Source organism: Enterobacter cloacae complex sp. 277I4, assembly GCF_050031465.1.
Taxonomy (GTDB): Bacteria; Pseudomonadota; Gammaproteobacteria; order Enterobacterales; family Enterobacteriaceae; genus Enterobacter; species Enterobacter cloacae.
This window is the reverse complement of record NZ_JBLGWC010000001.1, coordinates 2285823-2339907: the sequence shown is the minus strand read 5'-3', so window position 1 is coordinate 2339907 and position 54085 is coordinate 2285823. Positions and strand designations below refer to the sequence as shown.

Below are 54085 nucleotides of genomic sequence, written 5' to 3'. Positions count from 1 at the left end.
TACCAGACCCTCAACCTCAGTGAAATACTTCTCAGGTATTGAGCGTATCAGGCCAACGTTCTCTGCAATGGTCGCCTGAAGCGCGTTATTCATCGGCGCCGTCATTTTGAACTCAACCGTGAAACCTGCCGTTTCAAGCGCGTTATGGAGAGATACATCGGTATTCTTCAACGCATCACCGGCAAACCTTTCAGCCAACTTCTGAGATACGTTGTCGAAAGCCTTTGCCCATCGCTTGGCGAGCTTCTTCATGGCATCACGCATAAACACGGCAGGAGATGCGTCCATTGCCACCGCTGCACCGCTCGCTTTGTAGTTAGCAGTCAGCCAGTACACAACGGACTTCTGCATCTCTCTGATGTGGTTGTCTAGCTGTCTGCGATACCACGCCTCAACACCGGCATTAGGATGAATTGCTCTCAGCGTTTGCTGCGTCGATTTCTTCTTCCCGCTGGCCATCGTCTTCGTAGTCGTCTTCGATTTCGATGTCATCGCTTAGGTCCAGTGAGTGGTATGGGCTGTCAGGGTCATTTGCGATCTTCTGTCGAATCTCGTTACCCGTCAGAGCACCTGTTGCTACGTTTACCGCGTCAGTGTCAGCATCCATCTTGCGAATCTCTGCCTTCTCTTTCTCGGTCATCTCGTAGAGAGGCTCAAACTCGAAGTAGATATCCGGGTCGATGTCGCCAAACTCTGAAAGCTGGATGATGTCCAGAACGCGCTTCAGGTTGTCTTTGAAGATTGATTGCTGCAGGGCGTGAATGTAGTCGTAGAAGACTCGAATCTCGCCATCTGATGATGCGTTAAGGCCAGCTGGTGAAATGCCTAGCAGCTTGACCAGTGGAATGCTGGACACCGCTGCCATTTGCTCCTGTGCCTGCGCCTGCAATGCATCAAGACCACCAAGAGGTGCGCTGATAAACTCAGCCTTTTCTTCCTGGCTTGGCGTGTTATCTACTGCGAAAGCGCCGCGATTATCCCGACACTGGTTGAACATCTGAAGGCGATTGATAAGCGACTCTGCTCCACCGCCTTGTAACACTGTCCCCATATTGGTAGAGAGCACAGGAATGGTGAACGAATGAATCAAGTCGCTAACACTGTCTCGCGTTCTCAGCCAGTTATTGACGTATGGCTCGGCAATCTGCGTCAGACTCAGCCCACGGAAGTTATACGCTGCTTTAAGCAGGTCAGGCACCTCTCGTGATACAAAGTCCAGCATACGGCTGGCATTGACCGTTTTAGCCATCACAAACCATTCTGTCGGTTTGTAGAAGTCAGGGCTCATCGGATTGTCTGTGTTGTAGACACCGGGGTATGTCCAGACTGGCTCGATAACGGTAAACCCCTTGAGACTGCCTTTCTTAATCTTCTTGTCAGACAGGAACAGCTTTGAGCCCAACTCTACCGGGTCAGTCCATGCAGACACGCCTCTAGCAGACTGCACATCGATATAAATCTGCCCGCCGCCAAAGTAGCCGTCATGCTCTGCCGCTTCGCGGAATCGGTCTTTAACCTTGAACTTTTCCATTGCAGCGTAGAGTTGCTTAACGCGCTCTGCTTTATCGTCATCACCGACAGTCTTGAGCTTGATCCACTTACGGGTCATCTCTTCGGCGATGGTTCCGACCATCTTGCGATACTCTGGCTTTTGAGCGAGCGTGGCCAGATATGGGTAACCCGGGAAGCTGTCAGGATAGCCATAGGTGTACCCCATATAAGCCTCGTTCAGAGAGGCGTATGGCGTTGAGTCCATCGCCAGTATGCCTTTCTCTATGCTCTCAGGGATAACGCCTTTTGGTGGCTTGTACTGCTCAATCTCGCGAGGTGGTTTAGCCTGAATCTCTGCCACTGCCTCAGCTCTGATTTTCATCTCAGGCTTTTGTTCTTTCACCGGCTCAGGCGCGGCGACTTGTTTCTTTTTAAACGGCCACACTTAAATTCTCCTGAGTTGGCTCGGGTCGATAACCATTGGCTGGCGACCAGAAATAAGATTGTCGTCAATGGCGTCCATCCAGGTATCAAGGATGTCGTCATTGTCGTGACTGTCGTCAGCAGAGAACGCGGCGCATTCAGTCATTGCGGTGATAACCCATGAGGTAGTACCAGCTACTGTTCCGTCTTCGTAGTAAACATGCGGCCTGATAGCTCCGTGCTCATCATGAGTGGCAGGAACATAAACCTTGCCAGTTTTAATCTGAGGAATGACGTTAAGGCAGCGAACCAGTTTGTTCTGGCCTGCACCGCGAGGTATCTCTTTAACCGGAATACTGTTGCGCTTCTTGAGGGTGGTTATCAGACCTTGACCCGCCTGCTTCTCTTCGATAGCCATGTGACGCATTGGCATGATTCGTAGAGAGCCCTGCATGCGCCATTTCTCCCAGACCTCTTCTGCTTTCTTCAGGAGGTCTTCTGGGTCCCAGCGACCTCGTACCACATCGATGATGTAGAGATTTCCATCAACACCCATACCAACAAGCGTGAAGACCGTGTAGTCGAGCCAGTCCTCAACCTTGCCGCTGTTGGTATCGACGTATACGGCTCGATGAGTGAGCTTAGGTAGCGTGGTGTAGGTCTGGAACCAGTCGGTATCGATGATGCCGCCAGTAAGCGCCATTGGGTTCTGCTGGTACTGAGAGAGGAACGTGTAACGGTCTTTCTCCCAGAGCTGCAGGAGGTCGTTCACGTCTTCCATCTGCGGCCAGTATGACCAGTATCGGGTACCGGATACTTCCACATAGTCGGTATCCTTCACCGTCTCCCAGCACAGAGAGCGCCACGGTTCTGCTAGAGACTGGATGTACTTCTCTTCAATCAGGGCAGGGATAGCTACGTGGTGGAACTTAACACCCATCCCGCCTGACAACATGAAGCCTGTTGCGTCGTCAGTGTGAAGACGCTGCTGAATGCTCACAAACGGCGTTGGATGCTCTTTTGACTTATCGCCACGACGAGAGCGAATGGTGTTTACCAGAAGCGTGTTGGCGCTGTTCCTGCGCGATTCACTGAGCATGTCGACAGGCTTGTTGTAGTCATCCAGCATAACCATGCCGGAGAACTCTGTACCGAAGTAACCACCACGACCACCGGTGATTTGACCGTTGCTTGAACGAGAAACCGTCTGCCCTATTGAGCGACCTCGTTCGTCTTTTATCTCCCACTCTTCTGCCTGGTTGACACCGAATGAGCAAGGCCATAACTCCTGATACTCTTTGCTGGCGATAATATCCCTGGTGCGTCGTGAGTTGCGCTTAACCAGAGTGTCAGCAAACGAGATGTTCAGGTTGCGGAAGCGCTTGAGTTTGCCTTCCTGCACCAGTGCGTTGACGTAGGCCGGAAAGTGAATGGAGAAGAACTCTGTTTTTGTCCCGCCAGGAGGAATGTTGATAATCAGGTTTCGCGGCTCTAATCGACCTGCTATCAGGTCATCAATCTTTGATGCCATTAACCGGTGATGCCAGTTAACCAGAAGGCGATCGCCCTGAATCAGCTCAAACCACAGGCGAGTGAAGTTGAGAAACGATTTGGTGGACTTTGAACGAAGGACTACGCGCTCAGGGAATGACAAATCATCCCATTCGATAATTTCGTTCATAGGCTTAATCCAGTCCGGTTAGCTTCCCCTCTAGCGCTTGCTGCGCTGCGGCATAATCCGATGGCGAGTAGTTGACGACTTGCATTGTTCCCGTCTGCTCAGTCTTAATGTTTTCTTTAAATGCCTGAACGTCTACGTGCTTGCCGAGCAACTCAAGATTCTTCACCTTGTCAGGCCATTTTATTTTTTGGATGGTTGTCTCGAATGACTCATCATCTTCAGAGCCCCCTTTCCCAGCCATCCGCAGACGGTTGATATCCATGCCACTTAATGATGTGCGCCAAACTTTAGGCCATGCAGAGATGGGAAGCATATTACCTTCATCATCCAGAATATCCGCCGCATCCATTTGGTCTATCTCAACCAAGCGGCGCAACACATATGATGCGTCTACGCCTACTTGCTCATTGCGCTCTGCCTTAAGCTCAGCAATGCGGTCTAAAATGTCATCATTTGCCATCATCCTCGCGCCTTGATTGCGGGATGACTTCTCGCTGTATCCCGCCCTAATGGCCGCCTGCGTGGCGTTGAGGTCTTTTATGAACTCACGGGCAAACAGCTCTTGTTTGTCGGTGAGCTTTGCCATGTTATTTCTCTGTTTTGAACTTGAATCCCCGTAGAGCAATGAAGCAGGACAGGGATTTGAAGTGTTTCTCTTTAACGATGCGTGCATAGACAAATGCCTTAAGCACGAACAGTAATGGGCTTACCCACCATCGTTTTTGTGCAACCACCTTCATGGTGATCATCACATCAGGCCAGCAGTGCGTGCTTTAGCCAGCAGAGCGTTAAAGTCAGCCAGCAGGCCAGCAACATCAGTTGCGGTTGAATCAGCCTGTGCAGCCATCTTCTTAACCCCGCCGATTGCTGAGGTTGTAGCTGCCGGGATGGTTACCGAGTCAGTTGGGGTGGAAACTTCGATTGGATAGCCACCAGTTGAGATAGCGCGTTTAGTCATTTTGGAATTTCCTGCTAGATGTTTGGATATCTCACTGGGAATTCTCGACACCAGTGACGCTTCAAATCTACATAAAACTCTGTCAATGGCGCTTTACCGTCACCATTTGCAGAATTTTATATATCCTCAATTCTTCTACCACTACTTGAGAAGGCAGCTATGAACGCCACAGACATCCCGCAATGCTGTGACGCGGTATCATCTTTTTCGAATAACCTGCACGCTTTTGCAGAAGGAGGGACTGCAGTCATGGCTAATGCAGGTAAGCAGCGAAGATGTAGCGCTATGGTGGGTTACTTCAGGCACTGGGTGTTGATGTATTCCTGGAGCCCAAGAATCATTTTGTTGCTGGTTTCGATTCGTTCTCTGAGACTCCAATAATCCCGTCGAGCGGCTCCAGTAAGTTCGGGCTCGGCAAGAGCATCCATGCCGGAGGCGGTGGCGGCTTGATGCACTCCAGGGCAGGTTGCGGCGATGCGCAGCCGTTTAACGCCAGAATCGACATCCCGACGCAAATCGTTAATGGTCTTTTTAGCATCGGACAATTCCTTCGTGTATTTGGCATCCAGTGCAGCGACATCACGCTGGCGGGTCTGCATGTCTTTGATGGTCGCGTTCGCCAGGATGAGCTTCTCAGTGGCTTTATCGCGCTGGTCTTTGTAGGTGATGGCGTTATCGCGGTAGTGATTCACGAAGAAAGCCAGTACGCCGATTAACGCCACCACCATCAGCTGCAACCAGTAACGTTTGACCAGCGCGCCAATCATGACAGGAACAGAGCCCGCTCTGCCTCCCGACGACGGGTCAGCCCATTCAGGACCTTGCCGCCAGCTTTATTCCAGCGCAGGAACTCATCGGCTGCACCAGCGTAATCACCAGCGTTGAGTTTTCGCAGAAGGGTCGATGTCGACAGTGACCGGGCACCGAGGTTATACGTGAACGACACCAGGGCGTCGAATTGCCCCTGAGTCAGGCCGACTTTAACCAGGCGGGAAACGTCGCTTTCGTAGCTGACCAGTCCTGTCTTCAGCAGACGCTCTGCCGTTTCCTGATTAATCGTCATCCCGGCGCGGATTGGTTTCCCGTCGACAGGCTGAGTCCAGCCATAGCCGATCGTCCAGACGCCAACGCTGTCCTGGTACGCGGTAAGCTTGCAGCCTTCGAACTCTTTGAGCAGGGCAATTCCTTTATCACTGGTTTGCATTCTTCATCCCCGTCAGACGTTCCCAGAAATAGGTCAGAGCCACGGAGCCCATCGCCCCGCTAATGCCTGACGTAACCAGAATCATGTAAAGGCTCAGCCCACTTTCTACGCTGATCAGGCCACCAATAAGACCGGTAAAGCCGGACACTGCAATTTGTGCCAGCGCGTTGATCCAGCTCCAGGTGGCTTTGTTCTGCTTAACGTCAATAAGGTATCGGACCAGGCCGCCCCAGCATGACAGAGCAAGGACAATCAGCCATGACACTCCGGCAATGCTTTCTTTATCTTGCATACGTTTAGCCATATCACCTCCGAAAGAACGGGGTGCTGTTTGTGTAGAGTGGAAGGATGCCAGGAAACAACGACCGGACATCGCAAATAAAAAAGCCAGCGACAGGCTGGCAATATGGGGGTAAGGCAATGTCGGCTCGTTGGCCGAAGGGTCCAAGGCATTGGGTTCTGGTGCCGGGCAAAGGAATCGAACCTCTGACGCGCAGCTTATTTCCAGGTTTCGCCATTTAAGGCTGAAAGCACTGTTTGATGTGTTACACCAAACATTCTCCCTAACCCTCTGGCTCCATAAACCTTATGTCGAGGAATATAGTTTTCCCTCATGAACTGAACGGCATCCATTGTTAGCTTACTCATACCATTCAGCTCACCAGCTACTAAGTAGCTAAGGTCAAATTTAGTTTTCTGAATGTGGCATGCAGAACATAGTAGCTGGCACTTTTCAACCTCAGCATAAAACACCGAATCTGAGTGATAGTGCATCTCGCTTACATTTACTGATTTGGTGGAAGGGTCTACGTGGTCAAACTGAAGCGAATCTTTGGATCCGCAACTCGCACAACGACCACCCAACTTTTCCATGGCCTTAGCAAGCCTACCCCTTCGATCAAGATAGTAATCTTTGCTCGGCATTAATCACCTCTGCCACTGAACTAGACCGGCGAATATGGTTTGAAATCACTTACTGATGCTGGCTGTCCATTCACGCCAGCGAGCGTCTCTAATCTCTTGACTCATCCTCTGATCTTCAAAGCGATCAGACAGTTTTATTGAGTCTGGAAGCAAAGCCCAGGCAACATAAAATTCGTGAGGCTCGAACTCGCCGCCTGCAAATTGATATGCGCCTACATGGTAGACCTCGCCATCCTCTTCCAGCGCCACCACATGGGCAATATGCCAGCCATCGCATGGGTTGAGCAGAATCACCCACTCACCATCCAGATCCTTTGTCAGTTTTTCACTGGCAGGGCGAAAGACCAATTGCTCTGTGATTTTCTCGGACATGCTGGCTCCAGAAACGACAAAACCCCGCATGGTGGCGAGGTTTTTATGTTCAGTCGACAATCAAAGCTATGGCGACGATATCAGATTTACATGAAATATATGCGTTTCAATCCAGTTTTGCAAGACTTGAGTCTAAATTTGTCGCCTTTTGTTGTGAACGTGATCGCGTAACCTGCAACAAAGCACCACTGTCCAGTCGCAGGAAGATGCGGCGCATCTCCACCCAGCGGTCCGTAAACGTCTCTGACCAGTTCTTTGGTGTTACGCCAACCAGCGACGCCAGCGCCTGATATTCGTACGTCTCACGCCCTGCCAGCTCCGCTTTAACGTCCTGCGCCGCCAGCCAGATAAGCTTCTTCAGGCGCTCCATTGTTTTGCCGGCTACTTTCTTAGCGCCGAGCTGATCCCGGAATTCTGCCCACGCCCACTGGGTTATAGCCACCTGGTACTCGAAGCGGATATTCTCGCTGTAGTTCCAAAGCAGCCATGCTTTCTGGTGATCTTCCAGAGATAGCACGGCGCGGCGCCAGGATGCTGTCACGAACTCAACCGGCCCCACCAGTGCGATGGATGATCCCTTTGCGCGGGACTGGCTGCCGCTCATCGCCGGGCCGTCCGGGTTAACTTTACGGCCGGTGACCGGGTCGGTGATTTTCTTCCGGCCCCGGCTGCGCACCGTCGCGGTAAATTGCGCGTTCTCGGCGAAAGCTACCAGTTGCCCTTTCGTGGCTCCGCTCAGATCTGCGGTCGCCACAATGAGCTGCTGACGTACGTATTCCAGTTGCTGACTGTTCATGCGGCTTCCTTATGTGGCTGGTTGGTTTTGGTCTGGCTGTGCTTTGCTACTGGTGGCATGCTGGCGCGCTTAACGCTTTCCGCCTGGTACCGCAGGAAGTCGGCGTGACTCATGTTGCCTCCTGTCGGCGGGCCCGGCGTTTTTCCAGCGCGCGGGCTTTACGGGTGAAGATGGATTTGATGCGCTGCAGGTAAGGGATGTCGAACCGGCGGACTGAGTTATCGTTGTTTATCGCCTCAACTTTTTCGGCACCGATGCGCTCGATAAGGCCCTGTTCAAATGCCTTTTGCGCGCCGTCGCGATCCCGGTTGCAATAGACACACTGGGCTGCGGTATTGTGAAGGTTGAAAGCGAGGTGCGCCGCTGCGCCGCGGGTGCGGTAGTGGCCGCAGTCCATGGTTCCGCCAAACTTCTGCTCCGGCAGCCTGCCGCAGCTGATGCACGGCTTACCAGCATCCCTCAGACGGACGTACCGATTGAAAGCAGCCTGCGCTTCAGCTCTCCACTGCGGTTTCGTTTTTAGCGCCACCTTTCTCGCTTTCAGATCCCGGCGATCCGCCCGCTCTTTCTCTTTGCGCTCCTTGATGCGCTTGGCCGCGGCTTTCACCTTCTCCTTTTCACGTTCTTCCATCGCGAGGATTGCGCCGTGCTCAGGACAGCACCAGCGGATCCGGATGTCATGGAATTTCGGCACGAAGTATTCACCGCATACTTTGCACTTACGGCGGGATGGTTTACGCATGATTCCTCCGTGCCGCGAGACGCAGCCATTTCTGATCCACCAGGCGGGCGGTATAGCCTTTCAGTGTCGGGATGTCGGACGGCTTAATCGCGGGCTTACGCTGACGGCGAGTCGGAACGCGGAAGATTTCGTTTGTGATGACGCGGGAAAGTGGGCTACTCATTGCGCTCACCCTCAAATCGCCAGTTATACCCTTTATGGTAAGATGAGTGACCTGCGCAGCACCTGCTAATGCAGCCACTGTCGAACCCATCACGAACCGCATCCATAGCGGCAGCGTAGCGAACCTCTTTTCCTGTAACACGGCATGTGGCAATTACCGCTTTACTTGCGTTGTGATCCTCACCGAACCTACCGAGCTGATTTGGGATAACACCAAGATCGCTATAGGCATGGCGAAGATTGTTTGACGGAGTTGTCCATTCAAGGTTTTCAGCGCGGTTATCTTTTTTGTTGCCGTTTTTATGGTTAACAACTAATCCGTCGTCGTAACCGTCGCAAAATGCAATGGCGACAAGCCTGTGAGCTGCATACTTTTTGCCGCGAATCTTTATCTGAAGGTAACCAGTGGTATGCACGTCAAACGGCTTCAAGTCCTTACCTTCTAAAACCTTCTTGTAGCCACTCATCACGCTAACGGTGCGCGTTAAGGATCGGAATCGACCATAATTACTGACTTCATAATCGCTTGATATAGAAGTTTTTTTCCAAATCTCTTCTTCAAACATGGTCGTGTCCTTTTGAGTGATATTCGGAGTTGGCCGGGATCCGCAATTTGATACCGCGTTCAGCACACCAGACTTCAATACGGCGCAGGTAGAAGGTCATTTCTTCGGTGTCGAGTAGCTTGGTGGACTTCACCATCTTGGTTTCACCAAGAACGGTTACAGGCTTGGCGGGACAGAACATATCCTTCAGGAACTCGTGAAGGTCTTCTTCGGTTAACTTGCTTTCGGAGTAGTGGTTGACGGCAGATGCAACGTCGCTATTCCACATCCAGAGAAGAGAATTTTGGGAGAGGCTGCGCTTGTCTTTCCAGGGCTTGATGATGAGGCGATAGCAGTCGCCAGATTCCAGCATTGGCTGTATCTGCTGCCCGATGGCGGAAAAGTTGGATTTGTGCAGACGGATGCCGTCTTTGTTCATGCTCATACGGCCTCCTTAACGGAAACCGCAGAATGCAGAAAATCGCAGGTGCATTTCTGCATCTGTGACAAGGTGAGGAGTTTCAATATCGTGGTTGCATTTAAGTCCCCTTAAATGCGCAGAAGTCACCGGAGTTGTTCAGGCTCCGATGACTTAATTATGGATGGATGATTATTGGAAATCAAACGTTGCTTGACGTTTAGTTATGCGTCGAATGGGTTAGGCATTATGTGATACCACTGTTGGCGAGAAACGTGACAGGCGACGCCGATAGGGTGCTTGCCATTGCAGATAAAACACCGCATCTCGCGCAAAAGCACCGAGGAAGGTAGCGATCGTCTTCGGATGATCGTCCTCGCTCAATGCATCACGGAACGCGACCGCAACAACCTTCCCGCCGAAAGCCTCCATGTGTGCATGCACTGGCGGCTCCTTGCCGTCTTCAAACTCAATGACGAAAGTTAACTTACCCATTACGCCTCCTGCTGCGGCGCTGGCGGCAGCGGCATCCAGTGCGTGACATGCTCTACTAACAGATTATCGCAATAGAAATTCCAGTACCTGTCATACGCACCAGACCAAACTTCTCCATACTCATTGAATGCCAGGATGGCCTTAAACTGCTCCGGCATCAGCTCACTGCAAGCCACCCAACCATCCGGAATCACCGGAGAGTTGCCCAACTTGTAAGCCGTCGTTACAGGTTCGGCACCATGAAGCATGGCGTTGATAGCCTCAACTTGAGGCATCTCCATCATGCGATGATCGCTCGTTACTATGAATGGCTCAAGGCGCTTAAGCATGGCGGAGCGGCAGGCGTTCCAGATATCCCACGCGAAGTCTTTCATCTCTATCTGCGCGAGAGGATGGGTGGACGATGACCAAGATCTCCCTGAAATCGCTGTATCCAGATGTCAAAGCCACCGGCGCTGGCGGGGTGAAAGCGGCGTTACTTCTCGCAGCGGGTCAGCATAAGCATTGCCACTATCGAAGCTGACGTGGTTTTTAGCGCCGCCTCCTGACAGTAGCCACGCCACAGGCTCCACTTCGAGCGATGCCAGCGCGATACGCGCATTATTAATCAGGAGGCTATCAGCAGGAGATAAAACAACATGAGCGTTACCCTCCGCATCAATTTCAGAATTCGTAATTTTTCTGAACAGCTTTGCCAGTTCTTTGGTAATAGTGCTCATGGGCGAATCTCCGTCCTGCCACCAAGTAAGCGGATTGCCACTCGTTCCCGGAAGGTAAGCGGTCGATGGTGTCCGCGGGCATTAACAATTTCAGGCTTTCCATTAGGCGGATAATTGACCCTGACCGATTGACCATCTAGCGCGTGAGAAGCCTCGAGTAGTGCTGACTTTAAGTGCGCAGGGCACTCTTTCTGCACCCGCTCGCCGTCTGAAATGACACCTGCAATCCCCTGAAGCATGCTGGCTAAATTGCTGAGATAATTTTTCACATTCACTCTCCTTTACCGGTGCCATAGGCAGATAAGCACTCTTCAAATCCAGCCTGATTATCCGTTTGACCTAAACTGAAGCCATGCTGAAGACCATGACGAAATGCGCTATCTTGCAATTTATCTGCGCTATCGAGCTTCGCTTCCAGTTCAGCGATTCGCTTCTCTGCGGTTTCCAACACATCCAGCAGCGCCAGCACGGTGGCGGGGTTGGCTGCGGCGATAAATGCAGCATCACGCGCTTCGTTTTCACTGAATACCATGGCTATTTGCTCATGGTTCACGCCGTCAGTGGAGTAAATCTCATCGTCGAACTCAACAGCCCACCGGCCTTTCGTCGCCTTCTCCGCCGCTTCACGCAGAGCCTGGTAATTAATCTCGCTCACTGGTTGCCTCCTTTGCGAAGCTGGGCGGCGATATCTTCGAGAACGCCATCAGAGAATGAGCGGTCAAAATCGCCTTCCGGCGCATTAGCCATAAACTCAGTAGAGTAAGAATCATCCTGGCAATATCCGCGGCGTTCTTTGCAGTATCATCAATAAAACCAGCTTCCCAGGCAGCCAGCATTCTGTTCGCCACAAAGTAAGCTCCCTCGCGGTGCTCCAGCTTTCACTTCAGCCAGGAAAGCGTCGGTGGCCGGGGTGTTGATTTCTGGCTTGGCATATACCGGCCAGCAATCAGTACCGTCGGAATTCTTGTGGCCAGCATCATCGTGGACATGAGACAGACTCACCGCACGGGAGAGGGTCTTCCCATGTTGGCGGGATAGTGTGCCAGGATAGATAGGCTTGAGGCTTGTCAAACGCAGCCTTCAGCCCCGCATTCTCCGCAGCCAGCGCCGCGCATCTGGCTTTAAGCTCTGATAATCGGTCACTGCATTCCGCCAGCACCACATCAACATCGGTATCAAGCGGAGGAACATGCATGCTGGCGCGGCCTTTGGTGAAGTCTTCAAGTGCCTTTTCGATTCGTTCTTTCAGTGCTGGCTGTGTATTATTTTTCATGCTCTCACCCCGTATACGCTTAAAATTCTTCTCATCGCCGCGCTGTTGCGGCACTCCCTGGCAGATCACGTTCGTGTCCGTCCGCTGAATTAACTTCGACTTGCCATGCTTCATGCCTGGTATCGTGTCCGGCGAAGCGAATTCCGTAGCTGGTAAGGCTGTAAAGGCGCTGGCCGTATTTTCCTTCGCAGCTGATCAGCCGATCGGCCAACAGCGTGCTAATCGTCCCGGATATCTTTTGGCGTCCATGCCGATAAGCTCGGCCAGCTTGACGCTGTTCAGGCCTGGGTTATTGCGCAGGGCGGCCAGCACCTGCTCACGGATTGTTATGGTCATTGCCTACCCTCCGGATCCCATATTCACGAACGATTGCGAGCGAGATTACGGCTATTTCCCAACTCGATTTGTAAAGTGCTTTTCGCTTTTCATCGGTATCAACGCGCTCTATCCAGGCTGCATCGCCTTTCGAATATTCGTTGATAACGACATAGTCATCGCTGCATGCTTTCACGCTGCCCCCTTGGAACGGTAAGAATCCCAGGTGAATGACAGCGTGCACCCGCCGCCATCGCTCATGCGGTCAATAACGCGCTCACTTACGAATGCTGCCAGTTCTTCTTTGGTCTGGTTGCTGATCAGGATGGTCGGCTTCATCCGCTCATATCGGGTGTTGATGATTTCGAACATGATCAACTTCTCGGCGTCGCTTCCGAACTGCACGCCGACCTCGTCCATAATCAGCAGATCAGGTTTCGTGAAGTAACGGATCACCTCATCCTCAGTGCGGCTTGAACCTTTCGACCAGGTTGACTTGTACTCACGGGCAATTTTCAGCGCCGTGGTAAACACTGCAGAACTCTGGTGTTCTGTGATCGCATGCCGTGCGATAGCCAGTGCCAGGTGATTCTTTCCGGTACCTGGTTTGCCGCACATCACAAGACCGCCACCCTTCTGCAAACGCTCTGGCCAACGGCTTGCATATGCCTGGCACACCTTAAGTGCGCGTTTTGCGTCGTCGTTCACTGGCTCATAGTTCTGCAGCGTGCAGTTTCGAAGCGCGCCGGGATGTTCAGTCCGTCCAGCAGGCGCTCGATGTTTCTTTTGCGGGCTGCTTTGTTGATGCTAATTCTTTCCGCCTGCAAGCGGCCTAACTCCTCTTTGAGGCATTCAGGGCAGCAGCTTGGGCGCGGGGGAATTTTCACGACAGAGTTTAAGAAATGCCTGGTCCTGCATTCAAAGGGGCCATGCGTTTCGCAGTTCTCGGTGCTGATAGTTAGCTCGATATCTTCATGCTGAACTGGCGGCTGGCTCAGCTCAGCAATGCGTTTCTCAAGTTGATTGATTTTTTCATCCAGCGTCATGATTAGTCCCTCGCCCATGCAGGAATTTCAGTCTGGCCATAGTCCTTGCCAGCGAAGTTCTCAGATACGCGTGACGGAGTACGGAAAGGCTGCTTGGCTCCCTTAGGCTCAAACAATCCCTGCCAGCCGTTCGCAATGCTCTGGTTGATGATTTCTTCAGGCTGATATCCGCTGCACTTGCAACGCTCGAGCAGGTTGATGGCCTGGGTAACCGTCTGCTGAGACTTGATCGGTTTCTTCAGGTCGCGACGATAATCGACCCATGACTTCCAGACTGAAACTGACAGCCATTCAGGAGCTTAACGCCAGCCGGATCGAACGAAGCCGGCTTGGGGGATTTAGGGGGTTTATTAATATTGTCTTTATTGTCTTTTGTATGTTTGTCTTTTGTGTTTACCTGATTTGGGTAAGTGTCGTTACCTGATTCGGGTAAACATTTATTACCTGATCTGGGTAAATTTACCTCTTTCAGGTAAACTTTATTTTCGTTACCTGATTTGGGTAATTTCACCCATTCGCTGACCGCTTTGTTAATCCCCACAGTTCGCCCGATTTGGGTAAATACCCCACGCTTAACTAACGCACTTTTAGCCGCAGAGCATTTGTGTGGGAGGATGCCGGTCAGGGCAGATAACTGATCATTGCTTACCCAGTCCGCCTTTTTGTTGAAACCGTATGTTTTGCGCATTACTGCCATGAAGACCAGCAGCTGATGCTGAGACAATCCAGCCAGCATGACAGCCTCCAGAAGTTCATTGGCGATGCGCGTATAGCCATCATCAAGATCTGCCACGCGCGGCTCCTTAGGTGCCACGTCAGGCACAGGGAAATTGATTACTTCGGCAGTGTTTGCCATAATTGCTCCTGTGAATTGATCCAGTTAATTCCACCTGAAAGCCGTTGGTGTTACAGCACCTCGGCTTTCGCCCTTTCTGCGTTCATGCTTCAAAATCTCCCTTCACTCCATCCCGGTTAGAAATCAGGATGGCCAGCAGCAGCGACATGTTCGGTACCAGGTTTCCCGCCACCGGCTGACTGTGGATTTGTTGATGCCAGCTACTTCGGCTATCCGGGCGGTACCCAGATCTGCGATTTGACGCTGCACCCAACTCTCAATTCGTCGTGCCTCCGCTTTGTTGCGTGTCGTTAAGGTTTCCATTTGCGATACTTCCTCTCATGTAATTGGTTATGCCGCCATTAGGCGGCGTTGTTGTCGATCGGTGATGGGAACAGCGTCGGTAAGTCAGGGCGAATCTGGTAGGCCTGAATTTCACCACCAGTTGCTTTCACGATGCTGTTACATGCTCCGGAGAAACCTTTGCTTTGTTGTGTAGCCACTTGTAAACCGCCTGCTGCGATACTGCGCATGCTTCACCAAAAGGGCTTTTTGAGAACCTGACGATGGTAATGGCGGTTTTAATGGTTGGATTCATAACAACCTCCGTAGTGAATATAAATGAAGAATAAAACTATGGTTGTATTTAGTCAACAACCATTTTCGTTTGATGAAATAAAACCACGGTTGTAGATTGCGTATATGAAAACGACACTCGCTGAAAAACTGAAGGAAGCCAGGACATTACGAGGCCTTACACAAAAGGCTCTCGGGGATCTGGTTGGGGTAAGCCGAAGCCTGCCATCCAGAACAGAAAACGGGAAAAGCTAACCAGACAACAAAGTTGGTAGAGCTGGCAAATGCTTTGATGGTTAAACCTGAATGGGCTAAGTTCAGGTGTTGGCCCCATGCGATCAGACGCTAAAGAATCAAATATTGGTCCTGAATCAGAGTGGGGAACTGTCGACGCATGGGACAAAAACACCCCGCTTCCTGCTGACGAGGTTGAAGTGCCTTACCTCAAGGATATTGAATTTGCATGTGGCGATGGCCGCGTTCAATGCGAGGATCATAATGGCTTTAAGCTGAGGTTCTCCAAGTCAACACTACGCCGAGTAGGGGCAAACACCGACGGTTCTGGAGTTCTCTGCTTCCCGGCCACAGGTGACAGCATGGAGCCGATCATTCCCGATGGCACTACGGTAGCCGTAGACACGAACAACAAGCGCATAGTTGACGGTAAGCTGTATGCCATTGGTCAGGCAGACGGCGGTAGCGGGCAGCTCAAGCGCATTAAGCAGCTATACCGGAAGCCGGGCGGCAAGCTAATCATTCGCAGCTACAACGGCGACGCATATCCGGATGAAGAAGCTGACATTGATGATGTTGAGATAATCGGTCGCATATTCTGGTACTGGTGTTGCTGTAAAGACGAAGCCGCGACTGGTGTGATAGCCGTCATCATTCAATATGATTGATGAAAATCATCATAAAGTTTGTGTTCTTTTAGTTGATTTTAAGTGTATATATATCATGTGCGCGCGATATAGAGATGTTTCCTTTCAAAGTCAATTATTTCATTGCTAAATCGTGCTTATTGAGCGGAAATCGTCCAATTCGCATTGAAAATCGATTGGAGAGATCCTATATAAGGAGTATAGTTAGTGACCCAAGAATTTAGAGATGCTGTAAAAGTGACAGATGCAGAAGCTTCTTTTCAAGAAAGGCAACTGTATCAGGTTCAGATAGCTGTGAAGGCTTTGATTGATTTCGTTGTCACTAGCTTTGAAGAGTTGGGTATCGAAAAGTTACATGAGCTCGTTGATCCGTCACTTGATGAGGTTCATGAGATCATTCTCAAGCTTGATACCAAAGCCAAGCAACTTGGCGCTCTTGACCTACAGCAGGTATTGCTTACCGCGCAGATACTGATTCGTGATATTAAACAGAAAAACCCAGATTCGTGTGCAGCTCAAAATTCTCAAAGGGGCTGTAATTTTTAAATAACTTTCTTTTGGATGAAACGAGGCACTGCGGAGGCGCATATGAATAAACTCCACACAATTTCTGAGATGCTTAAACTGGCTGGCCGTCTTAATGAAATCGTTGCAGAAATGCAAGCTCGCAAGGATGCTATCCTTGCAGAAATGAACAAGAAAGCTGCATAACCCAGTTCTAATGTTCATATTAAACCCGGCCACCGCGCCGGGTTTTTATTTGCCTCTTCCGGTACCATCTCAGCCGCATCCCGTAGCACCCCCTTGTGGATGACGTTCCCGACGGCTTTACGCTTCCCTTCCAATCTACAATGTTGTCCTCGTCGATTCCAATCCCGTTGTAAATAAGTTCGAACACCACACACCCAACCTCTCCAGCCATGAAGGCCATCCGGTCATCTGCAAGTTCATCACGTTCCATAGCCACCCCCTGATGTTTTTTGCAGCATAGCACCAATCTTTTATAAAAATAAATTCCTTTTAAATACAACCAAATAAAACAAAAACAACTATAAATACAACTATTGTTGTTGACGATAAAACAACTATGGTTTTTAATAAGTCCATCGAAACGAAACATCGACAGCTGAGCGAAGTTAGCCAGCGGCGAAGTGGAGATTCGGTCAGTCGAACGGCGCGACAGTAAACCATGCGTCGGACCATAGGCGGGCTCAGGAAGAGCGGCAATTATGGCAAAGCGAAAAATGATTTATTCCAGTCCATTCGAAGCTGAGTGGGCTGTGCTGAATCAGGTGAGGATAAAAGAATGCTCTACACGAAAGAATGGTACGAACTGATGGAAGCATTTGAGAAAGGTAATTTCGGTCGCTATCGCCTTGACAGGGAAGAGAAAGAAATGTGGCAGCAAAAAGTTTACTACCAGAACGGAGAGGCGAACGAACTTTTCAAAGTTTACCTTGCTGGATACATGAATGGGCGTGCAACTTACATGAATTAGCCGCGAATGGCGGATTTTTATTGGAATGTTTTGGGATTGGATGAATGCGCAGGCTGATGCGCTACGGTGCGAAAGCGTAAAGACGGCATAGCCGACACCATGAGATTGAGTGAGAACTCAGCAAGCCGGAGATCAGCACCGGCCATCCAATCACCAAAGCATTTCTCCCGCATCAGCGGGTAACTAAGTGGAGAGTACGTATGCACAAGTGTCAATTCTGTGGGTACTTTCTGGCATCTGAAGAGATGCAGAGAATATCTGTAAGCATGGTTGGCAGGCCTTACAACATCTGCATTCCATGCTCAGAAAAGTACAAAAAGAAAGGCCTGTGGGATTCGGCAAAAAACGATATCGACTGGAAAGCACTTCCATGCGTCGATGAGACATAACCGCATCAGCGGGTAACGACAGAGGGTAAGGCGATGAGAAAGGTTGAGTGCACAGTTGATCGGTTCGAATGGAATGGTGGCGAACGCAAAAAAGTTACAGACACATTTACTGGACTGTTCCACGAGTGGGGCCTTGAGTATGAAGAGTTCGAAAGTGGGCCTGGTAACTATTCCGTTGGCATCGTTGAACTAGAAGATGGGAAGTCGCAACTTTCCCTGCATCGAATATCAAATTTCTAAGCTAACCCGCTCCGGCGGGTTTTTTCATACCTCACCGTTCTCGATGAGTGCGGTTAGTTATGACAACCGGCGGCCATCCACCGCCCATTAGCGCAGAAGTCTTGTATTAACGTTCAGCAGCCCAGCTTACGGGCGGAGTGATTATGCAAAAATTTATCGTTATCCAGCAGCACGCATGGTCAAACGACCACGGTTACGGCATTGGTTATTCCTCAGATTTGGAAATATTTGATAAGCGGGAAGTGGCAATTTCTCACGGATTTGAAGTAGCAGGTTGTGATGATTTCAATATCGGTGTTATCGACGACGGCCGACGAGTGTCGCTCGACTGGATGGAAAAGCCAGTTGGTAACGGGAAAGGTGTTTCAGTTGAGAAACTCCAGATTATCTCTGATGCCATTGGCTTGGAGGCATCATGACAGTCACCCACAACGGCAAGCAGTATACCGCCAAAAAGCTCAACGATAACGAGTGGCAGCTGACGTCTGTAGCAAACCCGCGGGAAAAACTGGTGCTGAACCGCTGGCAGACGCATATCGCTGGCCTCCTGGAACAGGTTGAGGTGAAGGTATGATCAATCACTACGGCACCACCCCGCTCATTCGCCAGTGCGTCACGCCCGGCATGATGGCATTGCATGAAGGCCGCACCTATCGCGTCTCAGCAGTCATTCAGGAGCGCAAATGGGTGTACCTGCACACCGATGCAGAAATCATCCGCCTCAGTGACTGCGTGATTGACGTCCTTCTGGACGGTCACGGAAACCCTATCCAGCACTAACCCCCTATTCAACCGATCGTCCTGGTCAATGCGGCGGGATCTGCACATCCAAATTTCAGGAGTTCAGCCATGAACGCATACCTCACTTACGACCGCATCGAAGATCGGCGCTGGGTTGAGCAGCAACTCACCGACGAGAAAGAGAAGTGGATCGACGACAGAGCGAAAGAACTGATCGCCATGTTCCCGAAAGACCCACTTTCAATGCGCTCCCTCTTCCTTCCAGCGGCAGCCACCCTGGCGCTAACTGGTGATAAAGCACTTGAGCATTACAACGACTATATCACTCGCCTTTGCTACGACCGCGCAGAAGAAGAGTGGGATCGCCTTCATCCAACCTGCCCGTTTTAAGGAGTGATTATGAGCTTCGATCTGATTCAGTTCGTTAAGGAGCAGGAACCGCTATTTGTCGGCGCCCTTACCGACCAGTCTCTGACATGGGCAAAGGAATGCCAGTTCGCTATCCAGTTATTCCAGCGCAATCAAAAGTTGGCAGAAACGGCGATTGCCAACCCCACCAGCGCCCAGAACGCGATTATCAACGTTGCAGCTGTCGGCATTAGCCTGAACCCTGCAAGCAAACTGGCTTATCTGGTTCCGCGCGACGGTATGGTCTGCCTTGATATCAGCTATATGGGCCTTCTGCACATCGCCCAGTCGGCTGGCGTCATCAAGTGGGGCCAGTGCAAGCTCGTTCATGCTGGCGACGACTACGAGACGCTGGGTCTCGATAAGGCGCCAGCTCACAAATACAACCCATTTGCTACACCTGACGATCGCGGCGCCGTTATCGGTGGCTACTGCACTGTTAAAACCGCTGATGGCGACTATCTCACTGAAGAGATGAGTCTCGCTGAGATAGAAGAAATCAGGAAAGTGAGCAAAGCGGGAACATCACCAAAAGGCCCATGGGTCAACTTCTGGTCTGAGATGGCCAGGAAGACGATCGTTAAGAGAGCCTATAGACTTCTGGCCGCGTGCTGACCGTCTGGATAATGCCGTCGATGTGCTCAACGAGAGCGAAGGCATATACACGGAGCCAGTTATGCCCTACACCCCTGAAAGCGAAATCATCCAGTCGGAAGAACGCAAAACAGGAACTTATCAACACCATCCATTCACTATGTGAGGACATGAAGCAGGCGAAAAATTTGCATGCTCTCAAAACTCACTTCCAGGCAGCTTACAAAATGACGGTCGGAATGCAGCTTCAACAAGGGGTTCAGGCCGTCTATGCCAAGTGCAAAGCAAAATTCGAAGAGGTTACGCAATGACAGCTCTTTACCAGATCGCCAATGATTTCGCAAAGCTGACTGATTCAGGCATGGAGCCTGAAATGATAGCCGACACCCTTGATGGCATTGAGTGGGAGCTGGAAGCAAAGGTCGAGCAGATCCTTGCTGTCTGCAAAAACGAATCTGCTTATGCCGAGGCGCTGAAAGAAGAAAGCAAGCGTCTTGCAGAGCGCGCAAAAGCCGCAGAAAACCGTGTGTCGAGCATGAAAGATTACGTGGCCACCTCCCTCGAAACAGCAGGAAAGAAATCACTGAAGGCAGGCATTCATCAGGTAACGGTTCGCGCGCCTTCCAAGTCAGTAGAGATTACAGATGCCAGCGCACTTCCTCCTGAATTCGTCGAATACGAGACGAGCATCAAGCCAGACAAATTGGCTATCAAACACCAAATCGAAGCTGGCGTGGATGTACCTGGCGCGCAAATAAAACTCGGCAAACCTTCACTCATCATCAAGTAGGTGGAGCCATGAAACGCACACCCTTCTACCGCAGACCCGGCGAACCGGGCAATTCTCAGGCCTCCGGGAGCGCGTTATCTGGATGATTCAGACGCGCGGCCGCCCGGTATCCGGCAGCGAAATCGCCGAGAAGTTTGGCGTAACGCTGATTGAGTTTAACCGGGTCGCCAATGGCATCACCCGCGGCTCCGGACAGATCAGATCGTCGAAGTCGGAATGGATCAACGATGACGGCATCTGCGACCGGACATTCGACCTGGTAACGAAACCAAAGGTCGTAACTCCGCAGGGTAAATCGCGGCTGTTCACCCGGCGCGCCATAGAGCAGTCGCAGGAAGGCAGGCGGCAGGAGTGCATTCAACGTGCAGCACGCCGTCGCCGCCTGATTGCTCAGGGCCTCTATATCGACGAAATGGAGTCCATCCTATGACTCACGCTCACGACGACATAAGGGTTGGCACACTGTGCCTTCCCTTCATTGGTAACGGCTGGCTAATGCCATGGGGTGAAGTTGTCTGTAATCCATTAAAGGCGCAGCGCCTCGCTGAGGAATATCGGGAAAGGCAGGTGGCGGCATGACAGCGGAATACTCACTTCTGATGCCGATCGACCCTGGTCTTACGGCAACACCATCAGCAACGGCGCCGCCGCCGGCCACTACTCCACCATGAAGCTCATCGACATCAAGCGCCTGCCAGTGTGGGAACTTGCCGACGAAAACTCGGTGCTGGCGATGTGGTAACACTGGCAACACGCATAACCAGGAGGCTATCGAACTGGCCGAGGCCTGGGGCTTCACCGTTCGCACGATGAAGGGCTTTACCTGGGTGAAGCTGAATCAGAACGCGGAACTGCGCATCAACAAGGCGCTGGCCGAGGGTGAAGTCACCGACTTTTACGACTTCCTCGATCTGCTTAACGCCGAGACGCGCATGAACGGCGGAAACCACACCCGGGCCAACACCGAAGACCTGTTGATTGCCACCCGCGGCGCCGGGCTGGAGCGAAAGCATGCCGGGATTAAGCAGGTGGTCTACAGCCCGCTCGGCGCGCACAGCGAAAAACCGTGGGAAGTTCGGCACCGGCTTGAGCTGCTTTACGGCGATGTGCCGCGCATTGAGCTGTTTAGCCGCAGCGCGGCACCGGGCTGGGATCACTCGGGAAATCAGTGCGCCACCGCCGCGGTAGAACTGCTGCCCGGCTGCGCCATCCAAGTCGTGAAAATGGAGGCCGCATGACACCAGCAAATGAAAACGCCATCCGAGCAGCCTGCCGCCGCTGCACCGAGGAAATCCAGCAGGCCATGCGCAAGAAGCCAAAGCCTAACTGGAACGAAACGGTGCCTCCCATCATCAACAAGCATCACAAGAAAATTGAAGCTCTGGGAGTTAGCCTCCTGGAGTTCGTCGTATACACAGGTCGGCTTAATCGCCGCTTCGGAGTGGAATCGTGAGTTATTCAACAGTTATAAAAGTTTGGCCTGGCGAGAAGTCTGAAGAAGATGAAGAGCTCCGCAATGGCTGGGGAAGTGGCCCTGTCATTTGGAACGACATGGCAATGAAATATCTTGGTCTACAGGCCCATCAGTACATGATGAAAATAGATAGCCTTTGGCCCTTGGCTAACCGCCTTGATATTCCATATCACCATCGCGCTGTCCTCGCTATGACATACGACCGCATGTATGTGAAGCAGGAACATTACGCGTTGGCAGCAGATTGCATCCGAAAATACCTAACTGACTTCCCGGCTGATGATAAGTATGTAAACCACTGGCCCCGCATTGCTGAAATTTTTGAAAGCTCACCTGAGTGCCCAGCTATTGGTTTATGGCTCACCTCGGTATGTGAAAACCCATTCCTTGGCGAGTGGGATGAAGACACCGAAGATTACAAACAGCCTGATTGGTCTCGTTACTGGAGCCTTTTTGATGATCTTCTTCCTCTCTGACGCAAGCGAAAGTGGTGCCGCATGAAGGCGCAAATCGCCAGGTCGCTATCGCGGCCTTTTTTATTGCTGGCATTCACCTTCAACCGAATTAACCGACAGTTCCGGGAGCATTGACCATGGCCGATATCATAGATACCGCAGCAGAGATTGAAGAGCTTCAGCGTAACGCTGCCCTTTCCGCTCACCGCATCGACCGCAACGCCGTATCAGCTGAGCGTTGTGAAGAATGCGAAGAACCAATTCCTGAGCCGCGGCGCGCTGCTGTTCCCTGGCTGTGAGACGTGCGCGGAGTGCCAGGGTGTTATCGAGTTAAGGAATAAGCAGAGGGGGATCCAGTGAAAGAGCGCGGAATGATTTTCAACGGCGAGATGGTGCGCGCCATCCTCGACGGCCGGAAGACGCAGACGCGCAGGATCATGAAGGTGCAGCCTGTCCTCAATTGTAGTTTTTATGAGGTATACGGTGCTGGATGGGTCCGGAGCATGAAATCTGTTCCTGCAATTCCAGGACACAGCCTTGCCAGTAATTGTCCATTCGGTCTGGTTGGCGATCACATCTGGGTAGCGGGAAACGTGGGGCGTAGTGAGTCATGAACTGGATGAGGACGGTCGCATTCAGCCATGGAACCCTGACCGTCCTGCCACAGCCATTCACGAAATGCCGTTTGGTAATGGTTACTACTCTGGTCACGCTATTTACGCAGCAGATGGAGAGTTTACTTGGGGTGATGACGATGGATATGAAGATGGCTGTTCGTGCTGGAAGCCATCTATCCACATGCCTCGCGCAGCCTGTCGTCTCATGCTGGAGATCACCGGCGTCCGAGTGGAAAGGTTGAATAGCATTAGCCAGGAAGATGCGCAGGCGGAAGGAATGGAGATTACCGGATGGCGACCAACATACTCTGACCCGGATAGCGGCGGTGAAGTCTGGACTCCATATGACAACTTTGCTCAGCTGTGGGAATCAATCTACGGCGAGGAGAGTTGGAAGGCCAACCCATGGGTCTGGGTAATCGAATTTAAGGTGGTGCCCAATGTTCAGGATACTCCAGCCTAATACCTGGTACGCCGATCCCCACGGCGCGCCCTGCAAAATCCTCCGCGCTACCCACGAAGTCATCCACTACATCCGCAACGGTCGCACCTGCATCGCCAGCATGGGCCGATTTAACCAGGATTTCGAGCCGCTGACCAAAGCACAGGCCGAGCGGATCGCCGAAGAAATCGAAACAGCAGAACACCTGAAGAAGCTGCGCGCCCAGCGGGCGGCATAAGGAGGATAATTATGCGCATTGAAGAGTTACCGAAGCTACCGAAGCTGTTCCGTGTTATCGAGGTTGATCTGGATGTGCTACGCAATGGCATTGGTTCAGGTTGGGGGATGATTTTCGACCAGGACGCCATCGTTAAGAGAAAGGTCCGCCGAGTGAAGCATGACGGCGGCTGGAAGCTAAAACTGGTTCGGGAATGGCACGATCAGGAGTTGTGGGATTACTGCTTCGAGCAAGACAGGGAATGCTTGGAGCACCTCAACTATGACCTTGGCCTTATGCATTCACGCAACTGATAGCCAGTTATGAGCTGGCTATTGGGTGCGAAAGCACTGCCACGCTATCCCCCTTTCAGCCCTCCATTGCGAGGGTTTATTTTTGCCTGGAGAAAACCATGAGCGACATTATTCATCTGGTACCAAACAAATGGGTTTCTGAGGAGTTGCTGATCGCGCTGACCGGCCTGACAAAGAACGCGATTAAGTCAGCCCGCACCCTGTCATGGATGGAGGGGCGCGAGTACAAGCACTACTCCGGCGACTGCCAGCCGAAGGATAACTCCCCTATCCTCTATAACCGCCACGAGGTCGATAACTGGGTAGAGCGTCAGCGCCCGGCGATCCCCCGCCAGAAATCTGCTTAAATAGCCATACCTTTAACAGAGAGGAAAAGGCATGTCTAAATATCCAACCGGGGTTGAGAACCACGGCGGCACATTGCGGCTGTGGTTTACCTATAAAGGGGTCAGGGTCAGGGAAGGCCTTGGTGTTCCTGACACACCGAAAAACAGGAAGGTTGCTGGCGAGCTTCGCACATCAATATGCTATGCGATCAAGACCGGCACCTTCATCTATTCGTCTCAGTTTCCTAACTCTAAAAACCTACAACGCTTTGGAGAATCAAGGCAGGAGGTGACGATCGGAGAGCTTGCTGGAAGGTGGCTCGCTTTGAAAGAAATGGAGGTGGCTGAATCATCGCTAAATACTTATGCTCGCGTGATTGCTAATGTCATGGCTATCATTGGCCATGGCACCCTTCTTTCTTCAATAACAAAAGAGAGCATGCTGGAAGTTAGAAAGGAATTGCTGACCGGTTATCAGGTCATGAAGAAGGGACATAAAACGGCAAAGAGGGGTCGATCCTCTGTCACGGTGAACAACTACATGACCGTGCTGTTTGGCATATTCCAGTTTGCAGTTGAAAACGGGTATACCTCAAGGTCACCGATGACGGGAATTGCACCACTGCGAGAGTCACGCCCGGATCCTGACCCTATCACCAGAGAAGAATTCCCACGCCTGATAGACGCCTGCCATCATCAGCAGAGTAAAAATCTTTGGGCTATCGCCGTTTACACCGGATTGCGGCCGGGTGAACTATGCGGGCTTGCCTGGGAGGATGTGGACTTAAAGGCGGGGACTCTCACAGTAAGAAGGAGCCTGACTCAGAAAGGGATATTCACTCTGCCGAAAACCAATGCTGGCACTAACCGGGTTGTGCACCTGATCGAGCCTGCACTCGAGGCGTTCAAAAGCCAGTATGAAATGACCCGCCTCTCTCAGGAGCATAACGTAGCCGTTAAGCTGAGGGAGTACGGAAAGAAAGAATTCAGTAAGTGCACGTTCGTCTTCCTGCCGTCGCTGACAGCCAGGGCCGGGAATTACGGCAAGCACTTCTCCATCAATTCCATAGGGAATTCGTGGGATGCAGCGATGAAAAGAGCCGGGCTTCGCCACCGGAAATCTTATCAGTCGAGACACACCTATGCATGCTGGTCACTTTCGGCAGGAGCAAACCCGAACTTCATTGCTAACCAGATGGGCCATGCCGATGCTCAAATGGTTTTTCAGGTTTACGGAAAGTGGATGGAGGAAAACAACCTGGACCAGATAGCATTGTTGAGCTCAAAATTAAGCGACTTTGCCCCAACGATGCCCCACAGCAACAGGCCTGCTGCATAATATCTTTGTATATCCTATACATACCAATCGTAGCGCTGAAAATCCATAAACTCCAGCGCGGTACCCAGCCAGCCGGATACGGCAGCTTTCACCAGATCTGAAGTCGTTCTTTGAGGTTGTGCTTGAGTCATAATGGCTATCTCTGCAAGGTAAGATGCGTACCACTCAGAGCCTGTCTGCGCAGGCTCTTAACCGCGTAAATTATTATTGGTCGAAGGTGAGCAAGACTTTGCAGCACTGCCGCTGGTCTTTCTCAAACAGTTCGATGGCGTCTGTCACGTGGTGGTAGTCAAAGGTGTGGGTAATCAGTTTTTCAGGATCGATCAGCCCCTTTTCCAGCCAGTCGATCACGACCGGGAATTTGTTGGCATTCAGGCGCGAGGAGAATATCGACAGCTCTTTGCCGGTGATCCCCTGCTGAACAATCTGGCTCGGATCGCTGGAAAAGCCCATCAGCACGATACGTGCCGCCGGGGAAGCCAGGGTTATCGCTTCCTGCAGAATCGACGGATGACAGGCGGCATCAATGATTAACGTCGGTTTGATGCCTTTTTCTTCCAGCGCCTTATGCAAATCAAGATTACCGTTGTTCAGGACCCAGTCCGCGCCGCTGCGTTGCGCCATCGCCAGCCGTTCATCAATGCGGTCGACGACAATCACCTGCCTGACGTTGTAGACACCTTTCAGCGCCTGCACGGTAACCAGCCCCATCGGGCCCGCGCCATACACCAGGGCGATATCCTGTTCCGTCGGTTTTGCCTGCCCGGTGACGTTGGCGGCAATGGTAAAGGGCTCGACCATCACGGCGTGTTTATCGGGAATGGCGTCCGGGATGGGCCACGCATTTTTCGCCGGTACCACGGCGTATTCCGCAAAACCGCCGTCGCGATGCACACCGAGCACGACCAGGGAGGTACACACGTTCGGTTTACCCACCGAGCATGGATAGCAGTGCCCGCAGCTGATCACCGGATCAACGGAAACCCGCTGCCCCAGGCGTCCGGGGTCAACGCCCTCGCCCGTGGCGTCAATCACACCAAAAAATTCGTGCCCGATAACGCGCGGATATTTCGCGAAGGGGTTATGTCCGCGATAGATATGGCTGTCGGAGCCGCAGATCCCGGCAAGTCTAATGCTGACGCGCACTTCCCCTGCCCCCGGTTGCGGGAGTGGACGCTCTTCAATCACCAGCTGGTTGGGCTGTTGGATCACTACGCTTTTCATCGTTCGCTCCTCGTTTACCAGTTCCACAGCGTGCCGTCTTCAAGACGAGCCACAGGCAGGTAGGCCGGATCGTACGGGTATTTCGCGGCCAGCTTTTCGTCGAACTCAATACCCAGACCCGGCTTGTCGCCCGGGTGCATATAACCGTTGTCGAAGCGCCAGTTGTGCGGGAAGACTTCAAGCATCTGTTCGGAATAGCCCATATATTCCTGCACGCCGAAATTTGGCACCCACAGGTCGAAGTGCAGCGCGGCAGCATGGCAAATCGGCGACAGATCGGACGGGCCGTGTGACCCGGTCCGCACCTGGTAGAGCGAGGCAAAGTCTGCAATACGACGCATGCCGGTGATCCCGCCTGCATGGGTAATGGTGGCGCGAATGTAGTCGATAAGCTGCTCTTCAATCAGCTGTTTGCAATCCCAGATGCTGTTAAAGACTTCACCCACAGCAATCGGCGTGACGGTGTGCTGGCGGATCAGGCGGAAGCACGCCTGGTTTTCAGCAGGCGTAGGATCTTCCATCCAGAACATGCGGAATTCTTCGATGCTTTTACCGAAACGCGCTGCTTCAATCGGCGTCAGGCGGTGGTGCATGTCATGCAGCAGATGTTCGTTGAAGCCAAATTTACTGCGCACCGCGTCGAACAGCTTCGGTGTGAAGTCGAGGTATTTCTCGGTGGACCACAGCTGCTCTTCCGGCCAGTCCCCTTTGGTGGCAGGCTCATACGCCAGCCCTTTTCCTTTGGACATGCCGTAGGTGGTTTTCATTCCCGGCACGCCGCACTGGACGCGGATCGCCTTAAAGCCCATCTCTTTATGACGGGCGTAATCTTCCAGCACGTCGTCAATGGTATGCCCGGTGGTGTGGCAGTAGACCATTACCCCTTCACGGGAAGCGCCCCCCAGTAGCTGGTAAAGCGGCATATTGGCGGCTTTGGCTTTGATATCCCATAGCGCCATATCCACGGCGGAAATTGCCGACATGGTGACCGGACCGCGACGCCAGTACGCGCCTTTATAGAAAAACTGCCAGATATCTTCGATGCGGTGCGCATCGCGGCCAATCAGTTGCGGGCAGAGGTGGTCTTTCAGGTAAGAGGCGACGGAGAGTTCGCGTCCGTTTAGTGTGGCATCGCCAAGACCGACGATGCCTTCATCGGTCGTAATTTTAAGGGTGACAAAGTTACGCCCCGGGCAGGTGACAAATACTTCAGCCCCGACAATCTTCATAATTCCTTTCCTTACATCGCATGTTGTGATGCAGGAAATTTACGCAACTGAGCTACTACCATACAAGTATAATGATCAAAATATCCGCGAGCGATCACAAAATCAGGGCGCTCATGCGCGCCCCCAGCCCGCCACGATTATCAGCATGCCGCACAGGGCAATCAGGGCCCCGGCCCAGTCGTAGGCGCTGAGTTTTACCCCATCGACCACACGTAACCATAGCAGCGCGGTGCAGACATAAACCCCGCCGTAGGCGGCATAGACGCGGCCACTGGCCGCCGGATGGAGCGTTAACAGCCAGACAAACAGCGCCAGCGCGATGCCCGCCGGGATCAGCAGTAACACGGTTGCCCCTCTCTTCAGCCAGAGCCAGGGAAGGAAGCAGCCGATGATTTCGCAGAGCGCGGTGGCAAAAAATAACAGCGTTGTTTTGATCATATTTCATTTCAGGTGAGGATTTATTTAACCATCATACCTGATGATACGGTTTACTTTTCCATACCCGCGCCGCGGGTATGCCGTCATTTCTGTTTGGTGTAGAATCTGAACAGGGTAATGTGATTATCTGCACCGATTCAAAAAGGAAACGCTATGAGTACATTAAGCAAACGCCTTTGTCTGACCGCCGCACTGGCGCTGTCAACGCTCGCCTTCGCTGCAACGGCTACCGCCGAAACCAGCAAACTCATTATTGAGTCTGGCGATAGCGCGCAGAGCCGCCAGAATGCCGCAATGGACAAAGAACAATGGAATGACACCCGCAGCCTTCGTCAGAAGGTGAACAAGCGTGCTGAGAAAGAGTGGGACAAAGAAGATGTCGCCTTTGACGCACGTGATAAGTGTCAGCAAAGCGCGAACGTTAATGCCTACTGGGAGCCAAACACCCTGCGCTGCCTGGATCGTCGCACGGGTCGTACGGTAGCACCGTAATGCCGGGTCTTGAGGTTAAACTGCGTCCGCTGGAGCGCGAAGATTTGCGCTTCGTCCACCAGCTCGACAACAACGCCAGCGTGATGCGCTACTGGTTTGAAGAGCCGTACGAGGCGTTTGTCGAGCTGTCCGATCTGTACGATAAACACATTCACGATCAAAGCGAACGCCGCTTTGTGGTGGAATGTGAAGGCGAAAAAGCCGGGCTGGTTGAGCTGGTGGAGATCAACCACGTGCATCGTCGTGCGGAATTCCAGATCATTATCTCCCCGGAACATCAGGGTAAAGGCCTGGCCTCACGGGCGGCGAAGCTGGCGATGGACTACGGATTCAATGTTCTGAATCTGTACAAGCTCTATCTCATCGTCGATAAAGAGAACGAAAAAGCGATCCATATCTACCGTAAGCTGGGCTTTATGGTGGAAGGCGAGCTAATCCACGAGTTCTTTATCAACGGGGAATACCGCAACACCATTCGCATGTGCATTTTCCAGCACCAGCATCTGGCCGGACACAAACCGTCTGGTGCCAGCCTGCTGAAACCTACCGCGCAGTAACCTGCGCGGCTTTACTCTCAGTAGTATTCAATGGTGTTTTTTATGCTGTACTTGCGCTCAACTGCGGGTTTAACGCTGTCGTCGGTGATGGTCAGGTCGCAGCTCACCGGGTTATTGTGCCGGTCGTAATCGCAGCTCTGCTTCACATTCCCCAGCGGTTTGTCATTCAGTAAACTCACGGCCGAGTAATCCATTCTTTTGCGCAGATCCTTCGAGGGTGTCGACTGTACGGATAAGTGCTGATCCCCGGAAACGGTGGTTTTACCGAGCGGGTAGCCGTCCGCGTCATAGCGATATTTCACTTCCATCTCTTTACCGTGCGCCGCGACCACAAATCCGTTGTCATCGGTATCCCACGTTACACCGGCAGACGGCAGCTCGGCCAGCTGGCATTTGCCCTGCAGTTTCACTTTTCGCTGCTGGGTTTCTGCATCGATGTAGTAGTTGGCATCCAGCACCAGCGCAACGCCGGTATTCGCTTCAAGATCGTGCAGCTCAAGCGTATCAAAGCACCCTTCTGTCGACATCGTCCCGGTCACCCGTTTGGAGACCTCGCCCTTGTCGTTAAACAGCGTCTGGGTAAAGTCTTTGACCGGGCCGCGCAGCGGGTCAAAATCAAACTCATTCGAAAAACTCGCCATCTCAGGCGTGAACGACAGCGGCGCGGAATTGTTGTCGCACCCCACCAGTGTCGCGGCCAGTAGCGTTATCGCTGCGTATTTCTTCACATCATTTACCGATTCAGGGAGATTATTCCCAATCATATTAGCAAATACAGTTGTTTACACGAACCCTGCTAAAATTAATCTACACACAGAGAAAAGGAGCTACAGATGAAACGGTTACCCTGGATTACCGCCCTGCTGTTAATGAGTGCCTCTACCGCCGCGCTGGCGGCACCGGATTCCTGCGAACGTGTAAAAAGCGACATTCAGCAGAAAATCATCAACAACGGCGTGCCGGAATCTGGCTTTACGCTGAACATCGTACCCAACGATCAGGCCGATCGTCCTGATGCGCAGGTTGTTGGGCATTGTGCCAATGATACCTTCAAAATTTTGTACACTCGCACAGGCAGCGGGGCTGCTGCTGGCGCGCAGGAGAGTCCGCAAGGCGAACCGCAGTGATTTTTAACCACTTTCCTTGCATCAATCCCCCTTGAATTGATGAGGATTAATATTTAATACCTCCAAATAAGTAACACTCACCCCATCATTAGCCCGGTTGTAATCACGGGCGAAAATAATAGTCAATTAAAATGATGGGGTGAGCCATGTCCGATGTCGAACATCACGGTGGAATTAGCCGCCGAACACTCGTTAAGTCCACCGCGATAGGTTCTCTGGCGCTTGCCGCCGGTGGTATCTCGTTGCCGTTTGGATTGAAAAGCGCCGCTGCTGCGGTGCAAAACGCCGTACAGCCTGCTGAAGATAAAGTGGTCTGGGGAGCCTGCTCGGTGAACTGCGGCAGCCGCTGCGCGCTGCGCCTGCATGTCCGTGACGACGAAGTTTACTGGGTGGAAACGGATAATACCGGGGAGGATATCTACGGCAATCATCAGGTGCGCGCCTGTCTTCGCGGACGCTCCATCCGCCGCCGCATTAATCACCCTGACCGCCTTAACTACCCGATGAAGCGCGTGGGCAAACGCGGTGAAGGTAAATTTGAGCGCATCTCCTGGGATGAAGCGCTGGATACCCTGACCCGCAGCCTGAAAAATGTAGTGGAAAAATACGGCAACGAAGCGGTGTACATTAACTACTCCTCCGGCATTGTCGGCGGCAATATCACCCGCTCTTCCCCTTACGCCTCGCTGGTGGCGCGCCTGATGAACTGTTACGGCGGCTTCCTGAGCCACTATGGCACCTACAGTACTGCGCAAATTTCCTGCGCGATGCCGTACACCTACGGCAGCAATGATGGCAACAGCACCTCCGACATTGAAAACACTAAACTGGTGGTGATGTTCGGCAATAATCCGGCGGAAACGCGTATGAGCGGCGGCGGAATTACCTACTACCTCGAACAGGCGCGTGAACGTTCAAATGCACGGATGATCGTCATCGACCCGCGTTATACCGACACCGCTGCCGGACGTGAAGATGAATGGATCCCGATTCGTCCGGGTACCGATGCCGCGCTGGTAGCCGGACTTGCATGGGTATTAATCAACGAAAATCTGGTTGACCAGCCGTTCCTCGATAAATACTGCGTTGGCTATGACGAAAAAACGCTGCCGGAAGGCGCGCCTGCTAATGGGCACTACAAAGCGTATATTCTCGGCCAGGGCGACGATAATACGCCAAAAACCCCGGAGTGGGCCTCGCGCATTACCGGTATTCCGGCGGATCGCATCGTCAAGCTGGCGCGCGAGATTGGCTCGGCAAAACCCGCCTATATTTGCCAGGGCTGGGGACCGCAGCGCCAGGCCAACGGTGAACTGACGTCGCGCGCCATCGCCATGCTGCCGATCTTAACCGGCAACGTGGGTATCAACGGCGGTAACAGCGGCGCGCGCGAATCGACCTATACCATCACCATCGAACGGATGCCGCTGCCGGAAAACCCGGTAAAAACGCAGATCTCCTGCTTTAGCTGGACGGATGCCATCGCCCGCGGCCCGGAAATGACCGCCCTGCGCGACGGCGTGCGTGGCAAGGATAAGCTGGATGTGCCGATCAAGTTCATCTGGAACTACAAGGACTTGAAGCGGACCCTTAGTAGGCCTGAGGTCCTGCATTGAGTCAAGACCTTGTGTCATTCTTTGTGCCAGACTTGTGTCATTAGACTGGATGTCTAGACGGCTGGTCAGGACCCCCGGTGGCCTCGGTCTGGACTTGAGGTGGGCCTATGGGGGGAAGTCTGCTGGCTTAATGTATTAGATGGTCATTCACATTTTTCTGTCAGAAACCATCGGTCCCACTGTGAGTCCAAACCTAAGGACCTAGAAGTCCACCCACAGCCTTAGACAGAGTGTCGAACACATCCACACCGAGTCGACCAGAGAGGACCATGTAGAGACCCACAGAGAGGAACACGAGTTTATAGACCAGAGTCAGGAGGGACTTCAGGTCTGCGGAAGTCATAGACATAAAGCCCTCCTTATCTGTTATGTTATATTATTACATTAACAACAGGTCCAGACCATTGGTCCAGACCATAGTTAGTTAATCACAGTGATAACCCACCACCTGAAGTCCTGCTGATATTCAGTCCAGACTTACCTCTTACCCATTGGTCTTACGCTTCGGTCTTGGTGAACTTCAGGCGTTTGACTACAGGCAGGACGGCAGTAGCTGAGCCAGTGCCCATCTTGACGGTCGTAGCAGCTTCAGCGACAACGAACACTTTACCGAGGATTTCCAAGTCGTGGGACTGAGAGTCGCCATCACGTGAAAGGACGACCGTAATATTCTCACCGTCGTGACGGAAGCAGCCGAAGCTCAGGGCCGTGAAGCGTTTAGCCAGCATGAACACACCTTTGTCCTCACCGTTGTAATACGCGATGTCGGTACCCAGCATATCCACGATAGCGTCTTCACCAGAGAAGCCCTGTTTAGCAGCCAGACGGGACAGCGCTTTCAGTTGGGACTCATGGGCGATGATGCCGTAATCAGACACTTCAGAGCCGAAAGAGGACTCGGTGTTCTCAAACAGAGCGTCCATGATAGCGTCTGCCTTAGTGGTCAGGCTTCCAGTCAGGACTGGCAGCTCTACGGTCTTCAGCAGCTTGGAGGACTCCAGAACGTCAACCATGCGAGCGTTGATGGTACGGACCACATTCTCACAGATGTTCATAGCGTCCTGCTGGAGCGTACCCTGAGTGAAACCAGTGGAAGACTTGACGTCCCATAGCTTGGTCTGGTGAGACGCGAGGATAGCTTGCTCAATAGGCTCTACCACAATCTCCTGACCAGACGGAGCGGTCACGACTTCAGGTCGCTTACCACCACGGACAGGAACGACCACAGAGCGGTCAGCCAGAGTGTGAGCAATGATTGGGGTAGGCAGGCTATTGCGGGTAGGCAGGACTTCTACAGGGAACGGGATGTTCTCTTGAGCGTCTTTAAGTACACCGTTCAGCATAGCCTTAACCGTCTTAGCTAACTGGAGGGCATAGACCTGCGGGTCAGCGTTAGTTGGCAGACCTTCGTTAACCTGAATGTTGTCGGTGTCGGTGATACGTACTGGCTCAATGCCGAACTGATAGCTATCTTTAATCATGGTCATAATAATCAATCTCCTAAATTAGTTTTAGATACTGTGGGTCCCGACATCAGGTCAGGACCACTTGTGTGTCTGTCTTAGAGGCTGTCCATCCAGTTACCGCCTGACTCAATGTCAGCGACAATAGCGGCACGGGAGCGACCAGCGGAATGGGTAGCACTGCGGAGGTTCTCACCATAGGTCCGGCGCTCAGCTTTGACCTGTTTGCGGCGCTGTAGCTCTTTCTGCCACTCTGCATCGGTCATGTTCTCTTCACGCATACGCTCAGCCTGAATGCGCTGCTCTTTAGCGATACGCTCAGCCTCGGCTCGCTTGTTCTGCTGGCGACGTTGGTAGGCGGTCATCAGGTCATTGCTGAAGAAGTTTCCAATGGTCACGCCAGCTTCAGCCAGAGCTTCCAGTAATTCCATGGACTCGCGGCTGGTGGCAGGCAGTCCTGACAGGTAGCCCGGAATCAGGGTCTTAATAGCGAAGGACAGTGGGTAGGACTGACCGTCCAGACTCACAGTGTTTTCGTAGAGATTGATGTCGGTGACAGACAGTTTCCAGTCTTGGTTATTGAACAACATAATGAATACTCCTCTTGAGAGTTGAGACTATCGGTATCGCAGACGCAGTAGCGCCTACGGGTCTCCCCGCATCGGTCATCTCAAAAGGTGTTTAAATTAGGTATGGTATGGTCAGGACTGCTTAGCAAACGCTCGGCGTAACTGATTATTCAAATCACGGTCCACCAGCATGGCTATCAGCTCGTCTCGACTGTAGAAAGGACGCTCGGGGTCTTCGACTCCAAGTCTCAGCAGAGACAGGAGGTGACGTGTAGGCAGACCACGGTAACGAAGGGTCGCTTTGCCGATAGGTGTGCGAGGGTCAATCATAGCCATGATTACTTACCCCACTCACAGCGACCAGCGGTCACAGCTTGATAGTCTGAATACTCAGCCTGTGAGACTTCACGTCCGGCGATGTAGAGGCCTGTGCCATGACGCTGGATGAATTCCTTGGTCTCCGGCTTGATGTCCTCAGCAGACGCTACAGCAGACTGCACGGTGGCGCTGGAGGTCATAGACACGAAGGCTTCAGAGACTGCCAGTCCGTACTCAAAGTCCAGCCAGCGACCAAACTCTACAGTAGCGGCGGGGTCAGCAAGGACGGTAGACCCGAGTTCACCCATTCGGATAAGGCGGATTTTCTGCCTATTCCTCAGTAGCTTTCCAACTTTGGTCTGAGCAAAACGCTTGTACTGTGTCGACTCGGTGTCTTCTACTTTGCCAATCTGAATGCCGACCCGGCGAATTTCATCGAGTCGAAACAATCCGTCCTGACTGGTGATGTCCTGACCGAAGATATGAATGGTGTATTCCTGCTTATTGTCAGAAGTCATAAGAGGCACCTCCTGCCAGAGCTTCGGCAAAGGACTTGAAGCGCTGCTCTTGGTCAGCTTTCGCCTGAAGACGTTCGGTATCAGGTGGGACCAGCTTATCAAAGGTGCCGTTTTCGTAATCCTCAGTTAGGACCTGAAGTCGGCGAGACCATTTGCTCTCCACCTGCATCATCGCGTTAGAGATGTGCTTCAAGCTCCTGTAGTGAGACTTCAGGTCTATCCAACATGAAGGCCTTAGCTGTGGCTGCAAGCTCTCTCTGACGCATTGTGGCTACTCTCCTGTCTGTGCTGCGGGTCGATACTGAAAGAAACGGTGTGGTCTGTCCCTTGAGTCTGAAGCGGATAGTATATCGACCATTGGCTCTACGGACTAACTGAGGCGTAGCCAATAGGTTGATTTGTGTCAGCCTTGTGTCAGGACTTGAGGTGTAGACTTGCCCATACAGATAGGGAGACCCAGAGAAAGAACTGGATGGATATACAGTGTTATCATGGTTAATGTCAGTCATATCAGGACCTTAAGTAGCATTGAGTCAACTACTTCAAGTCCATCCATCCGTCTGACAGTGGAGTCCATCTGGAACTATGCTGGTAATACCATCATCAACCAGCACTCCGACATCAACAAAACCCACGATATTCTGCAGGACGAAAGCAAGTGCGAAACCATCGTGGTGATCGACAACTTTATGACCTCTTCGGCGAAATACGCCGACATCCTGCTGCCGGACCTCATGACCGTCGAGCAGGAAGACATCATTCCGAACGATTATGCGGGCAACATGGGCTATCTGATTTTCCTGCAGCCCGTCACCGCGCCGAAGTTTGAGCGTAAGCCCATCTACTGGATCATGAGCGAAGTGGCGAAACGCCTCGGGCCGGATATCCATCAGAAATTCACCGAAGGCCGGACACAGTCGCAGTGGCTGCAGTATTTGTACGCCAAAATGCTGGCGAAAGATCCGCAGCTTCCGTCCTATGACGAACTGAAAAAAATGGGCATTTATAAGCGCAAAGATCCCAACGGACACTTCGTGGCGTATAAAAAATTCCGCGATGATCCGGATGCCCATCCGCTCAAAACCCCGTCAGGCAAGATTGAAATTTACTCCAGCAAGCTGGCAGAGATTGCCGCCACCTGGGAGCTGGAAAAAGATGAAACCATCAGCCCACTGCCGGTGTACGCCTCAACGTTTGACGGCTGGGATGCCCCAGAGCGTAAAACATACCCGCTGCAGCTGTTTGGCTTCCACTTCAAGGCGCGCACCCACTCCAGCTACGGCAACGTGGATGTGCTGAAAGCCGCCTGCCGTCAGGAGGTATGGCTCAATCCGGTTGATGCGGCACAACGCGGTATTCAAAACGGCGATATGGTGCGCGTGTTTAACGACCGCGGCGAAGTGCGCATTGCCGCGAAAGTCACCCCGCGCATCATGCCCGGCGTCAGCGCGATGGGCCAGGGGGCCTGGCACGACGCCAACATGAACGGCGATCGGATCGACCACGGCTCATGCATCAACACGTTGACCACCCATCGCCCGTCACCGCTGGCAAAAGGCAACCCGCAGCACACCAATCTGGTGCAGATCGAGAAGGCGTAAGGAGTAACCGATGACAACCCAGTATGGATTTTTTATTGACTCCAGCCGTTGCACCGGGTGCAAAACCTGCGAGCTGGCCTGCAAGGATTACAAAGACCTGACCCCGGACGTCAGCTTCCGCCGGATCTACGAATATGCGGGCGGCGACTGGCAGGAGGATAACGGCGTCTGGCATCAGAACGTCTTTGCCTATTACCTGTCGATTGCCTGTAACCACTGTGAAGATCCGGCCTGCACCAAAGTGTGCCCGAGCGGGGCGATGCACAAGCGCGACGACGGGTTTGTGGTGGTGAATGAGGATGTCTGCATCGGCTGCCGCTACTGCCATATGGCCTGTCCGTACGGTGCGCCGCAGTACAACGCCGCCAAAGGCCACATGACCAAGTGCGACGGCTGCCATGACCGCGTCGCAGAGGGCAAAAAGCCGATTTGCGTGGAGTCCTGTCCGCTGCGCGCGCTGGACTTCGGCCCGATTGACGAGCTGCGTAAAAAACACGGCCAGCTTGCGGCCGTCGCGCCGCTGCCGTCCGCGCACTTCACGAAACCGAGCATTGTGATTAATCCTAACGCCAACAGCCGCCCGACGGGAGATACCACCGGCTATTTGGCAAACCCGAAGGAGGTGTGAGATGGGAAGTGGATGGCATGAATGGCCGCTGGTGATCTTCACCGTTTTTGGGCAGTGCGTGGCCGGGGCGTTGCTCGTCAGCGGTCTGGCATGGATGAGAGAGAGTGACGAGGCGGTCAAAGCCCGCATCGTGCGCAGCATGTTCTTTTTATGGCTGGTCATGGGCGTTGGCTTTATCGCATCGGTGATGCACCTGGGTTCCCCGCTCAGGGCGTTTAACTCCCTGAACCGTGTTGGCGCGTCGGCGCTCAGCAACGAGATCGCGGCAGGCTCGGTCTTCTTTGCCGTCGGTGGCTTCTGGTGGCTGGTGTCGGTTATCGGTAAAATGCCGCCCGCATTGGGTAAAGTATGGATGGTGGTGAGCCAGATCCTGGGGATTGTGTTTGTCTGGGCCATGACCCGCGTGTATCAGATCGATACGGTTCCGACCTGGTACACCGGCTACACCACGCTGGCCTTTTTCCTGACGATGGCGCTGGGCGGCCCGCTGTTTGCCGCCCTGCTGCTTCGCGCCGCTGGCACCGCCTTCAGAGGTACGTTTGCCGCATCGGTGAGCGTACTGGCGCTGCTGCTGAGCGTGGCGGTGATTGTGCTGCAGAGTAACGAACTGGCGACGCTACACAGCTCCGTACAACAGGCCAGCGCCCTGCTGCCGGACTATGGCGCATGGCAAGTTGGCCGTATCATACTGGTCGCCGCCGGATTAGGCTGCTGGCTGTGCCCGCTCATCCGGCGCCAGGAGCCGAAAACCCTTGCGCTCTTTGCAGGCCTGGCGCTGGTTGTCGTGGGTGAACTGATCGGCCGCGGTCTGTTCTATGGTCTGCACATGACGGTAGGTATGGCAATTGCCGGTTAACACAGGCGCGCGGGTTCGCCCGCGCGAGCAAGGAAGGTTGTAATGATAGATGTCTCACAGCGTGAAGCGTTCGCGTTCAGCGCCCGGGTACTGGGCGCACTGTTTTATTATTCACCCGACAGCGAGCACGTTGCGCCGCTGGTCAACGCCCTGACCGCTGGCGACTGGGTTACGGACTGGCCGCTGCCGCAGGCGGCGCTGCAGCCCATCGCCGACACCTTTACGGTATCTGCCGATGAGCCCGTCACTGACGCCTGGCAACGGCTGTTTATTGGTCCCTATGCGCTGCCCGCACCGCCGTGGGGTTCCGTATGGCTGGATCGTGAATCCGTGCTGTTTGGGGATTCAACCCTCGCCCTGCGTCAGTGGATGCGGGAAAACCAGATTGCCTTTGAGATGCAGCAGAACGAACCGGAAGATCATTTTGGTACGTTGCTGCTGCTGGCCGCGTGGCTCACTGAGAACGGACGCGAGACGGAACGCGACCAGCTTCTGGCGTGGCACCTGCTGCCGTGGAGCACCCGTTTTCTCTCCGTGTTTGTTGAAAACGCCGGGCACCCGTTCTATACCGCACTGGGAAAACTCGCGCAGCTGACGCTTGCGGACTGGCAATCTACCTTACTGATCCCGGTCGCAGAAAAACCGCTCTACCGTTAACCGCGCTGGCTTGCTCACGCATGATGAGCAAGCCAGGCTCGCCAGCCACCGAATCGCGTAATCTCCTGTGCTCCCTCTAATCCTGCCTCCTCGCAGATAAACCCGGTCAGCCAGCGCCCGTCCTGAAGTTCGACTTTTCCCAGCCCCAGCGGTGCGGGGATCCCGGCCAGAAACGATCCCACTTCGCTGTGCGGTAGCGCCCACACCTCTACGGCTATTGCGGAACCCTGTTCTGTTGCCCGCACCATGCCTGGCCGTTTGCCGTCTGCCAGGGCAAAGAGCCGATAATGCGGGGCGCTGGTGGTGGCTTCTACATACGTCGCCCCGCGCTGGCGCAGTTGATGATTCAGCGCCAGCCCGTCCAGGTGCGCGCCGCACACCACCAGATACATCCGGTCATCGGTGGCGGTCGAAACAGGTGCATCCCCTTGCATCTCGCGCCCGCCGGGCAGGGTTAACATTTGGTGACGTTGTAACGCATCGGCCAGGCTGAGCAGATACTGGTCGGTAAACGCGCGGCCAAACAGCGTTATGCCGGAAGGCAAGCCGTTGGCCATAAACCCTGCCGGGACCGCCACGGCAGCGTAATCAAGCAGGTTCATAAAGTTGGTGTAAAGCCCAAGCTCAGAGTTGCGTTTGACCGGTTCCTCCGCCAGCTCGGCCAGACTCACCGGGCGCGGATAAGTGGGAGTTAACACGCACTCAAGCCCCGCCAGTATGGCATCGCACTCGCTTTTATAAGCCTGAAGCTGGTACTGCGCTTCAAACGCCGCTACCGCACTCATGGCAGGCGCTTTTTGCAGTACATTGCGGATCACCGGCAGCACCGCGTCCGGCTGTTGCTCAATCAACGCGCCCGCCACGTGGTAGCGCTCGGCCACCCACGGGCCGTCATAGAGCAGTTTTGCTGCCGCCAGGAACGGCGAAAAGTCGATGGTCACCGGCACGCCGCCAAGGGCGATCAGCCTCTCCTTTGCGGTGTGATACAGCGCCTCGCTCTCTGCGCAGCCGAGAAACTCCAGCGTGTCCGGCACGCCAAAGCGAAAACCGGCTGCCGGTACGCCAAATGCCTGCGCTCCGTTCCAGGACGGGTTAGCACGGCTGTAGTCATCACGCGCGTCTTTCGTCGCCGTCAGCGCCAGCAGTTGGCTGGCCTCCGCTGCCGTGCTGGTGAAGAACGTTACGCAGTCCAGCGTGCGGCAGGCGGGCACCACACCCGCTGTCGAGATCAGCCCTTTGGTCGCCTTCAGCCCGACCAGATTATTGAGAGAGGCCGGAACGCGCCCGCTCCCGGCGGTATCGGTGCCCAGGGCAAAGCTCGCCAGCCCCAGCGCCACAGCCAGCGACGAGCCCGCGCTTGAGCCACCGGACGGATACTCCGGATGCACACTGTTGCGACACGCACCAAATGGTGAGCGCGTGCCGTTTAAGCCGGTCGCGAACTGGTCGAGATTGGTTTTCCCCAGCGGGACCGCCCCCAGCGCGATCAACTGCGACACTATCGTCGCATCCTGCTCTGCCCGGTACGCAAAGGCCGGACAGGCGGCGGTGGTCTCAATACCCGCCAGATCGATATTGTCTTTAATGGCAAACGGCACGCCATAGAGCGGCAACGATGCCGGATCCACGCCGTCCAGCGCGGCCAGATACGGCTCCAGCTCGTCGGGCATGAGAAGATAAATAAAGGCGTTAAATTCCGGGTTCAGCGCCAGCGCGCGCTCGCGCAGGGCAAGGATAACCGCGCGAGGACGGAGCTGACCGGAACGGTATGCCTGCGCCAGAACATCAAGGCGTAAATCAAAAAGGTGCTTCATGCTGTTTTCTCCAGGACCACCACACACTGACCCGCGCGCACCGATGAACCCGGCTGCACGCGCACCTGGCTGACCACCCCGTCCTGGGTTGCGACCAGCGGGATCTCCATCTTCATGGACTCCAGTACCACCAGCACATCGCCTTCGCGCACGGTGTTACCGACTTCAACGTTTACCTGCCACAGGTTGCCCGATACCGGGCTGTCAATCCCGGCCTGTCCGGGTGCCAGCGGCGCGTCTTCGGCGTCTGTTACCAGCACCTCGCTGCTGTCAAAATGGGCCTGACCGTTGGCGGCCCAACGCTCACGCTCGGCGTCAAACGCGGCCTGCTGATGCGCGCGGAACGCCTCAATCTCCGGCGCCTCGTAGGCCAGGAATTGCTGATACTCCGCCAGCTTCAGCGTGGTGTGTTCGATGCGCAGCGGATAACGCCCCAGCGGGAAATCCCGGCGGATGGTGAGCAACTCTTCGGCTGAGACCGGATAAAAGCGGATCTGGTCGAAGAAGCGCAGTAGCCAGGGCTTGCCGCCAAAATCCTCCACGGCGTGATAGCGATTCCACATCTGCAGCGTGCGTCCGACAAACTGATACCCGCCCGGCCCCTCCATGCCATAGACGCAAAGGTAGGCCCCGCCAATACCCACCGAGTTTTCCGCCGTCCAGGTGCGTGCCGGGTTGTATTTGGTGGTCACCAGACGATGACGCGGATCGAGCGGTGTCGCGACCGGCGCGCCCAGGTAGACATCTCCCAGCCCCATTACCAGATAGCGAGCATCGAACACCGTTTTATAGACCTCATCGATATTCGCCAGATCGTTGATACGACGGATAAAATCCAGGTTGCTCGGACACCATGGCGCATCCCGGCGCACGGTGGTCATGTATTTGTCGATGGCCTTCTGGCACGCCGGATCGTCCCAGGAGAGCGGCAGCCAGACCACGCGCGACGGCACGTCCAGCGACGCCTGCCCGCATACGTCCTGCCACAGCCCGGCCACCGTCTCCAGCAGCGCTTCCAGACTCAGCGTTTCCGGCTGATAGTGAATCTGCAGGGAGCGGATCCCCGGCGTGAGGTCGATAATCCCCGTCAGGGCGCGCGTTTCCAGCGCCTGCATCAGCGCGTGGGCGCGAAAACGCAACACCAGATCCAGTTCGGGGTCGCCTATCTCCAGCAGCAGATGGGTATCGCCGGATAACCTCGCCACCAGCCGTTTATCGTCCTCTCCCACCTCCAGCACCACCGGCGAGCTCAGCCCGACAGGTTGCCACGGCATGACCTGCGGCGTCAGGCTGGCGATTTGCGCCGCCTGCCCCTTCGCCAGCCGTCGGGCGGTGGAAACGTCCACCGGCATAAAGCGCACTTTATCGCCCGCTTTCAGCTGGCCAACCGCGTGTAAATCCGCCTCAATGACGGTGACCGGGCAGACAAATCCCCCCAGGCTTGGACCGTCGGGGCCGAGGATCACCGGCATATCGCCGGTGAAATCCACCGCGCCAATGGCGTACGGGTTATCGTGGATGTTCGACGGGTGCAGCCCCGCTTCGCCGCCGCTGTCGCGTACCCATTCCGGTTTCGGGCCGATCAGACGCACGCCCGTGCGGCTGGAGTTAAAATGTACCTCCCACTCGGTGGCAAAAAAGGTCGCCATATAGCCCGGCGTAAAATACTCCGGCGCACCATGCGGACCGTAAATCACCCGCAGCTCACGCACCCCATCCAGGCTGGTGCGCAGGGCCTGCGGCAGCTCCCCGTCCGCGACAGGTTCGGTCAATGGGGACAGATGCAGCACGTCACCTGTGCGCAGTGCTCGTCCGGCGTGACCGCCAAACTGCCCGAGGGTAAAGGTGCTTTTGCTGCCCAGATAATCCGGCACCTCAAACCCGCCGCGCAGGCAGAGATAGCTGCGCACGCCGTCACCCTGAATATCGCCCATACGCAGCGTGCTTCCCGCCCGGACGCGGAAAACGCGGTTGTTTGCCAGCGGCTCGCCGTCCAGCGTCAGCGCAATGGCTGCGCCGGTCACCGCCAGCTGCGCGTCGCAGTTAAATTTCAGCGTCGGGCCGCTGAGGGTGATCTCCAGCGCGGCGGCCCCCTCCTCATTGCCCAGCAGACGGTTGCCGAGACGCAGCGCCAGGCTGTCCATCGGCCCGGAGGGCGGCACCCCGACGGCCCAGTAGCCCGTGCGCCCCGGATAATCCTGCACCGTGGTTTGCGTCCCGGCGCTGAGCACCTCAAGGGTGAAGGCCTGATAGTCCAGCGTCTCTAAACAGCGGGTCCACGGCTCGCCGTGGGCGAACGGCGGGAAGGTTAAAATCTGCTGCAAATAGCTGCGGTTGGTTTCCACGCCGTAGAGACGCGTCTCTCCCAGCGCGGTGTGCAGGACGCGGATCGCCGCCTCGCGCGTTGGCTGCCAGGCGATGATTTTGGCCAGCATCGGGTCAAAAAACGGCGGTACGTCGCAGCCGGACTCCACCCAGCTGTCGATGCGCAATGTGCGACGGTCGTTTTCCGGGAACACCACTTCGGTGAGTAGCCCTGGCGACGGCTGGAACTGACGGCCCGGATCTTCGGCGTAGACCCGCGCCTGAATGGCGTGTCCTTGTGGTTGCAGGCTGGCGCGCAGCTCCGCCAGCGGCGGCAGCGTTCCGGCCGCCAGGTCAATCATCCAGCGAACCAGATCAACATCCCACACCTGCTCGGTGACGCCGTGCTCTACCTGCAGACGGGTGTTCACTTCAAGGAAGTAAAAGCGGGCCGCGTCGCTGTCGTAGACAAACTCCACGGTACCCGCGCTGCGGTAGTTGACCGCCTGGCCGAGTTTTATCGCCGCCTCGCACAGCGCTGTCTCCATACCGTCCGGCAGGTTAGGCGCGGGCGTCTCTTCCAGCACCTTCTGGTTACGCCGCTGTACCGAGCAGTCGCGCACGCCGAGGGCAATCACCTCGCCTTTGCCGTCACCAAACAGCTGGACTTCCAGGTGACGCGCCCGCTCAATGTATTTTTCGATAAACACGCCCGCGTCGCTAAAGTTATTCTTGCCCAGGCGCACCACGGCATCGAAGGCGTCGCGCAGCTCTTCCGCGTGGTAACAGACGCGCATGCCGATCCCGCCGCCGCCCGCGGTGCTTTTCAGCATTACCGGGTAGCCCACTACCGCCGCAGCGTGAACGGCCTCATCGACGTTAGCCAGCAGCCCGGTGCCTTCGAGCATCGGCACGCCGTGCGCTTTCGCCAGCGCGCGGGCGGTATGTTTCAGGCCAAACAGGCGCAATTGTTCCGGCGTGGGGCCGACAAACGCAATGCCTGCGGCTTCGCAGGCTTCGGCAAATGCGGCGTTTTCCGACAGAAAACCGTAGCCCGGATGAATGGCCTGCGCACCGCTGGCTCTGGCGGCCGCGATGATCTTTTCGCTCACCAGATAGGTGTTCGCCGCCGGGCCTTCGCCCAGGCTCAACGCCTCATCCGCTTCCCGGATATGCAGGCTGCTGAGATCGGCTTCGGAATAGACCGCCACGCCGCGGATCTTCATGGCGCGCAGGGTGCGCAGAATGCGGCAGGCAATCGCCCCGCGATTTGCAATCAGGAGTGTCGTCAACATAGGTCAGACTCAATCGTGGCGGGTCGTCCCGCCGAAAATCGGCTCACCCATGGTCGTCCATGGGGAAAAAGCGGTTACGGCAGAATGCGTCCGGCGCGGACTGCAAACAGGCGATAAATGGCCTGGCGCAGGCGCTGCCAGCGGGTGGGTGTCAGTTCCATACCAGCACCTCCGCTGGCGTTGGATTCCAGCCGTTGCACGGGTTGTTAAGCTGCGGACAGTTGGAGATCAGCACGATGACGTTGCACTCGGCGCGCAGCTCGACATATTTCCCCGGCGCGGAGATACCGTCCTCAAAGGTCAGCCCGCCCTGCGGAGTCACCGGCACGTTCATGAAGAAGTTAATATTGGCGGCAATATCGCGCTTTTGCAGGCGGCCATCGTGCAGGCAGGCGCAGAGAAAGTTATCCCGGCAGCTGTGCATATGGCGTTTATCGAGAGCATAACGCACGGTGTTGCTCTCCTGCGCGCAGGCGCCACCGAGGGTATCGTGACGCCCGCAGGTATCTGCCACGATGGTCAGCAGCGGGTTACCGAGGTTGGAGTACAGCACGCTGCCGTGGGTGAGATAAGCGTTGTTCTGGCGGCGCAGCGTGCGCTGTGCGTCGTAGCGCTCACGCGGGTTGTCCGCATTGTAAAACAGCGTGTCCACCGCCTGGTTGCCCTCCAGGTCGAGCAGGCGTAGCGTCTGGCCTTTCTTCACTTCAAACAGATACGGTTCCCCCGCCGGGATAACGTGGCGGAAGCTGGCATGCTGGGGATGTTTTTCGCTGGCAACGGTCATACACGGCTCCTTACAGGGCGAAACGTTGAGTGTTAGTGATGGCGCGTTCGTTTTCCGGGCGCGTCAGGAGGGCGTTAATCGCCCCCTCTTCATCCTCCGCCTGCCGCCAGCTCAGCTGTACCGGGCGCGGGGCGTACTCCCGGGAGGGATCCATCGGGTGCGGTAGCGCGGTCATGACAATCAGCGTGTCCATCGGCGCGAACAGCTCAACGTAGCTGCCCGGCTGCGAATGTCCGCTGTGGAAGCGGAACTGGCCGTTGTCCTCCACGGTGACCTTGCTGAAGAAATTGACCACCATCAGCAGATCTTCCAGGTTGAGATCCCACTTGCCCATCTCCACCAGCAGGTTGTCCGTACCGTTACGGTAGAAACCGTTGCGCAGTTCCTGGTAACGCCCCTGACCGTATTTTTCCGCCACTTCGGCGGCATTCAGCACGCCGCCAAACGGGTCGTGCCAGCCGCAGGTGTCGGCGGTAATGCCCGCCAGTACGCGGCCCATGTCGGAGTAAAAGCAGTGTCCGGCGGTGAGGCGCGCGGTGTGCTGGCCTTTCAGCGTGTCGGGCAGGTTCAGCCGCTCGCTTTTCTCGTGCGGGTTGAGCATCAGCAGGCTGACGTTGGCACTGCCTTGCGTATCTGTCATGCGCAGGATCTGCCCGCGCTTCAGGACAAACGAGAGGTGTCCCCCGCCGGGAAGCGTCTCTTCACGTAAAATCGTCATGGTATTCACTGTTACCTCCTTAAGGCATAAACGTTGTCGGGCGTGGTTCCGCTCAGGGCGGAGAGCCGCGTCTCGTTGAGCGGAATGTCGTAGGTAATGCGCGCGCCGTAGGCATTCGGTGCCTGCGGGTCGAGGCGCACTTTGTCGAACACCAGTAGCCGGGTGCCGAGGTTGAAGCCTTCAGACAGATCGTGGGTGACCATAAAGACGGTCATGCGGGTTTCGCCCCACAGCTGCAGCAACAGGGCGTGCATGTCTTTTCTAATCCCCGGATCCAGCGCGCCAAACGGCTCATCGAGCAGCAGCACGCGCGGCTGCATGATGAATGCCTGAGCAATGGCCAGGCGCTGCTGCATGCCGCCGGAGAGCTGGGCGGGATATTTATCCAGCGCGTGCCCGAGGCCGACTTTTTCCAGCATCTCCGCCGACCGTTCACGCACGGCGCGTTTTTTGCCCCCAAACAGCCGCCCGAACAGCGGCGATTGCGGCAGTTCAAGACCGATGGCGACGTTATCCAGCACGCTGAGGTGCGGGAAAACGGAGTAGCGCTGAAACACCACACCGCGGCTGCTGTCCGGCTCGGCGCGCAGCGGTTTGCCATCGAGGGTGATCACTCCCCGGCTGGGCGCTTCCTGACCAAGCAGCAGACGCAGGAAGGTAGATTTTCCGCAGCCGGACGCCCCCACCATTGAGCAGAACTCGCCCTCTTTCACCTGCAGGTTCAGGCGTTCCAGCACCACATGGTCGCCGTACTCCTGCCAGATATTGTTGATGGTGATAAAGCTCATGCCTTCCCTCCTTCCGCCCAGGGAAAACAGGTTTTATGCAACTGACGCAGGGCAAGATCCATCAGCCACGCCAGCAGGGTGATCCACAGGACGTACGGGATAATCACATCCATCGCCATGTAGCGCCGTACGAGGAAAATGCGGTATCCCAGCCCGGCGGTAGAGGAGATAGCCTCCGCCGAGATAAGAAACAGCCATGCCGACCCGAGCAGCAGGCGCAGCGAGGTCAGCAGCCTGGAGAGCAGCTGCGGAAGCACCACGCGCAGCACCAGCGTCCAGCTACTGGCCCCCAGCGTCTGGGCTTTGATGAGGATCTCCGGTGGGATTTCACAGGCACGGTGCTCCAGATCGCGCGCCAGCATCGGGGTGATGCCGATGACAATCAGCATCACCTTCGACAGCTCATCCAGCCCGAAAACGATAAACAGCACCGGGAGTATTGCCAGCGGCGGGATCATCGACAGCACCGTCATCAGCGGCGAGAGCGATGCACGCCACAGCGGAAACACGCCCGAGGTAACGCCAATGCACAGGCCGATCAGTGAGGCGATCGCCAGCCCCGCCAGCAGACGCGCGAGGCTCACCAGGGTATCGACCCAGAACAGGTATTCACCGCTGCGTTTATCCGGGGTCAACGCCATCCGGGATAGCGCGTCCAGCATTTGCTGCAGGCCGGGCAGCAGCTTGTCCTGCGGGTTGGCCTCCAGCCTGACCGCCGAGCCAAAAAAGTAGGCGGCCAGCAGCAGGACAAAAGGCAGCATCACGAGCATCAGCCGCATGCCGGGTGTGGGATGGCGATTAATTTGTCGCATGGAGACTCCGTCCGTTATCACAGCGTGCCGGCAGCGGCCATTTTCACGAAGCTGTCGTCAAAGCGCAGTTTCACGTTGCTGGCATCGCCCACCGTGACATTGCCCGGGAAGCGCATACCGATAAAATCGGCGCTCTGCGCGCCCTCGCCCAGCAGCCCTTTGTCGAAGGAGAACGACGCCACGCGCTGCATGGTTTTCGCCAGATCCGGCGACGTGACAAACGCCATGTTGTCCTGCGGGGTATAGAACAGATGGGTGGTTTTGAGCTGCGCCTGATACCCGGCGAGATCGGTCCCGGAGGCGGCGGCCATCGCATTCAGGGCGCTGACATCCTGCGCTTTCATCAGCCCCATCATCTCGTACCATGCGCCAGTGAGCGCTTTGCCCAACGCCGGGTTGTCTTTCAGGGTCTCGGTGTTGACCACCATCATGTCGATAAGCTCACCCGGCACCTGCGAGGAGCTGAACACTTCGGTGGTGTTTGGCGTGCCTTTGATGACGGAAAGCTGCGGGTTCCACGCCACCGCAGCCTGCACACTGGCGGTCCCGAACGCAGAGACGATATCTGCGTCCGAGGTATTCACCACGGTGACGTCTTTCTCTGCGAGCCCGGCTTTTTCCAGACCGCGCACCAGCAGATAGTGGGACACGGAGAGCTCAGGCAGGTAGACCTTCATCCCTTTCAGATCTTTCAGGGTTTTGCCCTTACCTTTCATCACTACTCCGTCGTTGCCTTCCGAGTAGCTACCGAGGATCAGCGCTGTGGTGTCCACCCCGCCTGCGGCCGGTATGGTCAGCGCATCCATATTGGTCATGGTGCAGCCGTCAAACTGCCCTGCGGTGTACTGGTTGATGGATTCGATATAGTCGTTGAGCTGCACAACGTTGATTTTGATGCCGTATTTGCTGGCCCATTTATCGATGATTTTGCTACTGCTGATGGTGCCCCAGGGCATCCACCCGGCGTAGATAGTCCAGCAGACGTTGAACTCTTTTTTCACAGCGGCGAACGTGGGGAGACTGACCAGCATTGCCAGCGACAGTACAAGAGAGCGGAGTAATGGCGTTTTTTTCATGCTTGACCTCTGAGTGGCACAAAATTAGGGGGCAGCGCGACACCGTCTGGTGCTGCTGTCTCCCGGGCTTTTGTCCCGCCGTGTAACCTCTCAGAGGTCGCCAGCTCTTGGACCAGCCATTCACCGTGGTGAACCGGAACCCTAGCCAGCTATTGTTCAAATTGTGGTGTGCTGCCCTTTCACGGTTGATTAAGCAAGGGGTGTGCCAGGATGGTTTTGCTTTGTTTTTTAGTAGGTTGTGGATTGCTGCGGGTTGGGTTTCACTGTTTTGGGGAGCGGGTTTGGGGGGTGTGCACTGCGGTGGGGCGTTTTGGGGATAGCTAAAAATAGGGGCATGGTTTCTGGTCTTTATTTTATTCTCAGAGTGCCTGACCAGGGGAAGAAGCGGACTTTTTGCCTTAACGCGGGTATTGTCATAAGTCTGAAAAAACACCGTGACGAGATCAACAATGACACTCCTGGAAAAGCTGAAATCGCTCGAATGTTCTCTCCATGGCGCAAGGCGTAGTGATCGTGCATGGCTCGAGCATATTCTTCACCCCAACTTCAAAGAAATAACCCGCTCTGGCGTGTTGATTGAACGCGCTGAAACTATTGAGTCTCTCACCAGCGAATTAAATGTCACTGTTATTTTGAGTAGCGACTTTGAGATATTCCATCAAAGCGAGCGAGTTGCACTCTTGTGTTACAGGACATTTAATCCCGATGGCAGCCGAATCGCTCTTCGCTCCTCGTGCTGGGAGTGTAATGATGACGGTGAATGGAAACTGGTCTTTCATCAGGGGACACCTGCATCAGGGACCATACTCCAGGCAGTATCGACATCCACTAACGACATAATGTAAACGTTCTAAACATGACGTCCCCTCTTTTATTCGCCGTGAGCTTTGCTTTTACTGCAGAGCAGTCAAAAGGTGCCTAGCCCCCCATCACTCAAGGATGTTGCAACGTTAAAATTGATAGCTGTAATTGACACTCGCAAACCACAGGTGCGGATCGTCATAGCTTCCTTTTAGGTATTCTGGCGACTGGACGCGGGAAGACTGCATATGTAAGTACGATAAGGCGAACCCAATATTGCTTTGCGGTGTTATTTGATACTGCGCACCGGTCGCAAAACGCCACTCATCGCCGGTAGGTAATGAAAGCGCAACATCATTTTGTGACTCATAGACCGTACTGTCGAACGCCACCCCGGCATTGATTCGCCACTGTTCTGTCGGACGATATTGCAACCCGAACGCGGCATGCCAGGAGTCTTTGAGGCGATTTTTATGAGCGGTTTGCTGTCCGGCAACCGTAATCTGTGGACTCCCAAACTGACTCCAGTCCTGCCATCCAAGGTCACCCATTATTGACCACGTTTGGGATATATCATGCACCAGGCTAAACATGATTTGTTGAGGCGCCCTGACCTGCGCAGAAATCGGGAGTTCATATTCCACGTTGGGTAAATTCGGGAAACGGGCTTTCGCATTAATATTAAAATCATAGTCCGCTTTACTGTTCCAGGTGATACCCGCACGCGTTTGATCGGTAAGCGCCATTAATAACCCCAGACGGTAGCTCATTACCCAGTCATGATCTTTCTCTTTTACGTCGGTATCGTCGACATTACGCGTTAGCGAAAGGAATCCATAATTTACGTTAACGGATCCCCCCACAGAAACACGGTCGCTGAGCTTATAAGCCAGGGACGGACTTAATGTCATTGCAACCATTGTACTTTTTTTAATAAGGCGATCGCCGGCCCAGTTACCAAAATCAATTCCCAGACCATAATTGCCATATAAACCTACACCGGCATATAGTCTGTCATTGACTTTTTGCGAATAAAAGGCGCTTGCATTGGGGAATAAATTCATCACATTACCGGGACTTTTGCGACCAGACGCATTATCCAGGTCATAGGAAATATCACCATCCATGGCCTGTAACCCCCCTGTAAACATATGATCGGGAAGCCGCGTCATGCCCGCCGGGTTGGTCACGATTGTGGACGCGTCCTGAGCACGTGCAGCCTGGCCCGCACCGGCAAGCGCGGCATCTTCGGTTCCAATCTCATAGAAATAGAGTGCGCTGGCCTGCGTTGCGGGTGAAAGAAACGTTATCAGATAAAACAACGCCGTTTTTCTCATATGCTATTTTCCTGTTATCGAATGATAATTTTACTTCCGCGTTCTTTTTTGCCATCACCCTGCTACCGTCAGGCTGTATTACCCTTTTTAACGGCGTGGTATATACATTAAATACACAGCAACGTTCCGCACTCTCATTATTTTTCAGGCAGACGCAATCCTGTTGAGCATAGACCAGCCTTCCCGTTCCGCAATGTCGCATAACGTTACCCTGTCTGGAGAAAAAAAGAAAACCCGATCGTTGCGTAAATTTATTATTAAACAACTCTTAAGGTTACATTTTTGAAAAGTTAACTATTCTTAAATGGCATTTGACATGTATCAGTGCCAGACGAGGATGTGCTTAAGCGTTTCAAAGGCATATGCCGCTGGTTTCTTCTGCTCACTCAATCAGGAAACGCTTATGAAGGTTCATGTGATAGCCTCTGCAGTTTTGCTGGCATTGACTTTTTCCCACCACGCTGTTGCTGCCGATGCCCCGCTCTCTCCATTGATGAAACAACTGAATAACGGCAACTGGCTAGCTCAGGACGAGGCACAATCGCTCAGTGATGAACTGTATTATCAGGACGCTATCCAGGCCTACATTCAAACCTTGCCCCTTCTGAACACCATTGGGCTACGCGACGGTTCTGAAGCGGCGTTTGGTAAAGGCTATAACGTTCTCCCCATCTGGAAAGAGCGCATGGATAGCCGAGCGGTGGTGCCGACGCCAAACGGGGATGTCATCTATTCAATGAGTTACCTTGATCTGAAGGAAACGGGCCCATTGGTGATTAAAGCCCCGGCGAACGTTATCGGTATGTTTACCGATTTCTTCCAGAAAACCATTACCGATGTGGGTGCCATCGGCCCGGATCGGGCTCGCGGCGGGCTGTATCTGTTATTACCCCCTGATTATGAGGGCCCTGTGCCGCAGGGTTATTACGCCTTTAAATCATCGACTTACAATGTATTTCTCTTCTTCCGAACCATCATGAGCAAAGGCGACGGTAAACCTGATCCCATCCCGGCGGTTAAAAATGCCGAAACGACGCGCATTTATCCCCTCTGGGATGTTGAGAAAGACGTGAAGCCGATGCAGTTCCCGGATGCCAGCGGTAAACGCGTCAATATGATGTATCCAACCGATGCCAGTTATTGGCAAAAGCTGAAAGCCTTCGTGGATTATGAGCCGTTAACAGCGATCCCAGAGGAAACGCGTAGCGCGTTGTTAAGCATCGGGATTGTTAAAGGAAAGCCATTCGCCCCAACGGCGAAGCAGCAGGAAATGCTCAACAAAGCGGTTACAACTGCGCCGCGAATGATACTGGCTCGCCGACAGGTGGGGCGTGACGATCAGCGTCAGCTCTACTACAAAGACCGCCAGTGGGAGAACTCCTGGGCCGGGGCAACCGCAGAGTGGATGCAGTACGGAACGCTGGATGCCAACCAGCGTGCGGCATTCTTCCAGATCGCCTATTCCAGCGCCGCAGCTATGGTTATGCATACGACCGGTGCCGGCTCAAAATATCCTTACACATCCAGAGACAATACCGGCAAGTTCCTTGATGGAAGCAACACCTACAAGTTGCATTTACCACCGAATCCACCGGCAGCACTGTTCTGGGCGGTCACCGCCTACAATATTACCGACGGTACGATGCCTGAAACGGACCAGTTGTTACCTTCTACAAACGGCTACTACAACATCCCGAAAAACAGCGACGGTTCCATTGATCTCTGGTTCGGCCCGAACAAGCCGGATGGCGTAGACGATGCCGCTTTTATCAAAACCGTGCCTAATCGTAATTTCCTTGTGGCGTTGCGTCTCTACGGCACAGAAGACGGTTTTTACGATCAAACCTGGGTACCAGACGATCTGGTTCAGACAAACAAATAAGGACCTTACGATGAGTAAATTAAAAACACTGGCACTTTTTACTGCCCTGGCCCTGAGTGCCAACGTTTTTGCCGAGAGCGCACCACTCACTATTCAGCATCCCACGCGTTTCGATCAGCTTAATCAACCCTCTTTAGACGTGCAGATGCCAGAGGCCTACGTGAAGGCAATAGCGCAGCAGGCTTATATCTGGGGCTGGCCGATGGTCAATCAGTTCAACCGACGCGCGACAATTACGAAGGCGCCCGAGCCCGCGCTGAATGGCGGTATGGTGCCGGTTGCACCAATGGGGCAGCTCAGTATGCTGACGGATTACATCAAGCCTGAAGAAACCTTCGTAACCTGTCCGAATCAGGACGTGGCTTACGGTCTGGGCTTCTTTGAGTTGGATAAAGAACCGGTTGTGCTACAGGTGCCAGACTTTGGCGACCGCTTCTGGGTTTACGCCATTTATGATGCACGAACCGATCAAATTGGTAACGTCGGTAAGCCCTATGGCACTAAACCTGGCTTTTATTTGTTAGTCGGACCTGACTGGAAAGGCGAAACGCCGAAAGGCATTAACGGCATCATCCGCTCTTCAACGGAAATGGCAAACGTGATACCGCGTATCCAGATGGATGACACGGCCGAAGACAGAGCGGCGATTCAGGCACCGATCAAAGAGGTCATGACTTATCCGTTAAGTCAGTTTGACGGCAAAATGAAAACCTACGACTATTCAAAATTACCGTCTATCGGTGAAAAAGCCGATCCCAACGCAGGTGAAACGAAGTGGGTTATACCCGAAAAGTTCTTCGATCAGCTTGAGAATGTGTTGAATAAAGTGCCACCGTTACCGGGTGAAGAAGCCATGTATGCCCAATACCGTCACCTTGTCGAAATGGGTAAGAAAAACCCTGAAATCCGCAAGTGGATGGATGAAACAGCAGTCGAGACGGATAAAACGGTTATCGCCGAGTTTTTCAAATGGAAACATAACGGTGTACCGGCGGGTAATGGCTGGAACCGCTCAAAAAATAACGCTGAATTTGGGGTCGATTATTACAACCGGACCGGCACTTCAAAATCGAATATGTTCGATAATAAGCCGAACGAAACGCAATATTTCTACACGGATAATGACGCTGCCGGTGCCCAGCTCTCTGGTGCACATAACTACACCGTCACCTTCCCTAAAGGTCAGCTCCCACCGGTGAAAGGCTTCTGGTCTTTAACCCTCTATAACAGTAAACACCTTTTCAGCCCTAACGAACTGAATCGCTACTCGCTGGGGACAAAAAATAAAAATCTGAAATTTAATGATGACGGCTCCCTGACGCTGTATGTGAGCAAAACCCGGCCTTCAGAGGATAAACTCAATAACTGGTTACCTGCACCAGACGGTACATTCTCACTGTACATTCGAGCGTACTGGGGCGAACAAGCCATTCTGGATGGCACCTGGCAACCGCCTAAAATTGAAACCACGAATTGATCGC

The 54085-nt window shown here is 54.0% G+C and carries 60 protein-coding genes, 16 pseudogenes and 1 riboswitch (1 of these 77 running past the window's edge); of the genes and pseudogenes, 32 read left to right on the top strand and 44 right to left on the bottom strand.

The annotated features are described in order from the left end of the window. From ACQG19_RS11505 to ACQG19_RS11375, 27 genes and pseudogenes are all read right to left on the bottom strand, one after another. On the bottom strand, window positions 1-351 hold the 5' portion of the coding sequence (locus ACQG19_RS11505) for a phage minor head protein (protein ID WP_426725993.1). Its footprint begins 345 nt before the window's first position; the window shows 351 of its 696 coding nt (coding positions 1-351); its start codon is at window positions 349-351; its stop codon lies off the left edge, out of view. Window positions 352-403: 52 nt separating this feature from the next. Then, window positions 404-1936 carry a DUF1073 domain-containing protein gene (locus ACQG19_RS11500; protein WP_426725896.1) on the bottom strand — a complete coding sequence of 511 codons (1533 nt, stop codon included), beginning with the start codon at window positions 1934-1936 and terminating at the stop codon, window positions 404-406. Beyond that, window positions 1937-3595, bottom strand: coding sequence for a phage terminase large subunit (gene terL / locus ACQG19_RS11495; RefSeq protein WP_426725895.1), 1659 nt, complete (start codon window positions 3593-3595; stop codon window positions 1937-1939). A gap of 4 nt (window positions 3596-3599) precedes the next feature. Next, window positions 3600-4181, bottom strand: coding sequence for a terminase small subunit (locus tag ACQG19_RS11490; protein WP_246932162.1), 582 nt, complete (start codon window positions 4179-4181; stop codon window positions 3600-3602). A 162-nt stretch (window positions 4182-4343) separates the two neighbouring features. Then, a complete protein-coding gene (locus tag ACQG19_RS11485) occupies window positions 4344-4553 on the bottom strand; it encodes a head fiber protein (protein ID WP_426725894.1) in 210 nt (69 codons plus the stop codon). A gap of 293 nt (window positions 4554-4846) precedes the next feature. Then, complete coding sequence (locus ACQG19_RS11480) at window positions 4847-5320, bottom strand: lysis protein (RefSeq protein ID WP_426725893.1); 474 nt, start codon at window positions 5318-5320, stop codon at window positions 4847-4849. Further along, window positions 5317-5757: a lysozyme gene (locus tag ACQG19_RS11475; RefSeq protein WP_058650878.1), complete on the bottom strand. Its 441-nt coding sequence runs from the start codon at window positions 5755-5757 to the stop codon at window positions 5317-5319. The genes ACQG19_RS11480 and ACQG19_RS11475 overlap by 4 nt, the downstream gene beginning before the upstream one ends. Next, window positions 5744-6049, bottom strand: coding sequence for a phage holin family protein (locus ACQG19_RS11470; protein ID WP_122008274.1), 306 nt, complete (start codon window positions 6047-6049; stop codon window positions 5744-5746). Before ACQG19_RS11470 ends, ACQG19_RS11475 begins: the two co-directional genes overlap by 14 nt. A gap of 206 nt (window positions 6050-6255) precedes the next feature. Then, on the bottom strand, window positions 6256-6681 hold the full coding sequence (locus ACQG19_RS11465; RefSeq protein ID WP_426725892.1) for a hypothetical protein: 426 nt from the start codon (window positions 6679-6681) through the stop codon (window positions 6256-6258). A gap of 45 nt (window positions 6682-6726) precedes the next feature. Next, the gene (locus ACQG19_RS11460) at window positions 6727-7053 is read right to left on the bottom strand and encodes a hypothetical protein (RefSeq protein ID WP_105322453.1); all 327 of its coding nucleotides are present in this window, start codon (window positions 7051-7053) and stop codon (window positions 6727-6729) included. Between the two features lie 106 nt (window positions 7054-7159). Then, a complete protein-coding gene (locus tag ACQG19_RS11455) occupies window positions 7160-7849 on the bottom strand; it encodes a bacteriophage antitermination protein Q (protein WP_426725891.1) in 690 nt (229 codons plus the stop codon). Next, a complete protein-coding gene (locus ACQG19_RS11450; protein WP_148744968.1) occupies window positions 7846-7962 on the bottom strand; it encodes a hypothetical protein in 117 nt (38 codons plus the stop codon). Before ACQG19_RS11450 ends, ACQG19_RS11455 begins: the two co-directional genes overlap by 4 nt. Then, window positions 7959-8591: a recombination protein NinG gene (locus tag ACQG19_RS11445; protein WP_426725890.1), complete on the bottom strand. Its 633-nt coding sequence runs from the start codon at window positions 8589-8591 to the stop codon at window positions 7959-7961. Before ACQG19_RS11445 ends, ACQG19_RS11450 begins: the two co-directional genes overlap by 4 nt. Beyond that, on the bottom strand, window positions 8584-8754 hold the full coding sequence (locus tag ACQG19_RS11440; protein ID WP_426725889.1) for a NinE family protein: 171 nt from the start codon (window positions 8752-8754) through the stop codon (window positions 8584-8586). Before ACQG19_RS11440 ends, ACQG19_RS11445 begins: the two co-directional genes overlap by 8 nt. Then, window positions 8747-9319 (bottom strand): NUMOD4 motif-containing HNH endonuclease, encoded by a 573-nt coding sequence (locus ACQG19_RS11435; RefSeq protein WP_078310117.1) that lies wholly within the window; start codon window positions 9317-9319, stop codon window positions 8747-8749. The genes ACQG19_RS11440 and ACQG19_RS11435 overlap by 8 nt, the downstream gene beginning before the upstream one ends. Beyond that, a complete protein-coding gene (locus tag ACQG19_RS11430) occupies window positions 9312-9743 on the bottom strand; it encodes a recombination protein NinB (RefSeq protein ID WP_078310115.1) in 432 nt (143 codons plus the stop codon). The genes ACQG19_RS11435 and ACQG19_RS11430 overlap by 8 nt, the downstream gene beginning before the upstream one ends. A 213-nt stretch (window positions 9744-9956) precedes the next feature. After that, window positions 9957-10211, bottom strand: coding sequence for a hypothetical protein (locus ACQG19_RS11425; protein ID WP_426725888.1), 255 nt, complete (start codon window positions 10209-10211; stop codon window positions 9957-9959). After that, window positions 10211-10585 (bottom strand): DUF551 domain-containing protein, encoded by a 375-nt coding sequence (locus ACQG19_RS11420; RefSeq protein WP_426725887.1) that lies wholly within the window; start codon window positions 10583-10585, stop codon window positions 10211-10213. Before ACQG19_RS11420 ends, ACQG19_RS11425 begins: the two co-directional genes overlap by 1 nt. 180 nt (window positions 10586-10765) lie before the next feature. Next, window positions 10766-10930: pseudogene (locus tag ACQG19_RS11415) on the bottom strand (DUF551 domain-containing protein); the annotation flags it as partial. A 271-nt stretch (window positions 10931-11201) separates the two neighbouring features. Continuing rightward, window positions 11202-11585 (bottom strand): ead/Ea22-like family protein, encoded by a 384-nt coding sequence (locus tag ACQG19_RS11410; RefSeq protein WP_426725839.1) that lies wholly within the window; start codon window positions 11583-11585, stop codon window positions 11202-11204. Beyond that, a pseudogene (locus ACQG19_RS11405) lies at window positions 11582-11845 on the bottom strand (hypothetical protein); the annotation flags it as partial. The gene ACQG19_RS11410 and the pseudogene ACQG19_RS11405, both read right to left, overlap by 4 nt. 61 nt (window positions 11846-11906) lie before the next feature. Further along, entirely contained in the window at window positions 11907-12203 is a 297-nt protein-coding gene (locus ACQG19_RS11400) for a hypothetical protein (protein WP_426725886.1), read from the bottom strand. 195 nt (window positions 12204-12398) lie between these two features. Beyond that, window positions 12399-12539 (bottom strand): hypothetical protein, encoded by a 141-nt coding sequence (locus ACQG19_RS11395; protein ID WP_426725885.1) that lies wholly within the window; start codon window positions 12537-12539, stop codon window positions 12399-12401. A gap of 171 nt (window positions 12540-12710) precedes the next feature. After that, window positions 12711-13582 (bottom strand): annotated as a pseudogene (locus ACQG19_RS11390) (ATP-binding protein). Beyond that, window positions 13567-14420 (bottom strand): annotated as a pseudogene (locus ACQG19_RS11385) (replication protein). The pseudogenes ACQG19_RS11390 and ACQG19_RS11385 overlap by 16 nt, the downstream one beginning before the upstream one ends. An 82-nt stretch (window positions 14421-14502) precedes the next feature. Then, window positions 14503-14723, bottom strand: a pseudogene (locus tag ACQG19_RS11380) (CII family transcriptional regulator). A gap of 38 nt (window positions 14724-14761) precedes the next feature. Then, window positions 14762-14997 (bottom strand): annotated as a pseudogene (locus ACQG19_RS11375) (transcriptional regulator). A gap of 95 nt (window positions 14998-15092) precedes the next feature. Here ACQG19_RS11375 and ACQG19_RS11370 point away from each other — a divergent pair. From ACQG19_RS11370 to ACQG19_RS11360, 3 genes and pseudogenes are all read left to right on the top strand, one after another. Beyond that, window positions 15093-15877: pseudogene (locus ACQG19_RS11370) on the top strand (XRE family transcriptional regulator). A 186-nt stretch (window positions 15878-16063) separates the two neighbouring features. Next, window positions 16064-16402: a hypothetical protein gene (locus tag ACQG19_RS11365; protein WP_426725884.1), complete on the top strand. Its 339-nt coding sequence runs from the start codon at window positions 16064-16066 to the stop codon at window positions 16400-16402. A gap of 42 nt (window positions 16403-16444) precedes the next feature. After that, entirely contained in the window at window positions 16445-16567 is a 123-nt protein-coding gene (locus ACQG19_RS11360) for a hypothetical protein (RefSeq protein ID WP_255250421.1), read from the top strand. 14 nt (window positions 16568-16581) lie between these two features. Here the strand turns inward: ACQG19_RS11360 and ACQG19_RS11355 are convergent. Further along, a pseudogene (locus ACQG19_RS11355) lies at window positions 16582-16817 on the bottom strand (hypothetical protein). Window positions 16818-17162: 345 nt separating this feature from the next. Here ACQG19_RS11355 and ACQG19_RS11350 point away from each other — a divergent pair. From ACQG19_RS11350 to ACQG19_RS11265, 18 genes and pseudogenes are all read left to right on the top strand, one after another. Next, window positions 17163-17354, top strand: coding sequence for a hypothetical protein (locus ACQG19_RS11350; RefSeq protein ID WP_317704160.1), 192 nt, complete (start codon window positions 17163-17165; stop codon window positions 17352-17354). A gap of 772 nt (window positions 17355-18126) precedes the next feature. Beyond that, the gene (locus tag ACQG19_RS11345; RefSeq protein WP_426725883.1) at window positions 18127-18402 is read left to right on the top strand and encodes an antitoxin; all 276 of its coding nucleotides are present in this window, start codon (window positions 18127-18129) and stop codon (window positions 18400-18402) included. Next, window positions 18399-18557 carry a hypothetical protein gene (locus ACQG19_RS11340; RefSeq protein WP_426725882.1) on the top strand — a complete coding sequence of 53 codons (159 nt, stop codon included), beginning with the start codon at window positions 18399-18401 and terminating at the stop codon, window positions 18555-18557. The genes ACQG19_RS11345 and ACQG19_RS11340 overlap by 4 nt, the downstream gene beginning before the upstream one ends. Continuing rightward, on the top strand, window positions 18554-18763 hold the full coding sequence (locus ACQG19_RS11335) for a cell division protein FtsZ (RefSeq protein ID WP_000607101.1): 210 nt from the start codon (window positions 18554-18556) through the stop codon (window positions 18761-18763). Before ACQG19_RS11340 ends, ACQG19_RS11335 begins: the two co-directional genes overlap by 4 nt. 69 nt (window positions 18764-18832) lie before the next feature. Next, window positions 18833-19114, top strand: a complete 282-nt coding sequence (gene gamL, locus ACQG19_RS11330; protein WP_182930923.1) for a host nuclease inhibitor GamL — start codon at window positions 18833-18835, stop codon at window positions 19112-19114. A gap of 9 nt (window positions 19115-19123) precedes the next feature. Beyond that, window positions 19124-20037, top strand: a pseudogene (locus ACQG19_RS11325) (recombinase RecT). Continuing rightward, on the top strand, window positions 20034-20516 hold the full coding sequence (locus ACQG19_RS11320; protein ID WP_032105028.1) for a siphovirus Gp157 family protein: 483 nt from the start codon (window positions 20034-20036) through the stop codon (window positions 20514-20516). Before ACQG19_RS11325 ends, ACQG19_RS11320 begins: the two are co-directional and overlap by 4 nt. Window positions 20517-20524: 8 nt before the next feature. Then, a pseudogene (locus ACQG19_RS11315) lies at window positions 20525-20946 on the top strand (regulator). Beyond that, entirely contained in the window at window positions 20943-21095 is a 153-nt protein-coding gene (locus ACQG19_RS11310) for a DUF1317 family protein (RefSeq protein ID WP_126508927.1), read from the top strand. Before ACQG19_RS11315 ends, ACQG19_RS11310 begins: the two are co-directional and overlap by 4 nt. Continuing rightward, window positions 21092-21754 (top strand): annotated as a pseudogene (locus ACQG19_RS11305) (MT-A70 family methyltransferase). Before ACQG19_RS11310 ends, ACQG19_RS11305 begins: the two are co-directional and overlap by 4 nt. Then, entirely contained in the window at window positions 21751-21969 is a 219-nt protein-coding gene (locus tag ACQG19_RS11300; protein ID WP_032621601.1) for a hypothetical protein, read from the top strand. The pseudogene ACQG19_RS11305 and the gene ACQG19_RS11300 overlap by 4 nt, the downstream one beginning before the upstream one ends. Further along, complete coding sequence (locus ACQG19_RS11295) at window positions 21966-22466, top strand: hypothetical protein (RefSeq protein WP_426725881.1); 501 nt, start codon at window positions 21966-21968, stop codon at window positions 22464-22466. The genes ACQG19_RS11300 and ACQG19_RS11295 overlap by 4 nt, the downstream gene beginning before the upstream one ends. A 116-nt stretch (window positions 22467-22582) precedes the next feature. Then, window positions 22583-22805 (top strand): annotated as a pseudogene (locus tag ACQG19_RS11290) (TraR/DksA C4-type zinc finger protein). Next, window positions 22802-23525 (top strand): annotated as a pseudogene (locus tag ACQG19_RS11285) (hypothetical protein). The pseudogenes ACQG19_RS11290 and ACQG19_RS11285 overlap by 4 nt, the downstream one beginning before the upstream one ends. After that, a complete protein-coding gene (locus tag ACQG19_RS11280) occupies window positions 23503-23742 on the top strand; it encodes a DUF4222 domain-containing protein (protein ID WP_426725829.1) in 240 nt (79 codons plus the stop codon). Before ACQG19_RS11285 ends, ACQG19_RS11280 begins: the two are co-directional and overlap by 23 nt. An 11-nt stretch (window positions 23743-23753) precedes the next feature. Beyond that, a complete protein-coding gene (locus ACQG19_RS11275) occupies window positions 23754-24035 on the top strand; it encodes a hypothetical protein (RefSeq protein ID WP_426725880.1) in 282 nt (93 codons plus the stop codon). A gap of 98 nt (window positions 24036-24133) precedes the next feature. Further along, on the top strand, window positions 24134-24382 hold the full coding sequence (gene xisR / locus ACQG19_RS11270; protein ID WP_049133014.1) for an excisionase family protein: 249 nt from the start codon (window positions 24134-24136) through the stop codon (window positions 24380-24382). 31 nt (window positions 24383-24413) lie between these two features. After that, complete coding sequence (locus tag ACQG19_RS11265) at window positions 24414-25700, top strand: tyrosine-type recombinase/integrase (RefSeq protein WP_426725879.1); 1287 nt, start codon at window positions 24414-24416, stop codon at window positions 25698-25700. 204 nt (window positions 25701-25904) lie between these two features. Here the strand turns inward: ACQG19_RS11265 and ACQG19_RS11260 are convergent, their stop codons facing one another. From ACQG19_RS11260 to ACQG19_RS11250, 3 genes are all read right to left on the bottom strand, one after another. Next, window positions 25905-26924 carry a Zn-dependent oxidoreductase gene (locus ACQG19_RS11260; RefSeq protein ID WP_100168508.1) on the bottom strand — a complete coding sequence of 340 codons (1020 nt, stop codon included), beginning with the start codon at window positions 26922-26924 and terminating at the stop codon, window positions 25905-25907. A 14-nt stretch (window positions 26925-26938) separates the two neighbouring features. Continuing rightward, on the bottom strand, window positions 26939-28153 hold the full coding sequence (gene rspA, locus ACQG19_RS11255) for a starvation-sensing protein RspA (RefSeq protein WP_013096791.1): 1215 nt from the start codon (window positions 28151-28153) through the stop codon (window positions 26939-26941). A 111-nt stretch (window positions 28154-28264) separates the two neighbouring features. Next, on the bottom strand, window positions 28265-28591 hold the full coding sequence (locus ACQG19_RS11250) for a YnfA family protein (RefSeq protein ID WP_013096792.1): 327 nt from the start codon (window positions 28589-28591) through the stop codon (window positions 28265-28267). Between the two features lie 153 nt (window positions 28592-28744). On the opposite strand from ACQG19_RS11250, the gene ACQG19_RS11245 reads away from it, so the two are divergent. Both ACQG19_RS11245 and speG read left to right on the top strand, forming a co-directional pair. Then, on the top strand, window positions 28745-29083 hold the full coding sequence (locus ACQG19_RS11245; RefSeq protein WP_013096793.1) for a DUF1283 family protein: 339 nt from the start codon (window positions 28745-28747) through the stop codon (window positions 29081-29083). Further along, window positions 29083-29640 (top strand): spermidine N1-acetyltransferase, encoded by a 558-nt coding sequence (gene speG / locus ACQG19_RS11240; RefSeq protein WP_013096794.1) that lies wholly within the window; start codon window positions 29083-29085, stop codon window positions 29638-29640. The genes ACQG19_RS11245 and speG overlap by 1 nt, the downstream gene beginning before the upstream one ends. A gap of 17 nt (window positions 29641-29657) precedes the next feature. On the opposite strand, the gene ACQG19_RS11235 is transcribed toward speG, so the two are convergent. Continuing rightward, window positions 29658-30368, bottom strand: coding sequence for a YnfC family lipoprotein (locus tag ACQG19_RS11235; RefSeq protein ID WP_014831730.1), 711 nt, complete (start codon window positions 30366-30368; stop codon window positions 29658-29660). A gap of 105 nt (window positions 30369-30473) precedes the next feature. Between ACQG19_RS11235 and ACQG19_RS11230 the strand changes: the two genes are divergently transcribed. Together ACQG19_RS11230 and ACQG19_RS11225 are read left to right on the top strand one after the other, a co-directional pair. Further along, the gene (locus tag ACQG19_RS11230; RefSeq protein ID WP_013096796.1) at window positions 30474-30767 is read left to right on the top strand and encodes a DUF1161 domain-containing protein; all 294 of its coding nucleotides are present in this window, start codon (window positions 30474-30476) and stop codon (window positions 30765-30767) included. Window positions 30768-30913: 146 nt separating this feature from the next. Beyond that, window positions 30914-32338: pseudogene (locus ACQG19_RS11225) on the top strand (molybdopterin-dependent oxidoreductase); the annotation flags it as partial. Between the two features lie 542 nt (window positions 32339-32880). Here ACQG19_RS11225 and ACQG19_RS11220 read toward each other — a convergent pair. The 4 genes and pseudogenes from ACQG19_RS11220 to ACQG19_RS11205 all read right to left on the bottom strand — a co-directional run. Further along, entirely contained in the window at window positions 32881-33870 is a 990-nt protein-coding gene (locus ACQG19_RS11220) for a hypothetical protein (protein ID WP_246931892.1), read from the bottom strand. A 74-nt stretch (window positions 33871-33944) separates the two neighbouring features. Continuing rightward, complete coding sequence (locus tag ACQG19_RS11215; protein ID WP_246931893.1) at window positions 33945-34436, bottom strand: hypothetical protein; 492 nt, start codon at window positions 34434-34436, stop codon at window positions 33945-33947. A 317-nt stretch (window positions 34437-34753) separates the two neighbouring features. Next, entirely contained in the window at window positions 34754-35251 is a 498-nt protein-coding gene (locus ACQG19_RS11210) for a hypothetical protein (RefSeq protein ID WP_044068512.1), read from the bottom strand. Beyond that, a pseudogene (locus ACQG19_RS11205) lies at window positions 35241-35450 on the bottom strand (hypothetical protein); the annotation flags it as partial. The pseudogene ACQG19_RS11205 and the gene ACQG19_RS11210, both read right to left, overlap by 11 nt. Before the next feature lie 367 nt (window positions 35451-35817). Between ACQG19_RS11205 and ACQG19_RS11200 the strand changes: the two are divergent. The 4 genes and pseudogenes from ACQG19_RS11200 to dmsD form a co-directional block, all read left to right on the top strand. Beyond that, window positions 35818-36852: pseudogene (locus ACQG19_RS11200) on the top strand (molybdopterin dinucleotide binding domain-containing protein); the annotation flags it as partial. A 10-nt stretch (window positions 36853-36862) separates the two neighbouring features. Further along, window positions 36863-37480 carry a DMSO/selenate family reductase complex B subunit gene (locus tag ACQG19_RS11195; protein WP_246931895.1) on the top strand — a complete coding sequence of 206 codons (618 nt, stop codon included), beginning with the start codon at window positions 36863-36865 and terminating at the stop codon, window positions 37478-37480. 1 nt (window position 37481) lies between these two features. Next, window positions 37482-38336, top strand: coding sequence for a dimethyl sulfoxide reductase anchor subunit family protein (locus tag ACQG19_RS11190; protein ID WP_040023152.1), 855 nt, complete (start codon window positions 37482-37484; stop codon window positions 38334-38336). Between the two features lie 42 nt (window positions 38337-38378). After that, complete coding sequence (gene dmsD / locus ACQG19_RS11185) at window positions 38379-38993, top strand: Tat proofreading chaperone DmsD (RefSeq protein ID WP_020688218.1); 615 nt, start codon at window positions 38379-38381, stop codon at window positions 38991-38993. A gap of 14 nt (window positions 38994-39007) precedes the next feature. Here dmsD and atzF read toward each other — a convergent pair whose 3' ends face one another. The 7 genes from atzF to ACQG19_RS11150 all read right to left on the bottom strand — a co-directional run bounded on the left by atzF (window position 39008) and on the right by ACQG19_RS11150 (window position 48584). Continuing rightward, window positions 39008-40807 carry an allophanate hydrolase gene (atzF, locus tag ACQG19_RS11180; RefSeq protein ID WP_128310784.1) on the bottom strand — a complete coding sequence of 600 codons (1800 nt, stop codon included), beginning with the start codon at window positions 40805-40807 and terminating at the stop codon, window positions 39008-39010. Then, window positions 40804-44406, bottom strand: a complete 3603-nt coding sequence (gene uca / locus ACQG19_RS11175) for an urea carboxylase (RefSeq protein WP_246931897.1) — start codon at window positions 44404-44406, stop codon at window positions 40804-40806. The genes atzF and uca overlap by 4 nt, the downstream gene beginning before the upstream one ends. A gap of 151 nt (window positions 44407-44557) precedes the next feature. Beyond that, the gene (locus tag ACQG19_RS11170) at window positions 44558-45190 is read right to left on the bottom strand and encodes an urea amidolyase associated protein UAAP2 (protein ID WP_013096803.1); all 633 of its coding nucleotides are present in this window, start codon (window positions 45188-45190) and stop codon (window positions 44558-44560) included. 10 nt (window positions 45191-45200) lie between these two features. Beyond that, the gene (locus tag ACQG19_RS11165; protein WP_044159424.1) at window positions 45201-45908 is read right to left on the bottom strand and encodes an urea amidolyase associated protein UAAP1; all 708 of its coding nucleotides are present in this window, start codon (window positions 45906-45908) and stop codon (window positions 45201-45203) included. Window positions 45909-45919: 11 nt separating this feature from the next. Beyond that, a complete protein-coding gene (locus ACQG19_RS11160) occupies window positions 45920-46696 on the bottom strand; it encodes an ABC transporter ATP-binding protein (protein WP_222168332.1) in 777 nt (258 codons plus the stop codon). Continuing rightward, complete coding sequence (locus ACQG19_RS11155; RefSeq protein ID WP_013096806.1) at window positions 46693-47508, bottom strand: ABC transporter permease; 816 nt, start codon at window positions 47506-47508, stop codon at window positions 46693-46695. Before ACQG19_RS11155 ends, ACQG19_RS11160 begins: the two co-directional genes overlap by 4 nt. A gap of 17 nt (window positions 47509-47525) precedes the next feature. After that, complete coding sequence (locus tag ACQG19_RS11150; RefSeq protein WP_222168331.1) at window positions 47526-48584, bottom strand: putative urea ABC transporter substrate-binding protein; 1059 nt, start codon at window positions 48582-48584, stop codon at window positions 47526-47528. Window positions 48585-48641: 57 nt separating this feature from the next. Beyond that, a riboswitch (guanidine-I (ykkC/yxkD leader) is annotated at window positions 48642-48740 on the bottom strand. A 293-nt stretch (window positions 48741-49033) separates the two neighbouring features. Here ACQG19_RS11150 and ACQG19_RS11145 point away from each other — a divergent pair. Next, window positions 49034-49429 (top strand): DUF4440 domain-containing protein, encoded by a 396-nt coding sequence (locus tag ACQG19_RS11145; RefSeq protein ID WP_222168330.1) that lies wholly within the window; start codon window positions 49034-49036, stop codon window positions 49427-49429. A gap of 105 nt (window positions 49430-49534) precedes the next feature. Here the strand turns inward: ACQG19_RS11145 and ACQG19_RS11140 are convergent, their stop codons facing one another. Further along, entirely contained in the window at window positions 49535-50722 is a 1188-nt protein-coding gene (locus tag ACQG19_RS11140) for an OmpP1/FadL family transporter (protein ID WP_222168329.1), read from the bottom strand. Between the two features lie 403 nt (window positions 50723-51125). On the opposite strand from ACQG19_RS11140, the gene ACQG19_RS11135 reads away from it, so the two are divergent. Beyond that, the gene (locus ACQG19_RS11135; protein ID WP_114518734.1) at window positions 51126-52604 is read left to right on the top strand and encodes a DUF1254 domain-containing protein; all 1479 of its coding nucleotides are present in this window, start codon (window positions 51126-51128) and stop codon (window positions 52602-52604) included. Between the two features lie 10 nt (window positions 52605-52614). Further along, window positions 52615-54081 (top strand): DUF1254 domain-containing protein, encoded by a 1467-nt coding sequence (locus ACQG19_RS11130; protein WP_038419292.1) that lies wholly within the window; start codon window positions 52615-52617, stop codon window positions 54079-54081. Window positions 54082-54085: the final 4 nt, after the last annotated feature.

What these genes read in the sequence shown, in the direction of transcription:
- terL (WP_426725895.1), bottom strand. Translation starts at nt 3,595, where the DNA reads ATGAACGAAATTATCGAATGGGATGATTTGTCATTCCCTGAGCGCGTA.
- ACQG19_RS11490 (WP_246932162.1), bottom strand. Translation starts at nt 4,181, where the DNA reads ATGGCAAAGCTCACCGACAAACAAGAGCTGTTTGCCCGTGAGTTCATA.
- ACQG19_RS11485 (WP_426725894.1), bottom strand. Translation starts at nt 4,553, where the DNA reads ATGACTAAACGCGCTATCTCAACTGGTGGCTATCCAATCGAAGTTTCC.
- ACQG19_RS11480 (WP_426725893.1), bottom strand. Translation starts at nt 5,320, where the DNA reads ATGATTGGCGCGCTGGTCAAACGTTACTGGTTGCAGCTGATGGTGGTG.
- ACQG19_RS11475 (WP_058650878.1), bottom strand. Translation starts at nt 5,757, where the DNA reads ATGCAAACCAGTGATAAAGGAATTGCCCTGCTCAAAGAGTTCGAAGGC.
- ACQG19_RS11470 (WP_122008274.1), bottom strand. Translation starts at nt 6,049, where the DNA reads ATGCAAGATAAAGAAAGCATTGCCGGAGTGTCATGGCTGATTGTCCTT.
- ACQG19_RS11465 (WP_426725892.1), bottom strand. Translation starts at nt 6,681, where the DNA reads ATGCCGAGCAAAGATTACTATCTTGATCGAAGGGGTAGGCTTGCTAAG.
- ACQG19_RS11460 (WP_105322453.1), bottom strand. Translation starts at nt 7,053, where the DNA reads ATGTCCGAGAAAATCACAGAGCAATTGGTCTTTCGCCCTGCCAGTGAA.
- ACQG19_RS11455 (WP_426725891.1), bottom strand. Translation starts at nt 7,849, where the DNA reads ATGAACAGTCAGCAACTGGAATACGTACGTCAGCAGCTCATTGTGGCG.
- ACQG19_RS11450 (WP_148744968.1), bottom strand. Translation starts at nt 7,962, where the DNA reads ATGAGTCACGCCGACTTCCTGCGGTACCAGGCGGAAAGCGTTAAGCGC.
- ACQG19_RS11445 (WP_426725890.1), bottom strand. Translation starts at nt 8,591, where the DNA reads ATGCGTAAACCATCCCGCCGTAAGTGCAAAGTATGCGGTGAATACTTC.
- ACQG19_RS11440 (WP_426725889.1), bottom strand. Translation starts at nt 8,754, where the DNA reads ATGAGTAGCCCACTTTCCCGCGTCATCACAAACGAAATCTTCCGCGTT.
- ACQG19_RS11435 (WP_078310117.1), bottom strand. Translation starts at nt 9,319, where the DNA reads ATGTTTGAAGAAGAGATTTGGAAAAAAACTTCTATATCAAGCGATTAT.
- ACQG19_RS11430 (WP_078310115.1), bottom strand. Translation starts at nt 9,743, where the DNA reads ATGAGCATGAACAAAGACGGCATCCGTCTGCACAAATCCAACTTTTCC.
- ACQG19_RS11425 (WP_426725888.1), bottom strand. Translation starts at nt 10,211, where the DNA reads ATGGGTAAGTTAACTTTCGTCATTGAGTTTGAAGACGGCAAGGAGCCG.
- ACQG19_RS11420 (WP_426725887.1), bottom strand. Translation starts at nt 10,585, where the DNA reads ATGAAAGACTTCGCGTGGGATATCTGGAACGCCTGCCGCTCCGCCATG.
- ACQG19_RS11400 (WP_426725886.1), bottom strand. Translation starts at nt 12,203, where the DNA reads ATGAAAAATAATACACAGCCAGCACTGAAAGAACGAATCGAAAAGGCA.
- ACQG19_RS11395 (WP_426725885.1), bottom strand. Translation starts at nt 12,539, where the DNA reads ATGACCATAACAATCCGTGAGCAGGTGCTGGCCGCCCTGCGCAATAAC.
- ACQG19_RS11360 (WP_255250421.1), top strand. Translation starts at nt 16,445, where the DNA reads ATGAATAAACTCCACACAATTTCTGAGATGCTTAAACTGGCTGGCCGT.
- ACQG19_RS11350 (WP_317704160.1), top strand. Translation starts at nt 17,163, where the DNA reads ATGCTCTACACGAAAGAATGGTACGAACTGATGGAAGCATTTGAGAAA.
- ACQG19_RS11345 (WP_426725883.1), top strand. Translation starts at nt 18,127, where the DNA reads ATGCAAAAATTTATCGTTATCCAGCAGCACGCATGGTCAAACGACCAC.
- ACQG19_RS11340 (WP_426725882.1), top strand. Translation starts at nt 18,399, where the DNA reads ATGACAGTCACCCACAACGGCAAGCAGTATACCGCCAAAAAGCTCAAC.
- ACQG19_RS11335 (WP_000607101.1), top strand. Translation starts at nt 18,554, where the DNA reads ATGATCAATCACTACGGCACCACCCCGCTCATTCGCCAGTGCGTCACG.
- gamL (WP_182930923.1), top strand. Translation starts at nt 18,833, where the DNA reads ATGAACGCATACCTCACTTACGACCGCATCGAAGATCGGCGCTGGGTT.
- ACQG19_RS11320 (WP_032105028.1), top strand. Translation starts at nt 20,034, where the DNA reads ATGACAGCTCTTTACCAGATCGCCAATGATTTCGCAAAGCTGACTGAT.
- ACQG19_RS11310 (WP_126508927.1), top strand. Translation starts at nt 20,943, where the DNA reads ATGACTCACGCTCACGACGACATAAGGGTTGGCACACTGTGCCTTCCC.
- ACQG19_RS11300 (WP_032621601.1), top strand. Translation starts at nt 21,751, where the DNA reads ATGACACCAGCAAATGAAAACGCCATCCGAGCAGCCTGCCGCCGCTGC.
- ACQG19_RS11280 (WP_426725829.1), top strand. Translation starts at nt 23,503, where the DNA reads ATGTTCAGGATACTCCAGCCTAATACCTGGTACGCCGATCCCCACGGC.
- ACQG19_RS11275 (WP_426725880.1), top strand. Translation starts at nt 23,754, where the DNA reads ATGCGCATTGAAGAGTTACCGAAGCTACCGAAGCTGTTCCGTGTTATC.
- xisR (WP_049133014.1), top strand. Translation starts at nt 24,134, where the DNA reads ATGAGCGACATTATTCATCTGGTACCAAACAAATGGGTTTCTGAGGAG.
- ACQG19_RS11265 (WP_426725879.1), top strand. Translation starts at nt 24,414, where the DNA reads ATGTCTAAATATCCAACCGGGGTTGAGAACCACGGCGGCACATTGCGG.
- ACQG19_RS11260 (WP_100168508.1), bottom strand. Translation starts at nt 26,924, where the DNA reads ATGAAAAGCGTAGTGATCCAACAGCCCAACCAGCTGGTGATTGAAGAG.
- rspA (WP_013096791.1), bottom strand. Translation starts at nt 28,153, where the DNA reads ATGAAGATTGTCGGGGCTGAAGTATTTGTCACCTGCCCGGGGCGTAAC.
- ACQG19_RS11250 (WP_013096792.1), bottom strand. Translation starts at nt 28,591, where the DNA reads ATGATCAAAACAACGCTGTTATTTTTTGCCACCGCGCTCTGCGAAATC.
- ACQG19_RS11245 (WP_013096793.1), top strand. Translation starts at nt 28,745, where the DNA reads ATGAGTACATTAAGCAAACGCCTTTGTCTGACCGCCGCACTGGCGCTG.
- speG (WP_013096794.1), top strand. Translation starts at nt 29,083, where the DNA reads ATGCCGGGTCTTGAGGTTAAACTGCGTCCGCTGGAGCGCGAAGATTTG.
- ACQG19_RS11230 (WP_013096796.1), top strand. Translation starts at nt 30,474, where the DNA reads ATGAAACGGTTACCCTGGATTACCGCCCTGCTGTTAATGAGTGCCTCT.
- ACQG19_RS11220 (WP_246931892.1), bottom strand. Translation starts at nt 33,870, where the DNA reads ATGACCATGATTAAAGATAGCTATCAGTTCGGCATTGAGCCAGTACGT.
- ACQG19_RS11215 (WP_246931893.1), bottom strand. Translation starts at nt 34,436, where the DNA reads ATGTTGTTCAATAACCAAGACTGGAAACTGTCTGTCACCGACATCAAT.
- ACQG19_RS11210 (WP_044068512.1), bottom strand. Translation starts at nt 35,251, where the DNA reads ATGACTTCTGACAATAAGCAGGAATACACCATTCATATCTTCGGTCAG.
- ACQG19_RS11195 (WP_246931895.1), top strand. Translation starts at nt 36,863, where the DNA reads ATGACAACCCAGTATGGATTTTTTATTGACTCCAGCCGTTGCACCGGG.
- ACQG19_RS11190 (WP_040023152.1), top strand. Translation starts at nt 37,482, where the DNA reads ATGGGAAGTGGATGGCATGAATGGCCGCTGGTGATCTTCACCGTTTTT.
- dmsD (WP_020688218.1), top strand. Translation starts at nt 38,379, where the DNA reads ATGATAGATGTCTCACAGCGTGAAGCGTTCGCGTTCAGCGCCCGGGTA.
- atzF (WP_128310784.1), bottom strand. Translation starts at nt 40,807, where the DNA reads ATGAAGCACCTTTTTGATTTACGCCTTGATGTTCTGGCGCAGGCATAC.
- uca (WP_246931897.1), bottom strand. Translation starts at nt 44,406, where the DNA reads ATGTTGACGACACTCCTGATTGCAAATCGCGGGGCGATTGCCTGCCGC.
- ACQG19_RS11170 (WP_013096803.1), bottom strand. Translation starts at nt 45,190, where the DNA reads ATGACCGTTGCCAGCGAAAAACATCCCCAGCATGCCAGCTTCCGCCAC.
- ACQG19_RS11165 (WP_044159424.1), bottom strand. Translation starts at nt 45,908, where the DNA reads ATGACGATTTTACGTGAAGAGACGCTTCCCGGCGGGGGACACCTCTCG.
- ACQG19_RS11160 (WP_222168332.1), bottom strand. Translation starts at nt 46,696, where the DNA reads ATGAGCTTTATCACCATCAACAATATCTGGCAGGAGTACGGCGACCAT.
- ACQG19_RS11155 (WP_013096806.1), bottom strand. Translation starts at nt 47,508, where the DNA reads ATGCGACAAATTAATCGCCATCCCACACCCGGCATGCGGCTGATGCTC.
- ACQG19_RS11150 (WP_222168331.1), bottom strand. Translation starts at nt 48,584, where the DNA reads ATGAAAAAAACGCCATTACTCCGCTCTCTTGTACTGTCGCTGGCAATG.
- ACQG19_RS11145 (WP_222168330.1), top strand. Translation starts at nt 49,034, where the DNA reads ATGACACTCCTGGAAAAGCTGAAATCGCTCGAATGTTCTCTCCATGGC.
- ACQG19_RS11140 (WP_222168329.1), bottom strand. Translation starts at nt 50,722, where the DNA reads ATGAGAAAAACGGCGTTGTTTTATCTGATAACGTTTCTTTCACCCGCA.
- ACQG19_RS11135 (WP_114518734.1), top strand. Translation starts at nt 51,126, where the DNA reads ATGAAGGTTCATGTGATAGCCTCTGCAGTTTTGCTGGCATTGACTTTT.
- ACQG19_RS11130 (WP_038419292.1), top strand. Translation starts at nt 52,615, where the DNA reads ATGAGTAAATTAAAAACACTGGCACTTTTTACTGCCCTGGCCCTGAGT.